Source organism: Colwellia sp. SU-HH00943 (assembly GCF_057546125.1).
The window spans coordinates 173015-230685 of record NZ_BAAJLW010000002.1 but is presented as its reverse complement, the minus strand read 5'-3'; the positions used below and the strand labels follow the sequence as shown (position 1 = coordinate 230685).

54 protein-coding genes and 4 tRNA genes (2 of these 58 running past the window's edge) are annotated in these 57671 nt (G+C 36.9%); 13 read left to right on the top strand and 45 right to left on the bottom strand.

Going from position 1 to position 57671, the window contains the following annotated elements:
* The 16 genes from AC27GZ_RS06300 to AC27GZ_RS06225 all read right to left on the bottom strand — a co-directional run.
* Positions 1-817: the 5' portion of a hypothetical protein gene (locus AC27GZ_RS06300; protein ID WP_487094054.1), read on the bottom strand. Its footprint begins 227 nt before the window's first position; only the first 817 of its 1044 coding nucleotides appear in the window; it begins with the start codon at positions 815-817; its stop codon lies off the left edge, out of view.
* 13 nt (positions 818-830) lie between these two features.
* The gene (locus AC27GZ_RS06295) at positions 831-1832 is read right to left on the bottom strand and encodes a glycosyltransferase (protein WP_487094053.1); all 1002 of its coding nucleotides are present in this window, start codon (positions 1830-1832) and stop codon (positions 831-833) included.
* A 1-nt stretch (position 1833) separates the two neighbouring features.
* Positions 1834-3060, bottom strand: a complete 1227-nt coding sequence (locus AC27GZ_RS06290; protein WP_487094052.1) for a lipopolysaccharide biosynthesis protein — start codon at positions 3058-3060, stop codon at positions 1834-1836.
* On the bottom strand, positions 3054-4034 hold the full coding sequence (murB, locus tag AC27GZ_RS06285; protein ID WP_487094051.1) for a UDP-N-acetylmuramate dehydrogenase: 981 nt from the start codon (positions 4032-4034) through the stop codon (positions 3054-3056). The genes AC27GZ_RS06290 and murB overlap by 7 nt, the downstream gene beginning before the upstream one ends.
* Positions 4035-4037: 3 nt before the next feature.
* A complete protein-coding gene (locus AC27GZ_RS06280) occupies positions 4038-5312 on the bottom strand; it encodes a UDP-N-acetylglucosamine 1-carboxyvinyltransferase (protein WP_487094050.1) in 1275 nt (424 codons plus the stop codon).
* A gap of 22 nt (positions 5313-5334) precedes the next feature.
* Positions 5335-6090, bottom strand: a complete 756-nt coding sequence (locus tag AC27GZ_RS06275) for a WecB/TagA/CpsF family glycosyltransferase (RefSeq protein WP_487094049.1) — start codon at positions 6088-6090, stop codon at positions 5335-5337.
* Positions 6091-7089, bottom strand: a complete 999-nt coding sequence (locus tag AC27GZ_RS06270) for an NAD-dependent epimerase (RefSeq protein ID WP_487094048.1) — start codon at positions 7087-7089, stop codon at positions 6091-6093. It abuts the gene before it with no gap.
* Positions 7089-8447, bottom strand: coding sequence for a UDP-glucose dehydrogenase family protein (locus AC27GZ_RS06265; protein WP_487094047.1), 1359 nt, complete (start codon positions 8445-8447; stop codon positions 7089-7091). The genes AC27GZ_RS06270 and AC27GZ_RS06265 overlap by 1 nt, the downstream gene beginning before the upstream one ends.
* 17 nt (positions 8448-8464) lie before the next feature.
* Entirely contained in the window at positions 8465-8944 is a 480-nt protein-coding gene (locus AC27GZ_RS06260; protein ID WP_487094046.1) for a glycosyltransferase, read from the bottom strand.
* Positions 8945-8949: 5 nt separating this feature from the next.
* Positions 8950-9396, bottom strand: a complete 447-nt coding sequence (locus tag AC27GZ_RS06255; RefSeq protein WP_487094045.1) for a hypothetical protein — start codon at positions 9394-9396, stop codon at positions 8950-8952.
* A gap of 4 nt (positions 9397-9400) precedes the next feature.
* A complete protein-coding gene (gene galU / locus AC27GZ_RS06250; protein WP_487094044.1) occupies positions 9401-10324 on the bottom strand; it encodes a UTP--glucose-1-phosphate uridylyltransferase GalU in 924 nt (307 codons plus the stop codon).
* 104 nt (positions 10325-10428) lie between these two features.
* Positions 10429-11556, bottom strand: coding sequence for a nucleotidyltransferase family protein (locus AC27GZ_RS06245; protein ID WP_487094043.1), 1128 nt, complete (start codon positions 11554-11556; stop codon positions 10429-10431).
* A 123-nt stretch (positions 11557-11679) separates the two neighbouring features.
* Complete coding sequence (locus tag AC27GZ_RS06240) at positions 11680-13086, bottom strand: undecaprenyl-phosphate glucose phosphotransferase (RefSeq protein ID WP_487094532.1); 1407 nt, start codon at positions 13084-13086, stop codon at positions 11680-11682.
* Between the two features lie 117 nt (positions 13087-13203).
* Positions 13204-14205 carry a hypothetical protein gene (locus AC27GZ_RS06235; protein WP_487094042.1) on the bottom strand — a complete coding sequence of 334 codons (1002 nt, stop codon included), beginning with the start codon at positions 14203-14205 and terminating at the stop codon, positions 13204-13206.
* 64 nt (positions 14206-14269) lie between these two features.
* A complete protein-coding gene (locus tag AC27GZ_RS06230) occupies positions 14270-14440 on the bottom strand; it encodes a lasso RiPP family leader peptide-containing protein (RefSeq protein ID WP_487094041.1) in 171 nt (56 codons plus the stop codon).
* 4 nt (positions 14441-14444) lie between these two features.
* Positions 14445-15071 carry a PEP-CTERM sorting domain-containing protein gene (locus tag AC27GZ_RS06225; protein WP_487094040.1) on the bottom strand — a complete coding sequence of 209 codons (627 nt, stop codon included), beginning with the start codon at positions 15069-15071 and terminating at the stop codon, positions 14445-14447.
* 351 nt (positions 15072-15422) lie between these two features.
* Here AC27GZ_RS06225 and AC27GZ_RS06220 point away from each other — a divergent pair, with 351 nt between their 5' ends.
* Positions 15423-17321, top strand: coding sequence for an asparagine synthase-related protein (locus AC27GZ_RS06220; protein ID WP_487094039.1), 1899 nt, complete (start codon positions 15423-15425; stop codon positions 17319-17321).
* Between the two features lie 24 nt (positions 17322-17345).
* Here AC27GZ_RS06220 and AC27GZ_RS06215 read toward each other — a convergent pair whose 3' ends face one another.
* The 8 genes from AC27GZ_RS06215 to ffh all read right to left on the bottom strand — a co-directional run bounded on the left by AC27GZ_RS06215 (position 17346) and on the right by ffh (position 23746).
* A complete protein-coding gene (locus tag AC27GZ_RS06215; protein ID WP_487094038.1) occupies positions 17346-17816 on the bottom strand; it encodes a lasso peptide biosynthesis B2 protein in 471 nt (156 codons plus the stop codon).
* Between the two features lie 26 nt (positions 17817-17842).
* Complete coding sequence (locus AC27GZ_RS06210; protein ID WP_487094037.1) at positions 17843-18115, bottom strand: PqqD family protein; 273 nt, start codon at positions 18113-18115, stop codon at positions 17843-17845.
* A gap of 6 nt (positions 18116-18121) precedes the next feature.
* Positions 18122-19795: an ABC transporter ATP-binding protein gene (locus AC27GZ_RS06205; protein ID WP_487094036.1), complete on the bottom strand. Its 1674-nt coding sequence runs from the start codon at positions 19793-19795 to the stop codon at positions 18122-18124.
* 325 nt (positions 19796-20120) lie between these two features.
* On the bottom strand, positions 20121-20477 hold the full coding sequence (gene rplS, locus AC27GZ_RS06200) for a 50S ribosomal protein L19 (RefSeq protein ID WP_487094035.1): 357 nt from the start codon (positions 20475-20477) through the stop codon (positions 20121-20123).
* Between the two features lie 26 nt (positions 20478-20503).
* Complete coding sequence (trmD, locus tag AC27GZ_RS06195; RefSeq protein ID WP_487094531.1) at positions 20504-21271, bottom strand: tRNA (guanosine(37)-N1)-methyltransferase TrmD; 768 nt, start codon at positions 21269-21271, stop codon at positions 20504-20506.
* A 54-nt stretch (positions 21272-21325) separates the two neighbouring features.
* The gene (rimM, locus tag AC27GZ_RS06190; RefSeq protein ID WP_487094034.1) at positions 21326-21853 is read right to left on the bottom strand and encodes a ribosome maturation factor RimM; all 528 of its coding nucleotides are present in this window, start codon (positions 21851-21853) and stop codon (positions 21326-21328) included.
* Positions 21854-21890: 37 nt separating this feature from the next.
* Entirely contained in the window at positions 21891-22139 is a 249-nt protein-coding gene (gene rpsP, locus AC27GZ_RS06185; RefSeq protein WP_118960885.1) for a 30S ribosomal protein S16, read from the bottom strand.
* A gap of 212 nt (positions 22140-22351) precedes the next feature.
* Entirely contained in the window at positions 22352-23746 is a 1395-nt protein-coding gene (gene ffh / locus AC27GZ_RS06180) for a signal recognition particle protein (RefSeq protein WP_487094033.1), read from the bottom strand.
* Positions 23747-23935: 189 nt separating this feature from the next.
* Between ffh and AC27GZ_RS06175 the strand changes: the two genes are divergently transcribed.
* The 3 genes from AC27GZ_RS06175 to AC27GZ_RS06165 all read left to right on the top strand — a co-directional run bounded on the left by AC27GZ_RS06175 (position 23936) and on the right by AC27GZ_RS06165 (position 27365).
* Positions 23936-25096 carry an SO_0444 family Cu/Zn efflux transporter gene (locus tag AC27GZ_RS06175; protein WP_487094032.1) on the top strand — a complete coding sequence of 387 codons (1161 nt, stop codon included), beginning with the start codon at positions 23936-23938 and terminating at the stop codon, positions 25094-25096.
* Between the two features lie 128 nt (positions 25097-25224).
* Positions 25225-25998, top strand: a complete 774-nt coding sequence (locus AC27GZ_RS06170) for a cytochrome C assembly family protein (protein ID WP_487094030.1) — start codon at positions 25225-25227, stop codon at positions 25996-25998.
* A 62-nt stretch (positions 25999-26060) separates the two neighbouring features.
* A complete protein-coding gene (locus AC27GZ_RS06165) occupies positions 26061-27365 on the top strand; it encodes an HlyC/CorC family transporter (RefSeq protein WP_487094029.1) in 1305 nt (434 codons plus the stop codon).
* Between the two features lie 301 nt (positions 27366-27666).
* On the opposite strand, the gene AC27GZ_RS06160 is transcribed toward AC27GZ_RS06165, so the two are convergent.
* The 9 genes from AC27GZ_RS06160 to pspA all read right to left on the bottom strand — a co-directional run bounded on the left by AC27GZ_RS06160 (position 27667) and on the right by pspA (position 35741).
* Entirely contained in the window at positions 27667-28287 is a 621-nt protein-coding gene (locus tag AC27GZ_RS06160) for a transglycosylase SLT domain-containing protein (RefSeq protein ID WP_487094028.1), read from the bottom strand.
* A 104-nt stretch (positions 28288-28391) separates the two neighbouring features.
* Positions 28392-29960 carry a transcriptional regulator TyrR gene (tyrR, locus tag AC27GZ_RS06155; protein ID WP_487094027.1) on the bottom strand — a complete coding sequence of 523 codons (1569 nt, stop codon included), beginning with the start codon at positions 29958-29960 and terminating at the stop codon, positions 28392-28394.
* Between the two features lie 144 nt (positions 29961-30104).
* Positions 30105-30443 carry a 4a-hydroxytetrahydrobiopterin dehydratase gene (locus AC27GZ_RS06150; RefSeq protein ID WP_487094026.1) on the bottom strand — a complete coding sequence of 113 codons (339 nt, stop codon included), beginning with the start codon at positions 30441-30443 and terminating at the stop codon, positions 30105-30107.
* A 30-nt stretch (positions 30444-30473) separates the two neighbouring features.
* Positions 30474-31286 (bottom strand): phenylalanine 4-monooxygenase, encoded by an 813-nt coding sequence (gene phhA, locus AC27GZ_RS06145; RefSeq protein ID WP_487094025.1) that lies wholly within the window; start codon positions 31284-31286, stop codon positions 30474-30476.
* Between the two features lie 240 nt (positions 31287-31526).
* Entirely contained in the window at positions 31527-32651 is a 1125-nt protein-coding gene (locus AC27GZ_RS06140; RefSeq protein ID WP_487094024.1) for a YcjF family protein, read from the bottom strand.
* The gene (locus AC27GZ_RS06135; RefSeq protein WP_487094023.1) at positions 32648-34111 is read right to left on the bottom strand and encodes a YcjX family GTP-binding protein; all 1464 of its coding nucleotides are present in this window, start codon (positions 34109-34111) and stop codon (positions 32648-32650) included. Before AC27GZ_RS06135 ends, AC27GZ_RS06140 begins: the two co-directional genes overlap by 4 nt.
* A gap of 176 nt (positions 34112-34287) precedes the next feature.
* Positions 34288-34761 (bottom strand): PspC domain-containing protein, encoded by a 474-nt coding sequence (locus AC27GZ_RS06130; RefSeq protein ID WP_487094022.1) that lies wholly within the window; start codon positions 34759-34761, stop codon positions 34288-34290.
* Positions 34758-34970, bottom strand: a complete 213-nt coding sequence (gene pspB, locus AC27GZ_RS06125) for an envelope stress response membrane protein PspB (RefSeq protein WP_487094530.1) — start codon at positions 34968-34970, stop codon at positions 34758-34760. Before pspB ends, AC27GZ_RS06130 begins: the two co-directional genes overlap by 4 nt.
* 111 nt (positions 34971-35081) lie before the next feature.
* On the bottom strand, positions 35082-35741 hold the full coding sequence (pspA, locus tag AC27GZ_RS06120) for a phage shock protein PspA (RefSeq protein WP_487094529.1): 660 nt from the start codon (positions 35739-35741) through the stop codon (positions 35082-35084).
* 253 nt (positions 35742-35994) lie between these two features.
* Here pspA and pspF point away from each other — a divergent pair, with 253 nt between their 5' ends.
* The 6 genes from pspF to AC27GZ_RS06090 are packed head-to-tail and all read left to right on the top strand — an operon-like array spanning position 35995 to position 42529.
* Positions 35995-37134 (top strand): phage shock protein operon transcriptional activator, encoded by a 1140-nt coding sequence (gene pspF, locus AC27GZ_RS06115; protein WP_487094021.1) that lies wholly within the window; start codon positions 35995-35997, stop codon positions 37132-37134.
* The gene (locus tag AC27GZ_RS06110) at positions 37121-38791 is read left to right on the top strand and encodes an ABC transporter substrate-binding protein (protein ID WP_487094020.1); all 1671 of its coding nucleotides are present in this window, start codon (positions 37121-37123) and stop codon (positions 38789-38791) included. Before pspF ends, AC27GZ_RS06110 begins: the two co-directional genes overlap by 14 nt.
* 1 nt (position 38792) lies before the next feature.
* The gene (locus tag AC27GZ_RS06105; protein ID WP_487094019.1) at positions 38793-39821 is read left to right on the top strand and encodes an ABC transporter permease subunit; all 1029 of its coding nucleotides are present in this window, start codon (positions 38793-38795) and stop codon (positions 39819-39821) included.
* Positions 39811-40704: an ABC transporter permease subunit gene (locus AC27GZ_RS06100; protein WP_487094018.1), complete on the top strand. Its 894-nt coding sequence runs from the start codon at positions 39811-39813 to the stop codon at positions 40702-40704. The genes AC27GZ_RS06105 and AC27GZ_RS06100 overlap by 11 nt, the downstream gene beginning before the upstream one ends.
* Complete coding sequence (locus tag AC27GZ_RS06095; RefSeq protein ID WP_487094017.1) at positions 40704-41747, top strand: peptide ABC transporter ATP-binding protein; 1044 nt, start codon at positions 40704-40706, stop codon at positions 41745-41747. Before AC27GZ_RS06100 ends, AC27GZ_RS06095 begins: the two co-directional genes overlap by 1 nt.
* Positions 41744-42529 (top strand): peptide ABC transporter ATP-binding protein, encoded by a 786-nt coding sequence (locus AC27GZ_RS06090; RefSeq protein ID WP_487094016.1) that lies wholly within the window; start codon positions 41744-41746, stop codon positions 42527-42529. Before AC27GZ_RS06095 ends, AC27GZ_RS06090 begins: the two co-directional genes overlap by 4 nt.
* 478 nt (positions 42530-43007) lie before the next feature.
* Here the strand turns inward: AC27GZ_RS06090 and AC27GZ_RS06085 are convergent, their stop codons facing one another.
* From AC27GZ_RS06085 to AC27GZ_RS06040, 10 genes are all read right to left on the bottom strand, one after another.
* A complete protein-coding gene (locus AC27GZ_RS06085) occupies positions 43008-44927 on the bottom strand; it encodes a SurA N-terminal domain-containing protein (protein WP_487094015.1) in 1920 nt (639 codons plus the stop codon).
* A 231-nt stretch (positions 44928-45158) separates the two neighbouring features.
* Positions 45159-45434 (bottom strand): nucleoid-associated protein HU-beta, encoded by a 276-nt coding sequence (hupB, locus tag AC27GZ_RS06080; protein WP_487094014.1) that lies wholly within the window; start codon positions 45432-45434, stop codon positions 45159-45161.
* Positions 45435-45786: 352 nt separating this feature from the next.
* Positions 45787-48132, bottom strand: coding sequence for an endopeptidase La (lon, locus tag AC27GZ_RS06075; RefSeq protein ID WP_487094013.1), 2346 nt, complete (start codon positions 48130-48132; stop codon positions 45787-45789).
* Between the two features lie 153 nt (positions 48133-48285).
* The gene (gene clpX, locus AC27GZ_RS06070) at positions 48286-49563 is read right to left on the bottom strand and encodes an ATP-dependent protease ATP-binding subunit ClpX (protein WP_487094012.1); all 1278 of its coding nucleotides are present in this window, start codon (positions 49561-49563) and stop codon (positions 48286-48288) included.
* A 144-nt stretch (positions 49564-49707) separates the two neighbouring features.
* Positions 49708-50349, bottom strand: a complete 642-nt coding sequence (clpP, locus tag AC27GZ_RS06065; RefSeq protein ID WP_487094528.1) for an ATP-dependent Clp endopeptidase proteolytic subunit ClpP — start codon at positions 50347-50349, stop codon at positions 49708-49710.
* A 138-nt stretch (positions 50350-50487) separates the two neighbouring features.
* Positions 50488-51795 carry a trigger factor gene (tig, locus tag AC27GZ_RS06060; protein ID WP_487094011.1) on the bottom strand — a complete coding sequence of 436 codons (1308 nt, stop codon included), beginning with the start codon at positions 51793-51795 and terminating at the stop codon, positions 50488-50490.
* 389 nt (positions 51796-52184) lie between these two features.
* Positions 52185-52261: transfer RNA gene (locus tag AC27GZ_RS06055), tRNA-Pro, on the bottom strand.
* 39 nt (positions 52262-52300) lie between these two features.
* Positions 52301-52376 (bottom strand) — tRNA-His (locus tag AC27GZ_RS06050).
* A 25-nt stretch (positions 52377-52401) separates the two neighbouring features.
* Positions 52402-52478, bottom strand: a tRNA-Arg gene (locus AC27GZ_RS06045).
* 46 nt (positions 52479-52524) lie between these two features.
* Positions 52525-52601, bottom strand: a tRNA-Pro gene (locus AC27GZ_RS06040).
* 350 nt (positions 52602-52951) lie between these two features.
* Here AC27GZ_RS06040 and folD point away from each other — a divergent pair.
* Positions 52952-53806 (top strand): bifunctional methylenetetrahydrofolate dehydrogenase/methenyltetrahydrofolate cyclohydrolase FolD, encoded by an 855-nt coding sequence (folD, locus tag AC27GZ_RS06035; RefSeq protein ID WP_487094010.1) that lies wholly within the window; start codon positions 52952-52954, stop codon positions 53804-53806.
* Between the two features lie 58 nt (positions 53807-53864).
* On the opposite strand, the gene cysS is transcribed toward folD, so the two are convergent.
* On the bottom strand, positions 53865-55271 hold the full coding sequence (gene cysS / locus AC27GZ_RS06030; protein ID WP_487094009.1) for a cysteine--tRNA ligase: 1407 nt from the start codon (positions 55269-55271) through the stop codon (positions 53865-53867).
* A gap of 150 nt (positions 55272-55421) precedes the next feature.
* Between cysS and AC27GZ_RS06025 the strand changes: the two genes are divergently transcribed.
* Together AC27GZ_RS06025 and AC27GZ_RS06020 are read left to right on the top strand one after the other, a co-directional pair.
* The gene (locus tag AC27GZ_RS06025; protein WP_487094008.1) at positions 55422-55913 is read left to right on the top strand and encodes a peptidylprolyl isomerase; all 492 of its coding nucleotides are present in this window, start codon (positions 55422-55424) and stop codon (positions 55911-55913) included.
* Positions 55861-56661, top strand: coding sequence for a UDP-2,3-diacylglucosamine diphosphatase (locus AC27GZ_RS06020; RefSeq protein ID WP_487094007.1), 801 nt, complete (start codon positions 55861-55863; stop codon positions 56659-56661). Before AC27GZ_RS06025 ends, AC27GZ_RS06020 begins: the two co-directional genes overlap by 53 nt.
* Before the next feature lie 60 nt (positions 56662-56721).
* On the opposite strand, the gene AC27GZ_RS06015 is transcribed toward AC27GZ_RS06020, so the two are convergent.
* On the bottom strand, positions 56722-57671 hold the 3' end of the coding sequence (locus AC27GZ_RS06015; RefSeq protein ID WP_487094006.1) for a TonB-dependent receptor. Its footprint extends 1423 nt past the window's final position; 950 of the gene's 2373 nt are visible here — the last part of the coding sequence; its start codon lies off the right edge, out of view; its stop codon occupies positions 56722-56724.

The following is a 57671-nucleotide window of genomic DNA, read 5'->3' as shown; positions in this document are numbered from 1 at the left end:
GGATAAGCTGGATGAAATCAAAATCTAAGCAATATGGTATTTTTTCCATAAACTTATCTTGTTTTTTAGCGAGTTCAAGTGAGTATGACACCAAGTTATTTACGGCTTTGTATTTTTTTTCTTTGAAGTGATACAGCCATAAGATATGTACAATCCCCCCAATATCACCAATTTTAGGATCATGCCTTAAACGATATAATGTACGAAATATTAAATGTAACGCACTAGATTTATGTACTTTTATGAGCCCTTTGTCTGTAATTGCTATATTTTCTATACTTGTAATAACTTTTTCAAACAGTACGTTATATTGTTCATCACCTGTCTCTCTGTAAATATTCAAAATTATGGACGGTACGCCACCTAACCAATGGCTGACACGCCACGAATGATGTGTAAATTTAGCAGGAAATGTTGGGATATTATTACCATCAAGTACGGTAGAAAAATCCCAATTATGATTAATTTTCATATCAAGCGTTTCATTAGGATATTTTTTTCGCAATAATTGAATAGTACCTAAAATGTATGCGGTTAAATGTGCATTAAAGTTAAAACTTTCATCACTTTGTAGTCTAGTACCATAGAGCTTAGCTCCGTTTACCATCCCAAAGAAAAGTTGCATAGCTTCTGTTGACACTTTTATCGGATAGTTCATTAAGCATAAAGAATAAATAACATCACATGCGGAGATCAATTCATTATTTTCAAGGGAAATTCCAGGTTCACCTACCCAAAAATCATAATATTTCTTATTTCTTGTTTTTAAAAAACTTAATGAGCACTTAACTACAGACTCAAAATTTTGATTACTCATTATTTATCCTTATTTAACTAATACCAAGCTTTTTATTAACAATTAGCCTAAAGGGTTTACCTAAAATGCTGTTGTAAATATTCACAAAAAGAATCATTCCATTACGAAAAACGAAATTAGTTATTCCTTTTTGGGCTAACTCTTTTGCAGCATCATTTTCCCCCCAAACAACTGAACGTAATACAGCTTTTATGACACGTACTTGTACTCTTCGTGAATTTAAATTCATATAGCTTTCAATACCATTAGCATGAACTTTAGCTAATATACTCAACTGTTCTTCCTGCGATTTAATAGCAATATCTTGGCACATAAAGAAGTACCTAGTTTGTTTTAAAAAACGTTGCGGCTTATAAGAAACGCCGTCGTATCGAATATAACGGGTATATAGAACTTCAGGAGCCGTTGCCATTTTCGAGATTTTAATCATTCGTAACCATAAATCATAATCCTGGCAGTTTATGAATTCAGCTCTATAACCACCAACTTCGTAATAGACCTCTTTACGGAACATGACTTCGCCGTGTGAAAAGACATTAGCTTTAACCAATTGCTCAAAATTTACATAGTCAGCAATTTTTTTTCTAACCCTGACAATGTCTCGATCTTCAACAAAATTTTCATAATAACAACCAACTAAACCTACATCCTTCTTATTCTCTAAGATAGCAACTTGATGTTTTAGACGATCTAAATGCGATTCATCACCAGAGCCTTGAACACAAATGTACTCTCCTTTTGATATGTTAACAGCCTCAATCATTCCTTGAACAAAGCCCTTATTATGCTCATGGTTAATAATTATTAGGCGAGGGTCATTATATTTTTTTTCTATCTCAGATAACCTAATTTCTGTGTCATCAGAGGACTTATCATTAAACACTATAAATTCAAAATTGCTATAACTTTGGTTCATTATCGAATCAATGGTTTTATCTAATGCATGTCCACGGTTGTAATAACCCGTAATTACAGTAACTTTAGGTTTTGATGTTACAAGAGTTTGTTCTTTCATATTATTTTTCCAGCGCTTGTTGTTTCTTTAAGGACACCATTAAACTCAAAAAAGCTAAAGATGCGATTAATTGCGATATTACTAATCCATATAATACAAAACTTTCAACATTCTGCTTAAAGAGAAAATAAGAGATGATAAAGTTAATAGGAATAACGAAGCTATACACATAGACACCTAACATAGGTTTTCCTTTACCTGACAGAACGCCATATGCCATTTTATTAAACGCTGCGAATGGCAACCCTATAGTTGCCACACTTAAATATACTGCCGCTGTTTTATATTTCTCACCGCTAATAAGCATGATGATATCTGTTGCAAAAAAGACGGTAGAAATTGCAATTAATATCGTCGCAATAAAAACCCCTACTATGGTTTTTAGCATTTTAATTAATTCGATATCATTTTTAGATCTTGCTGCGTGCGAAAATAAAACCAAGCCCGCTGCAGTCGCTAATTCGAGAAAAATATCATTTATTCTTAACGCAGCAAAAACCTGCCCCGCTTCGGCAGTGCTTTGCAATAAGTTGGTGATATATAGAGGTACTCTGGTATTCAATAGGATTAATGAGAGGGCTAGACAAAAAGCAAACCCAGTTTTAAATAAATAGCCCGCTTGTGCTTTTGCCTTGAGAGATAAGGTAAGATTAGTTTTAACTAATGCATAGATTGCTGAAACAAAATATCCGATCGTTAAACCATAAATAGCAACTTCTTGATATGTCCCTTCAATACCTTTTACAACAAGAATAATAATTACTAACAGTACTAATCTAGGAATAATTTCAAGCAAATTAAAAAGCTTGATTTCACCAGTACCTAAACAGATCCCTTGACGTAAAATAATAACTAAGTGACAAGACACTGCAATAATGACACAACTAAAGTTTATTGTTGAAGCAATTAAAAAACCACTCGAATATAGAGTAAACAACATAACACTAATAGAAGTAACCATAAGGACGGGATACGCAATTATCAGAGCTTTAACATTAAGCTCAAGCTCGTCTTTTTCTCCAATGTCTCTCGCGACCGAATTTCTTAGACCTAAATTACCAATAGTAGTAGCTAGAACTAAAGTAGAAATAAAAAGCCCGTATTCACCTAGCTGTGCGGGTGATAGATACCTAAGTAGCATATAAAGAGATAAGAAATTTATACCTTTTAACAATACCCGAGTACTAATTACGGACAATATATTTTTAATTAAACTATTACTTAACATTTAAATAGTTCATCTGCTTTTTCGTGTGCTTTTCTTATGCCACCCGTAGGAGATACATACCTTGCTTCACAATCCATCCAAAAACTTGTTGCTTCAAAAACCTTTGAACGAGCTAAAGCGATCAAATAAAGCACATCGTTACTACTTGCATTACCTAAATTAACAATAAAATTGGCATGTAAAGGAGATATCTGAGCATTACCTTTTTGTGTTCCTTTTAACCCAGCATTTTCGATAGCAAACCCTGGAGGTCCGACAATTTCGTACATTTTCGGATCTGAAACGAACACAGAACCACAGTTAGGTATTTTGCGAGGAAATTTCTTTCTTCTAGAGCTAAGTACTTTTCTCATACTACTTCTTACGGTTGCCACCTCAGATTTATTCAATTTTAAGGTTGCCCCTGCAATAATTTTTGTATTATCTTGAAAAGGCGAAACGCGATAAGAGAAGTATAAATCATCGGTTTTAATAGTTTCAATGCTTCCTTCCGCATCAATTAAAACAACACTTTCCAAGTTTTCACTAATCGACTGACGGTTACTACCACCGTTCATATAAATTAAACCACCTAACCGACCCGGTATTCCACAAGTATGCTCTAAACCTGTAAGTCCTTTTCGGTAACTTTTATAAGCTAATCCAGGCACCCATACACCAGCCCCACAGTATACACTTTCGTTATCAAAGGTTACTTCGCTCAGGTTATTACCTATTTTGATAATAACACCATGAAAGCCTTTGTCGTCAAATAATAAATTTGAGCAATCACCAATAATCATATTAGGAATTTCTGAGAATTGATTAAGTACTTTTCTAACATTTGCAAGTTCTTCTATTGTTCTAGGTTCAATAAAATAGTCAACATTTCCGCCAATTTTCCAATAACTTATTTTACTCAATGGAACAGAACAATTAACGTTATCAGGTGATGCCTCTAACAACGCAGTATAAAGTGGGGTTGATGTAAGCAAATTTTAGTCCTCTATAACGTCTATAACGATTCCTAAAGATTTTAATTTTTTAGCAAGGTTATTGTAACCACGAAGTGCCATTTCTACTTCGTTCACAACAGATGTACCTTCAGCACAAAGCGCGCCCATGACTAAAGCCATACTTCCTCTTAAATCAGTAGAAGTAACTTCTGCTGCTTTAAAAATACCTGGTCCTCGAGTCGTAATTTTTCCATGTTCTGTTTCAACAACAGGGGTTGTAAGCATTTTTTGTAACTCATCGGCGTATGCAATACGCTCAGGGTATCGATAATCAAAAATACGAGAATCACCTTTAGCAATAATACCGAGTAAGGTGTAAAAAGATTGCATATCAGAAATAATACCGGGGTGGGCGCCACACGCTAATTCAAAAGATTCAACTGTATTATTTTTTAAACAACTAGGTGAAAAGTAGATATCGTTTGAATTACTCATGTAATCAATACCCATTTCTTTTAAGTGTAATAATGGAACTTCCATAGCAGAAAACGGAACGTTCTCAATAACTAAGTCCCCTTTTGCCAAGACAGCATAAACTAACCAAGTTAATGCTTCTATACGGTCATACATTACACTTTTAATTACGCCTTTTAACTCAGACACTCCTTGAATTAATATATGACTACTACCGTTAACAGAAATATTCGCCCCCATACGCTGTAGAAAGTCAATTAAATCTTCTATTTCAGGTGTGATATATGCATTAATAATTTCAGTTTGACCTTCGGCAATCGTACCGCATATTAATGCGTTTTCTGTGCCTCCAACGGTAGAAATTGGAAATTTGATTTGCCCACCAATAAACTTTTTCCCTTCAACTAAAATATAGTCAGGCTTTTCTGTTACTACACAACCTAATGACTCCCATACTTTTATATGTAAGTCATATCCTCTACTGCCAATTTTACAACCTCCTGGATAAGGTATTTTGGCAAAGCCTGAACGCTTAATTTGCCCTGCTACAAGTAAGTAGGTTGTCCTTATAGGGTAATCATATATATCAAGTTCACTGCATTTAAGGTTGTTAGAGTTAATAGTTAGAGTTTCTTTATCATCATCAACCATTATCGAAGCGCCAATATTTGATAAAAAACGTATTTTATGCTGCGCATCAACTAAGTTAATTGGAAAGTTTTCTAAAATGACTTCTCCATCAGAAACACAAGCCGCAGCTAATAAACGTGTCGCTGAGTTTTTAGCACCACTGACCTTTACTCTACCTTTTGGAGTTTGTCCACCCTTTATAATTGCTTTCATATTACCTTCCGTTTAAAAAAATTTACTTACTTCGAGTTATCATTAAATATATTGCATGAGGATTAGTGGTTAAATACCTCCACCCTAATCGCTTTGGAGCTTTACAAACCCTATATAGCCACTCTAGACTTAGGTTTTGCATCCACATCGGTGCTCTAGGCGCTGTGCCTGCTAAAAATGCATATAGCCCACCACAAGTTTTGATCCAGCCTACATTTAGTTTGTCACGCATCTCAATGCACCAAAACTCTTGTTTAGGCTTACCTAACGCAACCCATAACACATCAGGCTTTAACGCGTTGATTTCATCGATGACTTCCTGTTGTTCCTCTTTTGAAAAATAACCGTTACGTCGCCCAATAATATTCAAATTTGGATATTTATCTTTCATCTTTTCGCAAGCGGCTTTGTTTTCGTCTTCACTTGCACCTAACATAAAAAAAGTAAGCCCTGCATCCTGTGCTTTACGAGCTGCATTATGAAAGAAGTCGGTAGTAGCAATTCGATCTGGTAACGGCCTCTTAGTAAAAAGCTTTGATGCAAATACTACAGATTGACCATCTGCATGAATAATATCGGCTTGTTTCATAATATTTGCAAAATTCTTGTCTGATGCGTTTAGGGAAATACCCTGGCCATTTGAGGAAAACACAACTTTAGGGGCTATTTGGCTATTTCTAGCTTTCAAGCAATCTTCTACCATCACATCGGCGAGTTCATCGCGAGTAAGGCATACAGTATCTAACCCTGCAACTTTAGTGGTTTGTATTTCAGTCACTTAGAACTCTCCCTTTGTATATTTTTGGTACCATTCAATAAAATTAGTTATACCAAGCTGTAACTCAGTTTCAGGCTTAAATTTCGTGATATTTTCTAAGTCAGTCACATCGGCATAGGTTCTCACCACATCACCGTCTTGCATCGGCATATAGTTTTTATCTGCCTTCTTACCAAGCGCATTTTCAATGCAGGTAATAAATACTTCTAGCTCTACCGGCTGGTTATTGCCAATATTGTACACTTTGTATAACGCTGAACCTTCTCGGATATTATTTGACGAATCAGCTTGCGGAATCACATTTTGAATTCTAATAACTCCTTCTACAATATCATCTATGTACGTGAAATCTCGTTGCATCTTTCCATTATTAAAAACATTAATAGAGCGATCATTTGCTATCGCATCCGTAAATAAAAATGGTGCCATATCGGGCCTCCCCCACGGGCCATACACAGTAAAAAAGCGCAAACCTGTAGTGGGAATACTATATAAATGGCTATACGTATGAGCCATTAATTCATTAGACTTTTTAGTCGCCGCGTATAAAGAAACCGGATAGTCTACTACATCATCGGTAGAGAATGGGATCTTTTTATTTGCCCCATATACTGAGCTCGAAGATGCATATACTAGGTGCTTAACGTCATTATGGCGACAGCCTTCTAATATAGTTGTAAACCCAACTATATTAGAGTCGATATACGCCATAGGATTTTCAATAGAGTAACGAACACCAGCTTGTGCCGCTAAATGAATTACACGATCAAATTTTTCTTTGGCGAATAAACTAGCTATACCTTCACGGTCAGCTAAGTCCATTTTGATAAAGGTAAAATGTTCTAAGTTTTCGATTCTCTTTAATCGAGCTAGCTTTAGCTGAGGATCGTAATAATCATTTAAGTTATCTAAACCAACAACTTCATGGCCTTCATTACATAAACGCTCAGCGACAAAGTTACCGATAAACCCTGCCGCGCCGGTGACTAAATACTTCATTAATTATTCACGCTCACATTACCTTCAACTGAAAGTGCCCGCCCTATACAGTAATAGTCAAAGCCTTTCTTTTGCATACGTTCAGGATCAAACATGTTACGACCATCAAAAACCACCGCATTACTGAGTGATTGTTTAATCAAGTCAAAATCAGGAGCTCTAAAGTTTTGCCACTCAGTACAAATTACTAACGCATCTGCATTTTGCAAGGTTGCTTCTTTAGTCCCCATCAGTGTTAGATCATCTCTATTGCCACAAATACGTTGTGTTTCTTCCATAGCTTCTGGATCATATGCTTGTACCTTTGCACCAGCTGCCCACAATGCTTGCATCAATACTAAACTTGAAGCTTCACGCATGTCATCTGTATTAGGTTTAAAAGAAAGCCCCCATAAGGCGAATGTTTTGCCTTTAATATTTTCACCGAAATGCTTAGTGATATACTCAAATAATTTATTCTTTTGACGATAATTAACCGCTTCTACAGCTTTAAGTATTTGAGAGTCGTAATCAATACCATCGGCGATTCGAACTAATGCTTGTACATCTTTAGGGAAACATGAACCACCGTAACCACAACCTGGGTATATAAACTGATAGCCAATACGTGGATCTGAGCCAATACCGTGACGAACATTTTCAATGTCAGCCCCCACACGTTCAGCAATATTAGCCATTTCATTCATAAAGCTGATTTTAGTCGCCAGCATGCAATTAGCTGCATACTTAGTTAGTTCTGCCGACTTTATATCCATAACGATGATTTTATCGTGATTACGATTAAATGGCGCGTAAAGCTCACGTAATAATTCTTCTGCACTTTCGCTATCGGTACCAATAATTATACGGTCAGGTCGTTGACAGTCAGCAACTGCAGAGCCTTCTTTTAAAAATTCTGGATTTGATGCTACTGAGCAACTTAAACTTTCTTTGCCTAAATCTGCAAGTGTTGCTAATACATGAGCCTTAACTTTATCTGCCGTGCCAACGGGTACGGTAGACTTATCAATAATTACTTTATCACTTTTCATATGTGTCGCTATTGTTTCTGCCACTTTTAACACATATTTTAAATCGGCAGAGCCATCTTCATCTGGTGGAGTACCAACAGCGATAAACTGTAACTCAGCGAAATCAACCCCAAACTCAGCATCAGTAGTAAAGGTTAATCTGCCTTCTTGATAGTTTTTTTCCACTAGCGGCGTTAAACCAGGCTCGTAAATAGGGATAATCCCATTTTTTAGATCTTCAATTTTTTTAGGGTCGATATCAACACAGCATACATCATGCCCTGCATCAGCTAATACAGTGGCTTGCACTAAGCCCACATAACCTATTCCGTAAAAAGTAACTTTCATTATTTTTCCTATAAATACTATTTTTTATAAATTTGTGTTTCTAAAAAATCTAACAACATTGTTTTTTCAGATGATTCTTTTTCAACTAGTGGCTCTAAATCATGCCTTGCGTTTAAAAAACTATATAAATCTTTCTTGGTATGAGCTATATAAACACCTTCTTTATTAGAATAAGCTTTTGCCATACCAAGTTGATGCTCACTTCTATGCTCATTTAATTCAAACTGTCTGGGCATTAAAACAACGGGTATATTAGCTTGAGCCGCAGTAATCATAGTGCCACTGCCTGCATGTCCAACGAGTAAACTTGATTCTGATACAAACTGAGCATATTTTTCAGGTGCTAAATAATCAAACACATCAAAAAGTTCAGTTTTAAAGTCACTACTTCCTATTTGAGCTACTATCTTTATATCTGGATTTTCTTTAGCCCATTCATTAATAGTATTTAACAAGCGTTCAAATGGAAATTGTGTTCCTGTCGTAACAAAAATCATTAAGTCTAAAAAACCTTACCTTTGTATATTAGCTTTTCACCATCAGCTAAATGTTCATACTGTGTCAACATTACACTAACAAATGGTTTAGCTAAATTACCGCTTAATGAAAGCCCGTCGGTATTAGCGATGCTCTCTAACCAAATAATTCTTGCTCTAAATAACTTACCTATAGCGGAGGCAACAACACCCGCTGCTGCGCCAGTTGTTATCACTACATCGGGTTTGAATTTTGCAATGATTACAAATAATTGAAATGCTGATATTAATAATGCAATTTTTTTGTTTTTATTAGCATCTTCGACAATTTCAAAATCTATACAGCCATCCTTTTGCGGCAAACCATCAATAGTAGTTACATACTTAACATGACCACGACTAAAAGCTGAAGACAATAAGATAAGTTCATTCCAATGCCCCCCTCCTGTTGCAACAGCCAATATTTTTTTCATTTACTTATACTTTCAGTGTTGATAAAAACTCTTTTAACCCAGCACCTAATTTAGGGTCTAGCAAAGAGTACTCAATATTCGCCTGTAGGTAACCTAATTTATTACCGCAGTCATGGCTTCTTCCTACTATTTTGTATGCTTCCATTTTTTCTAACAGTAATAGCTGATGCATAGCATCAGTTAACTGAATTTCGCCACCTGCACCAGGTGGAGTAAACTCTAATAAATCCCAAATTTTGCTCGATAAGACATAACGACCGGTTATAGCAAGGTTAGACGGAGCTTCATCTTGAGCTGGCTTTTCAACCATGTTGTTGATAATAGCAAATTCTGACTCATCAAACTTCACGCCATTAATATCCACAACACCGTAACTGCTTACCTCTTTCTCTGGAACTTCTTCAACCATCACTTGGCTAATTCCAGTATCATTAAAACGCTTCACCATACAGGCTAAGTTGTCCTGTTTTAAATCAGAATGATACTTATCAATCAATACGTCCGGTAATATTACCGAGAAAGGGTTATCGCCAATAATGGGTTTAGCACATAATATTGCATGACCTAAGCCTAAAGCGTTAGATTGACGAACAGAAATAACATTAGTACCTTTTGGGGTAATACTGCGAACTTCGTCAAGTAATGAGCGCTTTACTCGTTTTTCAAGTTGAGCTTCAAGTTCAAAACTTTTATCAAAGTGATTTTCAATCGCATTTTTACTTGAGTGTGTCACTAACACTATATTTTTGATACCTGCAGCGGCAGCTTCTTCTACTACATATTGAATGAGTGGTTTGTCTACTACGCTAAGCATTTCTTTAGGAATAGCTTTAGTAGCAGGCAACATACGAGTCCCTAGTCCAGCAACAGGAATCACTGCAGTGGTAATATTATTAGCTTTGATTTCTGCTTTTACATTGTCGTTCATTACTACTAATCCTTAAGTTCACCTATTTACTATGTATTAGTAATCAATACGTGACTTACATTCATGTTTAAATTCAATAAATACATTACCAATAGATAATAAAATTACCCATTGGTAATGTATTGTGTTTTATTTTTATCTTTTTTTATTAATGACTTTATAAATAACCACTGAAAGCTAACAGCTCTACCAATATTGGCAGTAAAAACAAACTGCGATAGCAATTGATTTATTCTATATCTAATTGGTTTTTTATTACCGAAAGGTTGCGTATAACGTGAGTTTAATAGTGATAAACTTAGTCTTTCACGCAGATAGCTTGGCTTAGCCTCTTCAATGAATTGCTCTCTAATATCTGTAGACATAACTTGCTGGCAATTAATTAACAACCGATGAAAAGCAACTTGTGTTCCCCACCCTTTAGCTATTTTTATAGCCTGAGAAAGTTCAATTGCGTTTTGGCTAATAAGCTCATGAGTATCTACTAAATTATATTTACAAAAATCCATATCTTTGTAAGCATGCAAAGCTTGATGCGCTAATGCATGCTCTGGCGATAACATCCGCACCTTGTCATTATTAAAATGTGGATGCGCAGTACTTGCCTGCCACAACCCTAGTTCATTAACTGTGAATAATTTAGGATAGGTTAACGACATATGTAAATCTAACGCTGCCCCTATTTTTTCTTTAGGTTTGAAAGAGAGTTCATATAAATCTCCCAAAACATCTGGTCTATCTTTTACACTGTACGACATCACTTCACTAATTAAACCAACAGCTAGTTGCCAATCAGACTCTTTTACCAATATATCAATATCTGTAGATGTTCTTGGGGCATTACTTTTATATAATGCATGATTAAAAGCGACACCTTTTAATAACATTACGCTGATATTATTTGACGTTAACACCTCAACTAATTTATTCAGCTGCTGCAACTTTGCTAATTCAGTGATTACACCTTGTTGTGTGGCTTTGTTTAACAGTTGTTGAACTTCTTCTGTCAAGTGATTAAAAACATCAATTTTTTTTGCTTTATTATTCAATAACGGAATAATTCTATGATGTATATCAGCGTATTCAGGCAATTGATTTAATACGTTAATTGCTTGCTTTAATTGAGTACGATCATAATGGGTATCATCTGTAACACGTGCTAACTTTAATAAGTCACAATACACTTTATCTTCTGATTTTTTGTACCTTGTAGACTTATTAAATAACTTCATTACTATACTTCGTTGATATTACTAGATTAACTATACTGCGTTGACTTTATTAGTTAAGTAATGACTTAACTTTCGTAGCTTAGCTTTCGTAACTTAGCTTTCACAACTTAATTAAAACTGCTTTTAATATGCGTTTTTGTCATTAAACGATCTAAATATCGTAAATAAGACAATTTTAAAATCAAACCATAATGACCATCTACGCATATATTCAATATCAAATTTAACGCGCATTTCCATTTTTTCAATAGTGTCCGTTTCACCACGCCAACCATTTATCTGCGCCCAGCCAGTAATACCAGGTTTGACTTTGTGACGAAGCATATATAAATCTACTTCTTTACGGTATTGCTCATTATGCGCTACAGCATGTGGCCTTGGACCAACTACAGACATATCGCCAGTAATCACATTAAAAAATTGAGGTAACTCATCTAATGAAGTTCGACGTAAAAAGGCACCAAATGGCGTTATACGTGCATCACCTTTTGTCGCTTGTACAACTTTGTCGCCGTTATCGGCTACTGTCATTGAGCGAAATTTCCACACTTTAATTTTTTTACCGTCTAGCCCATATCTATCTTGTTTAAATAATACAGGGCCTTTTGAAGTCAACTTTATACCCACAGCAATCACTAACATGGGTATAGCAATCAGCGAAAGAATAACGCTAGATAACACGATATCTTCAACTCGCTTCAATATGGTAGACGCGCCCTGCATTGGGTTTTCATAGATACTAACCGTTTGTATTTCACCCACGTGGTTAATTGAAGCATTAATGATACTGTGCATAAACTGATCTGGAATAAGTTCTACGTTAGCCGTCGTATCGCCTAACTGATAAAGAATTTTAGATAAACGCTCTTGTGCTATTGAAGGTAGACCAATATAAACTTTATCAAATTCATTATTTTTTGCTCGCTCTACGCCCTCATTGGTATTACCTTGAAGCCAGTTATGATAGGTAGAATCAACTCTTTCTTTATCTCTGTCTTCAAAAATCGCTGTTAATCTGAAGCCAGTTTCAGGGTGAGAAAGTATTTCTTGTACTAAATCACGTGTAGTTCTTGTTAAACCTATAATCGCAACGCTACGAGTGTTACGCCCCTTAGAACGCATTTTCATGAGGAATACAGCAAATACATATCGCCAAACAATAAGGCTAATGAAAGTAACAGAAAACCAAATAGCTATAGCAACACGAGAAAACTCTACGCTGGTTTTAGAAAAGAAGAGAAAAAGAACTACAAATAATGCGCTGATAGTCCACGTTATAAGAGTATAAAAGATTATTTCTTTAAAAGATCCTGCACGCCAAGAACGATACAAGGCAAAAGATTCTGCAACAACCAAAAAGACGAAACTAGCAATTAACGCCAACACAAAGTATTGCTGTGTATAGGTTACATTGTAAATAAACACAGCAACTAATAATATTGACTGTATTACGATAAAGTCCACCAAACGATAGAAGAATGCAAAAGTGTTGGCACTACTTTTTATTAGACCAGTACTATTAACCAAAATTAACCTTCCTTAAACCCTTCACACAGTTGTTAAGTAGTTCATAAAAAATAACTACTATTAATTACCTTATTTCCTGTAACTGTGACTTTTATTGCTTTTCTATTTGTTACAATTTTTCTAGGTGTTTATATCTTGCTTAATGTGTTCACACACATTTTGCAAATTTTCTTTACCGCTCAAGTAGCTAACGCGCTTAAATTCAATATTATTTAATAATTTAGCTAACATAACTACTCTTTCATGCTCTAGATTTAGTGCACTGTATGCACTACCTAGAATACTATTTTGCAATAATATAATTACCGCTTCTGAGGCGCTTATTTGAGTAATTTCACAAGACAATTTACTTGGTATATTGTCCTTAACTATTTCTCTTTCTTGCCTTTCAAGTAAATATATTACTTTCAACTTTTTCGCTTCTGAGCAAAAATTAAAAGTAGTATTTTCACTTTTATCTATTAGAACCGTTCTCTTGGCAAAATTTTCATGCACTTTTTCAACAGGCATGTTTATATTATCAATTAATTCATTCAAGGAGTCAGGCCACATTCTGGCTACTGGCCAACTCGGATAAACTATATACTCATTAGTGTCTTTGTCATGATGTAATGCCATCATGTCATCTGTCATCAACTCAAAACCTTGTTGACTTAACGCCGCTGTTAACGTTGTTTTTCCTGTCCTACTTGGTGCCACAAATGCAATTGCTTGATCTTTATAAGCTAAAGCATTGGCATGGATACACAGGATATTATCCAGCTCTAAATACAAAGCTACCATTAACGTTTGGAAATAATGCGCTGAATCAGTTCCTTCTTCTTGCCAATCAATCGTAATGGAATTTTCTTTTAATTTAAAAACACCGCTTCCTTGGCAGTCAACTTTTAAATAATAACTTGCTACTGTTTCAGTATTACTAGTCTCAATATCTTTAAATAAATTAATTTCACTATTATATCGCTCACCTTCATCACTAAGTGTCCATATGGGCTGCAATGTTCTTTTTAACGCTATATTTTCAAATTTAACTTCAGTGCTTTTACAACTGTTTTCATTATTTGAGGCGCAAAAAGGCTCGCATGCCAAGCCATGAAGTGGCAAAGAAAAAAGAGGGTTCATATTACTACTTAAAAATTTGGTAATCTCAAAAGGATTTTGAGATTACCAATATTGAGAATTTAGCTTAACCCTGGAACGGGTTACGCTTGGTGTGGCCACCTTGTTCATCTGGAATACTGCCAGCAAAACCTTGAGTTAGTTCAGCTAGACTACCGGCATTTTTTAATACTGGTTTTGTATATGCAGCTTTGACAGTTTTAGTATTTGATTGATTTAAAGTTTGATTAATATTCATCTGTTTACTTCCCTGAAGATTTTTTACGAAAACTTGTTAATGCAAATAAGCCTAATGCAAATGTAAATAATGTAGATGGCTCTGGAATTTCAGCGCTATCTGTATCTGTTAAAAACGAAACTGTGTTTCCTAAAGCGACACCATTTACAGATAAATCGATATTTAAAGTGCCCCACAAATCTGGTGAACTGAACTCATTATCAAAAGTTGCGATAGCATCAGAATCGTCAGCAGCAAAATCACGACCTACACCAGAGCCCGCTGTATATTCAAGAGTACTTAAAATATCAAAGTAAAATCCCTGAATACCTGCATCAACACTTAAAGCGATAATATCGTCGTCAGAAGCGATATTAGTTAAAGTCCATAGTCCGTAAAACTCACCAGTACTTGAATCATAATCACCAAAAGTATTACCATCTAGCATTAAAGACCAATTGCCATTATTAACGCCAGCTTCTGTTGCTGAAAACGCAGACCAAATCAATGTTTCTTGTATACCACCGTCAAAAGTAGCAGTAACTGTTATACCTTCCATATCAACAGACTCAACATCACTACTGATCAAGGCTGCCTGTGAAATTAAGCTAGAGGAAAGTAGTGTTAGACCTAACATCCATTTTTTTAACATTTAAATATCTCCAATAATATTTATGATGAAATTTTCTTACAGAATTTGTTTAAAGATTTAATTACAAGTCAACATGCAATAAGTAAACCACAAAATAAAAATCAAATTTTATCAATAAGTTGAATGATTTCGTAATTAAATGAAAGCTACTTAAAATATTATTTGTAAAATATGCCGACACTCATGGCGCAGATAAAAATTCACATTCAACTTTTATCTAACTAATCGCGTCATTTTAACCTATTTAACGTTACTTTTTAATGACAATTCATCAAGAATATTACAAAATGCTTATAAGACTTATAAATTACATAGTTTGTAATAAAACTAGATTTTAACTACTGGGTCAGTATGGAAAATATATTTGCAGCTATATCGTTCAACAAAAACCACAACCAGTTGATAAACAATAAGTTAATAAAAACCTCATCTAACTATCAAGTTTCATCTAGTCATGAATTTCATTGCAAAAACGTGTCTGTTCTTCTGCAAACATACAAGTCAAAAATCGATTTAATAGTCAATACATCAGAAAACCTTGAAAATACAGAAAGAAAATCAATTATCGGCAATGTTAGACTTGATAATAAAAAGGATATACAGAAGACATTTTCAAACAAGGAAGTATTAAGTAATAGGCACACTACAGACGAAGAATTATTATTTGAAACTTATTTAACGTTCGGCCCAAGTGGTTTTTCGAGAGTAAAAGGTAATTTTCAATCGATATGCTGGCATGAGGAGTCACAACATTTATGTGCAGCAATAGATCCTTTTAGTAGTCGCTCATTATTTTATCTACAACTACACGATACCTTATATATAGCTTCTGACGCTAAAGTATTGGCTCAAGTTACGAATATTACTCCAACAATTAATATAACTGCTATTAGTCAATGGCTTTCAGGTCGTCCAAACCCTGATGTTTCGATGTTTAATGAAATATCACGACTACCGTCTGGCTCTTGTTTAGAGTTTAATGAGAAGCACGACGTTATCATCTCTAAATTTTGGGATATTGATGCTAACAAGACTATTTATTACCCAAGTATTGAAGATTACAAAACCCACTTTTTCGATTTGCTACAAACCAGTGTCAGCAATAGGCTAGCTGTAAAAAATACCGACACCCCTAATGCTGTATTTTGCCAGATGAGTGGCGGAATGGACTCAACTTCGATCACTGCTATTGCAAACCAGGTATTGAAAGAAACAAAAAATAGTGAAAAGCAATTTAACTTACATACGTTGTCACATCGTTACCTCAATACACAAAGCTGTGATGAAAGTAATAATATTAATGACATGATAGAAAAGCTTGAGTTGAATCATCAACATTATATTGATTTAGACCAATTTCAAACAAGCTCGTTTGAACAGTTATATCCGACGGACTTTGATAACCCTGGTATTGTACTTTCTCCTAAATACCGCCAAGAGTTAGCATTAATGCAAAATGTGGGAGCCAATATTTTGCTTACAGGTAATGGTGGTGACGAAACGTGTTGGGGTCACAGTGCATCTTATCGCTCTCGGTTATATAAAGGTGAATTTGGCGTGGTTAATGAAGTTGTTAAGGCCTGTAAACAACTCAGTGAGCCTATTGCCCGCTCTTTATATAAATTATTTGTTCCAAATACCTTACAGAATCTGGTAAAACTCGCCAGAAATAAACCCGTTAATGAACATGAGTGCCCTCCGTGGTTATCTCCAATAGCCATTGCTCATGTAACTAAAGAAAATAAAAGCTTTAACAACCCTTATTCAGCCTATTTCAACCCTGCAAAGCATGCTAGGTATCAAGGCATCAAAACAACTTCTACCTATAATGCTATGCGTTCATATCAAAAAATAGCGAATGATTATGCCATTGATGTTCGCCACCCTTTCTTTGATACTGATATTGTTGAGTTTAGCTTTGCAATACCAGAGAAAATGCTTATCCAAGGAATTTATCCTAAATGGTTATTACGACATACAATGCAAGCGTATTTACCTGAATCTGTGTGCTGGAATAAACATAAAACCGTATTTGACCATCATTTCGCTAACTTAGTACGTAATAATCAAAAGGAATTACGCGAGCTTCTTTCTCATGAAGGTTTACAGGAGTTAGGGGTAATCGATAATAGTGTATTGTTAAAAGAATTTGATCGAGTTGTAAGCAATCCAAATGGTCACTTAAATGTTGACATGTTATATGCAATATTAACGCAACAGTGGTACCAAACTCATTGTATTAATGATTAAGCTATAGAAAAGTTTCTTAGAAGTTTATTTAAACGCGTTGAGGATATCTTGATAATTATTGGTCTCAAACTCCTTATAGGTGTTAACCACATCTTCACTATCATTGATGAGCATCCCCTGAAAAGTTAACCAAGTATGTGCCTTTAAACCGCCTTGTTCGAATTTAACTCCCAAATGCATTTTACTATTTAACTTTCTTTTTTGTAGCAGTTGTTTCTGGGTTAAACAACGACGCAAACAATTCATTTTTTTAAGATGATGCCTGCCTGCAATTTCACTAATATTTATTATTTTAGCAATATCTTTGATAACTTCATCATCAAGGTTAGGGTTATAAATAATTGGATCTGTGATATAGCTACCTAGTTTTTTTCGCCAATTACGATGCGAAGTAAAAGAAATAATATAATGCCATTTAAGAAGAACTAGCCAAGCTTCTGTAAACAGCATCATTTCATCTAGGTTAAATGTAAAAAACTTCCTTAATTTTTTCATTGTAGTTTTTTCTGAATCGATTTTAATTAATCAATTTCAGTTAATAAGCCTTGCTCCAGCATATTTGTGATTAATTCATTAAGATCAGTTACTACTTCATTTTCTTGCGCTTCATATTTTTCAAGCACCTTTTGTACTACTCTATCTACTGAATTACCCTTTTGAATAAGCTCTACCATAAACGTCCCTACAGTATCTAATGTATAGTATTGACCTGTTTCAGGCTCTAAAATAACGGTTTCTTCATCAACTTTTTGAAAAAGTACATTGTTGGCTAGTTTATAGTTTTTTGATCTCATGAGATTTTATTCCTTTGTAATGCTCTTATTTTTTAGTTTTCCGTTTTCCATAATATAAAGCTTATCTGCATATTCTATTAAGGTTTCATCGTGACTTACCATAATAACAGTTTGCTCAGCAAACAGCTTTACTAGCGTTTGTTTGAATGCATTTGTACCTTCTTTATCTATCATAGAAGTTGGCTCATCAAGTAATAGTATTGAAGGCATTGACATTAATGCTCTAGCTAACGAAATACTCTGCTTTTGACCGCCAGAAAGTAATACACCACCTTCCCCAACCTGGGTTTGATAACCATTTTCAAGGGTAGTAATAAAAGCATCTGCGCCAGCTTTAATTGCCACTTGCTCGATTTCTTCGAAGCTTGCTTGTGGGTATCCAAAAGCAATGTTGTCGGCAATGGTACCATCACATAATGCTATGCCTTGTGACACAAAACCGATTTGCTTTCGAAATTGAGACAATTGAAAACTATTTAATGATTTTCCATCAAGTGTGATTTCACCTTTCGTTGGCGAAATAAACCTCATCAATAAATGCAATACACTTGTTTTACCTGCACCATTCTTTCCAACAATTAATATGGTTTCGCCCGGCATAACTTTGAGCGATAAATCTTTTAATACATTAACACCATCATCATAACTGAATGAAACTTGATCAAAAATTAAATCTCCTGACATCGCTGTAATTGTATTTTCATTATCACCTGTATCTGTGGGCTCAGGTGAAATATTAAACACCTTGATTAACCTATGTGATGAACCTATAGCTTGCTGTACCTGACCATATAAATTAGCTAGTGTGCTCATAGGCCTGGCAAATAACATTCCGTACATTAGTAGAGTTATCACATCAGGCATAGTTAACTCTCCTGATTGATAATGCATAGCACTGACTACTACTACAACTAAAACACCAGTTGATACTAAAAGCTGTAGAACCGGAGATAAAATTGCTTGTACTTTAAGCTGCTTCTTTCTTAGTTTCTGAATTTTATGTGCGTTTGCCTTATAACGATTAGATTCTGTTTTTTCCCTAGCAAAAGCTTTAACTAACTTTATCGTTCCAAAATTTTCACTAGCAATAGCAATAGAGTCTGCTTGTTGCTGAACAAGGTTTTCACTGATTGGCCTAATACTACGTCCTAGTAGCTTTAAAATAATAAAGAATGCCGGCACCATGAATACAATCATTAAAGTGATGGTCATACTAATTGACGACATCATTACAAGTGCGCCACAAAGGATTAAAATGCTTGGTACTATGCCTGTTAAAATTCCAGATAAGAAATAACTAATGATGCTGACATCGTTACTCAATAGCGCTAACGTTTCACCTTTTTTAGTCGTATTAAAATATTTTACAGGTAGTAACTGTATGTGATCATATAAACGACAGCTTAATTCAGTTAAGACTTGAGCACCTATATAATTCACTCTATAAGTTGATAAAAAACGCAGTAGTGCCTGTAACGCAAATAAAGAAAGCCAAATTAAAATAATTTGGCTGTAGCTCATATCAAAAAATTGCTCTTTATTTAAGATAGACTCTGAAAACTGACCAGCGAACCATGGAATAGATAGACTAACAGCACTCTCTAAAACCATTAGGCTAATAGCTAGTGTGAGTTCTCTTTTATAATATCTAAGTAGGGAAAAAAAGCGTAAAAACGTCATTGTTCACTTTATGTTGTCACTAAGAATAGCTTTTAGTGACTATTCTTATTTTGATGATAATCCTTATCGTTATATTAAACATTTTTATAGGATAATCCTATATAAAACACTTAATGATTTATATTGTAATCAGTTAAAACTGGTCTAGATTCATTATGCTTTCCATTAACTTTGTTGTGATTAAACAAATTCAAGCAGAAGTATTCGTGATTTAAGAGCACTGTATTTAAAATATGCAGTGGACGCTCTAAACAAAAAAGCCTGAATAAACTAAATTATTCAGGCTTTTTTTATCGTCTTTCTTTATAAAAAAGTAACTAGAAGATTATTGCTTCTTAGCTAATTTTTCCTTAATTCTCGCTGACTTACCTGAACGCTCACGTAAGTAGTAAAGTTTAGATTGACGAACATCACCGCGACGTTTCACTTCGATAGAATCAACTAACGGGCTATGTGTCTGGAATACACGCTCAACACCAACACCGTTCGAAATTTTACGAACAGTGAAAGCTGAATGTAAGCCACGATTTTTAACAGCAATAACAACACCTTCAAAGGCTTGAAGACGTGATTTATCACCTTCTGTAACTTTTACTTGTACTACAACAGTATCACCTGCTGCATATTCTGGTAGATCTTTCTTTAATTGCTCTTGCTCGAGCATATCAATAATTTTACTCATAATACCTTCTTCCTAGTGTTCACAGTCTAAGTGGATTTCGCTTGCTTCTTTATGGAAGCTAACATTTTCTCCTGCTCATCTGTCAGAGCTAGGTTAGTTAATAGTTCTGGTCTTCTAGTCCAAGTTCTCAATAGAGACTGTTCTTGGCGCCATGCGCGTATATGTTCGTGATTACCGCTAAGTAACACTTTAGGTACTGACATTTCATCCCCGTTTGAGGTAGTCAACACTTCTGGCCTAGTATAATGAGGACAGTCTAATAAACCATTTGAGAAGGAATCCTGCTCTGCTGATTCTTTATGTCCTAATACACCCGGCACTAATCGTGCTACAGCATCTATTACATTCATTGCAGGGAGTTCACCACCACTTAAAATGTAATCGCCAACCGACCATTCTTCGTCAATATCTGACGCGAGTAATCGCTCGTCTATGCCTTCATAACGTCCTGCTATAAATATCAGGCAGTTATCTTGCGCTAATTCACTTACACCCACTTGGTCCAACTTTCGTCCCTGTGGCGACAAATAAATAACTCGAGCTTTTTTACCATCAGCTTCAGCCGCTTTTCGCGCTGCAGTGATAGCGTCCCGTAATGGTTGTACCATCATCAACATACCTGGACCACCGCCATAAGGACGATCATCAACAGTACGATGTCGATCATGAGTAAAGTCTCTTGGGTTCCATTTATGAAACTCAATCAACCCACCTCGGATTGCTCTACCTGTCACCCCATATTCAGTTATAGCGTCAAACATTTCGGGAAAAAGGCTAATTACCCCTATCCACATTTTGCTTTTTTCTTTCTGTGTAGTATTAATACCAGATTGAACGCTAGTCACAAGTTAAAAACCTGGGTCCCAGTCAACACAAATTTGTTTATTTTCAATGCTTACCGATTCAACCACTTCACCAGAAAGATAAGGAATTAACCGCTCTTTCTTATTAAAGCCATCGTTAAGGTTTGCTTTTACAACCAGTACATCGTTAGCGCCTGTTTCCATCATATCGGAAACAACCCCGAGGTTATAACCTTGGGTAGTAACAACTGTCATGCCAATTAAATCTCGCCAGTAGAATTCACCTTCAGGTAAATCAGGTAACGAGCTTTCATTAGTTAATATTTCTGAGCCGACAAATGCTTGCGCATCATCTCTGTCATCAATATGACCAACTTTAACAATCAAGCCCTTGTTATGCTTGCGCCAATCAGTAATTTCTACTGTTTGTATGTTATTCCCTAATTTTAATGACCAAGGGAAATAGTCAAGTATGGCATCGGGGTCGTCTGTAAATGAATGAATTTTCAACCAACCTTTGATGCCGTAAACAGAGCCTACTTTACCTAAGATGATTTGTTTTTCTTTATCCACAATGACCTCTACTACCTACTAAGTTATCAAAGATCGATTAAGCAGCTGCTTGAGCGTCTTTCACTAACTTAGCCACACGATCAGATACACCAGCACCTTGACCAACCCAGTGGTTGATACGATCTAAGTCTAAGCGTAATTTTTCCGCTTGACCTTGTGCTGTAGGGTTGAAGAAACCAACTTTCTCGATGAAACGACCATCGCGAGAGTTACGGCTATCTGCAACAACAACCTGATAGAATGGACGCTTCTTAGCGCCACCACGAGCTAAACGAATGGTAACCATATCGTCCTCTTATATTTTAGTGTTAAAACGAATTTTCCAGACACTTCCTGTCGCTAGGGACAGAAAAGCTCGCGTATTCTACGCCTTTAATGAAAAAATGCAAGTGTTGTTTGCCTTCAACCTAGATATAATTTTGCACAAAAAAAGCCCAACATTATTTATTGTTGAGCTTTAAATAAATTATTGTGTATTAACGAAGTGAGTAGCAGTGTCTAACGACCAAACATTCCACCGCCACCGCCCATGCCACCCATACCGCCAGGTGGCATCATACCTTGCATGCTGCGCATCATTTTTTTCATGCCGCCTTTGCCAGACATTTTCTTCATCATTTTTTGCATTTGGGTAAATTGCTTAAGCAACTTATTTACATCTTGAATTTGTGTTCCTGAACCTGCTGCAATACGGCGTTTTCGTGAGCCTTTTATAATATCTGGGCGCTCTCGCTCACCTGGTGTCATTGAGTTAATGATAGCTTCCATTCTGATGGTAAGTTTATCATCCATTTGATCTTTGATTTTATCTGACATATTGCCCATACCTGGCAACTTATCCATCATGCCCATCATGCCGCCCATGTTTTTCATTTGCACCAGTTGGTCACGAAAATCTTCTAAGGTAAAACCTTTACCACTTTTAACTTTTTTGGCTAATTTTTCAGCTTGTTTTCTATCAACCTTTTGTTCAACTTCTTCAATCAGAGAGAGAACATCGCCCATGCCTAATATACGTGAGGCAATTCGGTCTGGATGAAATGGCTCTAACGCTTCAATTTTTTCACCAACACCCATGAATTTAATAGGCTTGCCAGTAATATGACGAATCGATAATGCGGCACCACCACGGGCATCACCATCTGTTTTAGTTAAAATAACACCGGTTAGTGGTAACGCATCGTTGAAAGCTTTTGCTGTGTTGGCAGCATCTTGACCTGTCATGGCGTCAACGGTAAATAAAGTCTCAACTGGGTTAATTGCAGCATGTAGATCTTTGATTTCATCCATCATGCTATCATCAACGTGCAAGCGACCTGCCGTATCAACAATAACTACATCAAAAAAGTTTTTCTTAGCATGATCTATAGCAGCATTCGCTATATCAATTGGCTTTTGATTTATATCACTTGGAAAAAAGCCAACTTCAATTTCATTAGCTAGTGTTTCAAGCTGTTTAATTGCCGCAGGACGATATACATCAGCACTAACAACAAGTACTTTTTTCTTTTCACGCTGTGTTAAAAATTTAGCTAATTTAGCAACAGAGGTTGTTTTACCAGCACCTTGTAAACCCGCCATTAACACAATAGCAGGTGGAGCTGCTTTAAGATCTAGGGTTTCGTTGATGCCACCCATAGCTGCTTCAAGCTCTTTTTGAACTATTTTGACAAAGACTTGCCCTGGGGTGAGACTTTTTGAAACATCAGTACCAATTGCTTGCTCTTTTACTTTAGCAACAAATTCACGAATAACCGGTAAAGCTACGTCAGCTTCCAGTAAAGCCATGCGTACTTCACGTAAGGTATCTTTAATATTGTCTTCAGTTAAGCGACCTCGGCCACTGATATTTTTAAGGGTTTTGCCTAAACGTTCGGAAAGATTATCAAACATGAATAACTCTAAATAGCGCTGAATATAGCGTAAAATTGTCAAAATTAATGCCGCTATTATACCTGTGATAGCACTATTGTCGAGATAGGATAATATGCACATAACATTTTATATAAGATCCCCCCGTTTCGCGAAAAACCATGATATGATGAATGTGTTAGTTTTCTTATATATTTGATAGGCTGTAATGTGGATCAATTAACCTATTTCATTAGTAATTTTATAGACTTAAGTGCTGAAGCTAGTCCGTGGTTATTATTAGGCTTAGTGATAGCCGGTTTAATGAAAGCTTGGGTACCCAGTAAAATATTAAGCCAGCACTTAGGTAAAGGTAAATCAGCGGTTGTGAAAGCCGCACTGATTGGTGCGCCATTACCACTGTGTTCCTGTGGTGTTATCCCTGTCGCCACTGAGTTAAAACGCAGTGGCGCTTCAGCCCCCGCTACCGCATCTTTTTTAGTCGCAACGCCAGAAACTGGGGTAGATTCAGTGTCTGTATCTTATGCACTACTTGGGCCCGTGATTGCCATTTACCGCCCTTTTGCTGCCATTATGTCGGCCATCATTACGGGACTTTTTGTTAGCACCATAAAAGATAAGAACACGCCACAGACCACCAAACCAAAAACAACTGGTAATCATTGCTGTGCTAGTGATACCGCTAAGCCAACTCCTCAGCCTGAAACGTCTAGCTCATGTTGCAGTAGTTCTAAAGTTGAAGATATAAAACCTGAAGTAAGTTCATGTTGTTCGGTATCAGGCAGTGCAACAGCTGAAACTTTGCCAACACCCCCATCGTTTATACAAACATTTTTTGATAAAACTAAAGCTGGAATCCATTACGCTGCAACAAAATTAATTGACGATATCATTGTTTGGCTAGCAATCGGCCTTGTATTTGCTGCCATTATTCGTACTTTTTTACCTGAAGAGTTTTTATTAAGTTATGGCAGTGGTTTACCTGCCATGTTGTTAATGATTGCCATTTCTATACCTATGTATATTTGCGCTACAGCGTCTACCCCCATTGCAGCTGGCTTTATCATGGCAGGATTATCTCCAGGTACTGCTCTTGTCTTTATGATGGCAGGTCCTGCGACAAATTTTTCAACGTTAGGCGTTATAAAAAATGAAATGGGCGGTGCGGTACTAACCCATTACCTATTAGGAGTAGCTATTTCTGCTATAGGTTTTGCAACCTTACTAGATTTTGGTTTAAATTTTTATCAAATAGATATTGCTCACCAAATGCAACATGCTCATGAAATACTGCCATACTGGTTTGGTGTTTTATGCTCTGCCATCATTGTTTTATTGGCCATAAAGCCGCTTAGGAAGTTAGTGCTTTAATCTAAATCAATCAATAGTATATTTGTCATGGTAGTTAGTGTTTGATCTGATAGAATCAGTTACATTCAGTTGCGTTCATCGTTTTAAAGGAGTTTAAGTTAGTGGATTTTTTGGTTATTGGATCAAGCATGGCATTTATTGCTTACATGCTCGCCACTATGGCAATAGTATCACGCTTATTTCACCCAAACGGTCCTAACCTAGAGCGGGTTCTAATTTTAGCAACTACCGCTATTGCTATTCATTTATTTAATGATGCCCAACTTTTCTTCGTGGAAAATGAAATTAACTTTAGTCTTCCCAATGTTATTTCATTAGTTAGTTTAATCATTACTATCACTATTTCAGTGGTGGCTTTACGGGTAAAAGTTAACTTATTGCTACCGGTTATTTATGGTTTCGCGGGTATTTGGCAATTAGCCAGAATCTTTATGCCAAACACTGAGTTAATGCCTTTAGTTGCGGAAAAGTTAATTATTATCAGCCATATAAGCCTTGCGCTCATAGCATACTGTATTTTAATCATTGCTACTTTATATGCTTTTCAAGTTGCTTATATAAATTTAAAACTAAAGAATAAAAACTTAACCGCGGTTGTACATTTACCACCATTAATGCAGGTTGAAAAACAGTTGTTTAGTATTTTAACTGTCGGCATTACCGTTTTAGTTAGTAGCCAGTTGATTGGTTTATTTTTTCTTGATGGCTTTTTTGCGAAAGAAAATATTCACAAAACAATACTCTCATTAGTTTCACTATTTCTTTATTCCATCATTTTATTTGGTCATATCAAACAAGGGTGGCGAGGCCATAGAGTATTGGTACTTATGATCACAGCTAGTGCAATGTTAACCTTGTCATACTTTGGCAGTCGATTCGTTAGAGAGTTTCTGCTATCTTAACGTTACAAAGCTTGGCGATAAATTTCACTTTGCCCATATAAACACAATGTAAGGATTCCTTTTTGGATAACATATCAACTCAGATGCTATTTATTATTCTTGGCATACTGCTGCTTATTTCGGCTTATTTCTCAGGTTCAGAAACAGGAATGATGTCGCTAAATCGTTATCGATTACGACATCTTGAAAAAGAAAAACATAAAGGTGCAAAGCGAGTCAGTAAGTTATTAGATCGCCCTGATAGACTTATTGGTTTGATTCTTATTGGTAATAACTTAGTCAATATCGCCGCTTCTGCCATTGCAACTATTATTGCTTTACGATTATCAGTTGAAGCAGGTATATCTGAAGATATCGGCGTATTAATAGCAACAATCGTATTAACTTTAGTGGTATTAATTTTTGCTGAAGTTACCCCAAAAACTTTAGCAGCCTTATATCCAGAAAAAATAGCATTTCCAAGTTCTATTATTTTAACCTTACTGTTAAAAGTATTATTACCTTTTGTTATTGCAGTGAACTGGATCACCAATGGCATTTTAACGCTTATCGGTATTAGCTCAGAGAAAAGAGAGCAACACAGCTTAAGCTCTGAAGAATTACGTACTGTCGTAAACGAGTCTGGTGCCTTGTTGCATGAACAAGATCAAAGTATGTTGATGAGCATTTTAGATTTAGAAAAAGTCAGTGTTGAAGACATTATGATCCCGCGAAGTGAATTAGTCGGTATCGATATTAATGATGACTGGAAAAAAATACAAAAGCAGTTAACGCAAGCAAATCATACACGGGTTTTACTTTACCGTGACAATATTGATGACGTCGTTGGTTATATTCACGCAAGAGATGCGCTAAAACTCCTGTCAAAAAGCCAGTATACAAAAGCTACCTTATTACGAGCTGTACGCGAATTATATTTCATCCCTGAAAGTACACCATTAAATATCCAACTATTAAAGTTCCAACGTGCCAAAGAGCGCTTAGGTTTAGTCGTTGATGAATATGGTGATATACAAGGCTTGGTAACGCTTGAAGATATTTTAGAAGAGATTGTTGGTGACTTTACCACAACCATGACGCCAACAGCGAGTGATGAAGTAACTTTACAGCCAGATGGTAGCTATTTGGTTGATGGTAGTGCGAGTATCCGTGATGTAAATAAAGAAATGACTTGGCAGTTACCAACAGATGGCCCTAAAACACTTAATGGTTTGATTATTGAATATTTAGAAGATATCCCACAAAGCAAGCTTAGTGTTCGTATAGCAGGCTATCCTGTAGAGATAGTGGATGTTACAGACAATATGATTAAAACCGTGCGTATTATGCCGGAGTATTACATCAGTGAAGAGGCTGAAGAAGAATAATCAATTTGAAACACGCTGAAACTTAGTTAACCACAAAGTTATCCACAGGCATTTTTTAAAAATAAGCTTTCCACAATTTCTGTGGATAACAAGGTCAACCCCTATCAATTACAGCTTTTAACTATTTCAACAGTTTTTTAACAAAAAAGTCATCTTTTTTTCGCAAAAAAAAGATGACTTTTTAGAAGCTGATAATTACTTAGCTAGCGAGCAATTTAAAATTTTTCCATAATAAAATGAACAAAGTGGCAAGGTTTATGCGTAGTTTTCTGAGTCGATTAACAATTGAACAATAATACAATTATCCAAAAAACAATCGCCATAACCAACCATGATCTAACTCCTCTTCACAACTTTTTAACTGCGAAGAGTAGCGACGAGCACGGTCATCTACTTTTCTTGCCACTTTTACTAACCATGCCTTTTTCTTATAAGTTTTTCGTTTATAACCACCCCAACCTTCATGGTAGTTTAAATATTGGTTATAGGCGTCCCACTTAGAGACACCATTAACTTTTTGGGTTTTGAAAATAAACCAGCCCATAAAATCAATAGCATCATCAAAGTCATCCCTATCGGCACCAGAATTACCCGTTTCACGTACATAATCATCCCAGGTCATTGTTTTAGCCTGTGAATAACCATAGGCAGTACTTACTCTTCCCCATGGGATAAAACCTAAAATATATTTGCGTGGTGGCGCGGCATTATGTTTAAAAGAGCTTTCTTGGTACATCATACTCATAGGAACATGAATAGGTACTCCCCAGCGTTCTCTGGCGTCTTTGGCCGCAAAGAACCAATCGCGATGTTCACGAAAAATTTCACAAATATTTTCTGGGTTTTTAGGAGGAGGAGTGGCACAACTTGTTAAAAGCAAAAGAGATACGGTTGTCGCCACTGTCAATTTGGTAAAACGCATAAAAGACTTATCAACAAAAATATAAAGAATAATAATGCCAGAGTTTTCAAATAACTGGCAAACTATATGACACTATTTCATAGAAGTTTACAATTTATCAAGGGTTAAATTTTAACCGTCTTTTTATTGATATCATATTCTCGTAGTTTATTCGCAATAGCGGTATGACTTAAGCCTAGTTTTTTCGCTAATTGTCTTGTGCTTGGGTAAGCTGGATAAAGTTTTCTTAATAAATCAGCTTCAAAATTTTTCACTGCAGCATCAAGAGTGCCTTCAAACTCTTGCTCAAGATAACCATGTTCTTGAGTGTAAGCAGGTAATTGCAGGTGATCTACACCTATTTCAGCCCCTTCAAGCAGTGATGCCGCTCGAGTCAACACATTCTCTAATTGTCTAACATTGCCCGGCCAAGGGTAGTGCTCAATAAACTCTCGACATTCTGTCGTTAGGGATAGATGATGACGACCAATGCGATGCCCCGCTTGAGTCATGAAATGCTCGGTTAATGGTAATATATCGTTTCGTCTCTCTCTTAATGGCGGGATATTTAAGCCAAAAACATTGAGTCTATAATACAAATCTTCTCTAAATTCACCAATCGATACTAAATGGAGTAAATCTTTATTCGTTGAGCTAATAATGCGCACATTGACGGTAATTTCTTGTTCAGAGTTTACTCGTCTAAAACTACCGTTTTGAATGACACGCAATAGTTTGCTTTGCAGCTTTGTCGACATTTCGCCAACTTCATCTAGAAAAACCGTACCGCCATCAGCAAGCTCAAAAATACCTCGCTTACTCGCTGATTGATCTGTCTCGCCTACACCGAATAATTCAGACTCTGCCACATCATCAGGTAATGCTGCACAGCTGAGTGTCATAAAGGGTAATTCAGCACGTTCGCTGGCAGCATGGCAAGCGCGAGCAAGTAACTCTTTACCTGTGCCTGTTTCACCAATAATTAAAATCGATGAGTCTAGTTGCGACATACGTTTAGCCTCTCTAAGCACTTTACGCATGGCACTACTACTGGCTTGGATACCTGAAAAAGTATTTTCATTTGGCTGCTTAAACGCGTTAACCTGCATTCCTAGGCGTGCTTCAGATTTTAAAATAAGTACTGCACCCGCTAAGATTTGTTTTTTAACTTCACCACTAATATTACTTTCACCTGAAACATTAATAGGCATCATATCAGCAACAAAATCTTCCCCTTGAAACTTCACACGGCAAGTTTGCGCAAGGACATCATCACTGTCTAACCAACGAGAAAAATTAAAACCTTTTAACCACTGGCTAACATTTTGCCCTTTAATGCTTGCTTCATTAGTGCCCATAATATTGGCAGCAATATTATTCACTATACGGATATTGCCTTTAGCATCTATAGAGATAAATGGATCAGGAAAAGTCTTAATTAAAGTGACTAACTCATTACGTTCACGCTCTGATGGCATAAAGGGTGCTGTTCTGACATCACCAACCCCTTCAAGTAATCGCAACTGTGGCATAAAAGTTTGTAAATCAGAAAACTCTAAATCAGGAATATTGATAAATATTCGACCAGGTTGTTTCAATTCTATGCCACGAACATTTATACCGTGCTCAACAAAAATACCTAATACTTTTTGTCCCATACCAACACGATCATGACAAGTAATTTCCAAACGCATGCAATAAAACCTTAATACCAAGAAAATTTAATAACGCCATTGTAAACTAATTTGTACAAGAAAAAAGCCTTAATAAAGAATATCATTAAGGCTTATATATTAATTTGTTATCAACAGCAGCTTACAAGACAATTTTTATAAAAATTACACTAATGAGTCTGTTTTTGCAGCGCAAATAAAGTCGTTTTTGTGAAGCCCTTTAATTGCGTGTGTCCACCAAGTTACAGTTACTTTTCCCCATTCTAATAAAATAGCGGGATGATGAAATTCAGCTTCAGCTAATTCACTGACTTTATTCGAAAATGCCCACGCGAGTTTATAATTTTTGAATTTGTACTCACGCTCAAGCATCATTACATTATTTCTTACTTGCGGTATCCAATCAGGTATTTGTGCTAATAATTCCTTAAGCTCTTCATCACTTACTTTAGGGGCGTCTACCTGACATGCTTCACACTTTTGTGCAGATAATTGTTGTGTCATTTCTTTGATCCTTTTAACTAAACTACTTTGCTAAGCTACATTTTTAGGTGGAAATTTAGCTTCGAATAATCCCAATGTTTTTGCCTCTTCAATTAAAGCCATAATATCTTCAACTTCGTATTCTCTAATGTTGTCTAAATCACTGACTTTATTGAGCATATAATATATGGGTTGCATAATATCGATACGGTACGGTGTCCTTAATACGTCTACCACATTTGACTTATTCAGTGGTCTTCGCTCAACATTTTTATCAGTGAGTGCATAAAGGGTTTCACTTGGCGATGAAATAATACCACCACCATAAATTCTTAAACCATGAGGTGTATCGAGCAAACCAAACTCAACCGTAAACCAATATAAACGGGCCAGATACACGCGTTGCTCTTTTGTTGCCTTTAAGCCCATTTTGCCATAAGCCTGAGTATAGTTAGCAAATGATGGGTTAGTCAGTAATGGACAATGCCCAAAAATTTCATGAAATATATCAGGCTCTTGCAAATAATCTAATTCTTCTTCTGTACGAATAAAAGTTGCTACAGGAAACTTCTTTTCTGATAATAGTTTGAAAAATTCCTCAAAGCCAATAAGCGCCGGAACACCATAACATTGCCAACCTGTGCTTTCTCGTAATACTTTAGAGACATCTTCTAATTGTGGAATCTTATCTGTAGGTAACTTTAATTTTGCTAAACCTTGAATATATTCATCACAAGCTTTGTCTTGTATATGAGCCAGTTGACGTGTAATTAATATTTCCCAAATGATATTTTCTTGCTCTGTCCATTCGATAACACCCTGCTCATTAGCATGCTTAGATACATACTTAGTGTGTTTTGCCATTACATTAACCTTCTTTTCTATTTCTTATTCTTATTAAGTAATACGGGGATTCCCCTTTAGTTATATTTATCTTAAGACATAAAATAAAAGGAAGGGAAGTAAACGGCTGTGTACAAAAAACAACCACGAAGATTTATTGTACAAATTTAATTACAACAAATATTACAGTGATCGTTTTTATTCAGGAATTGATACGATTAGCCTCACTCAACCAAGTTAAGCTAATCATAGTGTGGCGGGTTATTTAGATTTAGTTAGCAAGCTTTTAATGGTAGTAAGCATTTCTTTGCGAATATGTCCCAATTTAGGTTTATCATCAAAGGGGATTGGTCTACATAGCTGCATAGTTTTCACTCCTAGGCGAGCTGTTAACATACCAGCTCCTAATCCCTGAGCTAATCTACCCGAAAGTTTACCCAGCAAATCAGCCCCTATCATGTCAGTTCCAAAGTCGGCAATAAGCTCACTCGCTCCCGCATAAACCATATTAACAAACACCTGTCGAATCAATTTAATACGGCTCCAGTAACCTAATTTCAATCCATACAAACCAGCAACTTTATTAATCATCCGTAAATTACGCCACAGCATGATCAGCATATCGATAAGTGCAACTGGACTGAGCGAAATCAACACCACTGATTCGGTAGAAAATTTGGCAACCTCTCGCATCGCTTTCTCATCAACTTTCGACAAAACTAGCCTTGAATATAGTTGCAGTAGTTCATTTGAAGAATGCTCTGCATTTAATGCTTGTTGCCAAGCTTGCTCTTGTTCAGACACTAAATCACAGGGGAGAGTCTCAGTAATTCTCTGACAAAAGGCTTCAACATCAATCTCTTCACTGCCCTGCTGAATTTGCTGTATCGGGCTTTGTAATAATAAGTGTTGTGCTTGTTGTTTTAATGTTTGACGGCGCTTAAACTGGCGTAACGTGGCCCACTCACTCAATAGCGAAGATGAAACTAGCGCAAGTAAACACGCCAATATCACGCCATAAACACTGGTTAAAATAGGTGAGTTAATGAAACCATTTATAAAAAAATCAACCGTTTCAACGCCAATAACAAGTGCAAACAAACTCAGAGCAATGCGCCATAACCAACGGGGTTTACGTTTGTTTTTTACCGGTTTGCCATCAGCTAACAAGGTTTCTTCTAACGCAATAGGTAAGTCACTATTTTCTTCAATAGGTAAATAATCTTGGTTGTTAAACAATATTTGTTTACCATCTTCAGCTGCTTTGCTTTGTGCTTCAAATTGACTACTCGCTAGCTCATTATCAGCAAATAGAATTTGTTGTTGGTGTGTATCACTCGGCGCTTGCTCAGCTGACGATGTCGTTTTTGCTTCTACATTTTTCATATCATTTTATCTGCCAATAAAAACTGCAACACTTGATCCATTCGAATATGCGGTAAGCTTTGGTGTTTTGTCATACCGCTTGGAGGTGCAAAATTAATAAAATTAAATGCTGATGTTTGCCAATACTGCTGTTCTGGTAATTGACTCGGTACAGAGCCAGGAAAAACAGTAATCTTTTCACCTTGCGACGTGTGTTCATCGTCGGCCAGTCTATTTCCCTGAATAACCGATATCGGTTGCCCTTTATGCAAGCTTTTACCTGATTGGGTGCTTCTCACAGAAGCTATTGCCAGAGTTTGCATGTCTATGGCTTCATAATTAAGCTTATGTTTACTTTGATAAATAAGTTGATTTAACAAAGATACCATAGGAGCGTGTTGGTCGGCCGTCACATGATCAGCCTTTGTCGCAGCGAAAAGCAATTTATCAATTTTAGGTGAAAATAACCGCGCCAGTATGCCTGACTTACCATAGCTATAACTTTCTAAAATCATATCAATTGCTAATTGCAAATCAGCAAAACTTTCTGGGCCACTATTTTCTGAGCAAGCATTGAGGGGAGATAAACAGTCTGCTAATACGATTTGTCTATCGAAGCGAACAAAGTGTTGCTGATAGAATTTTTTTACCACACTGTCTTTATATTCAATAAAGCGTGCTCTAAGCATACCAATAAAGCTATCATCGCTAGCATTTTGATAATCATTTCCATCAATCTCACTAAGGTTAGGAAAAGGAAAAAACTCTAATATGGGTGCGCCAGCAAGTTCTGCGGGTAAAATAAAGCGCCCAGGTTGGATAACAGACAAGCCTAACTTGTGTCGAAAAGTATGCAGAAGCTCAGTATATTCATCGGCTAATTGCGCTAATATTTCTTCATCAGCAATAGCGAAAGGATCTATGTTGCTAACTTTTTCAAGAAAGTCCTTCGCGTATTTTTTTCTAGGCTCGGTTAATAATAGTGCTTGAGTTTGCACTGACCATTGCTCATAAGTTTGCTTGAGCATAGGTAAATCAAGGAGCCACTCACCTGGGTAATCGGTAATATCTAACGTCAATGTCGCCATATCTGTTGTATATTTTAATAACGATTTTTTCGGCTGATAACGAATGGCTAAACGTAATTCACTGATGCCATGGGTTGGCTCAGGCCATGAGGGATCTTCACCTGTCAAGGAAGCAATAGCGCGATCATAATCAAAACGCGGCACAGTTAAGTTTTTTTGCGGTACTCGTTTGGCAGCAATAAAGTTTCCGTGATGAACTGGGTCAAAAAAACTCAGATGGTTATTGCTGCCTTCATTAATAAGCTGATTTACCAATGAGGTTATAAAAGCGGTTTTACCGCTACGGCTTAACCCTGTAACAGCTAAGTTAATATGTTGATCAAAAGTTCTGTTTAAAATATCACTTGCTTTATCTTTCAGTCTATCTAAGCGGTGTTTCTTTTTTATGGCCATGTGTTATGTGATCGCAATCTTAAATTGCCTATTGAAGCGCTTAACAATGAGTAATTTGATAATAATGACTTTTGTGCGGAAATAACAGCACTTAACTCAACATATAAAATTATTTTGGGTGAGGCCTTTTGACATCACCCGTGTTAAGCCTTATGCGCTTGTCTTTAAAGACGTTTTTATAACTTATTTATTTCTCTTGATACCGTAAACTCAGCAGAGGTTACATATTGCTCAATACCTTGGAGCTGTTTTTCAAGGGTTAAAAACTTACGGCGAATATCATGTAGCGCTTGTTTAGGTGGCTCACCTGCCTGCCAAATTCTAGACTTCACCTTTATAGATTCACCGGCATCTTCTTGCTCAAAACTACGCTCTTGATTATGAGCAGTTGAATGCGCTTGATTTCCTCGAGCATATTGATAACTTTTGTGACCACCTTTATGCATTTGCGCGCTAGGGTTTTTATCTAAAATAAACCAAGCTGCGATGTAGCCTAGAATCAAAAAAGGCATACCAAACAAGACACCTGAGACAACAAGAATACGAACTAACCAAGTTTCCCAACCAAAATAGTCAGCAATACCAGCACACACACCCGCTATTTTACCACTTGACGGATTACGGAATAGCTCTTTGCGTTTGCCACTCATAATTTACTTCTCCAGTCAGGGGTCTCCGCGTCTAAAATAGCTTCAAGTGTTTTAATGCGATCAGCCATTTTATCAGCCATTTCAGACAAGTCAGATAATTGAATGTACTCTTCTTCACTTAAACCTTGGCTAACCTGCCTTTTGCTGCGGTAATGTAACACCAACCAAATTGGGGCAACAACGAGCATAAAAATTATCACCGGTGCCATAATGATGTCTTCCACAATACTTCTCCTTAATGCTGTTTTCGTTGACTAAAATTACTCATGATATAAAAAGTAAATAGTACAGTACGAAATTAATAATTGATAACTTTAGCGTTATTTCTTCTTCATTTTAGCTTTTAATGACGCTAATTCATCATCAACTTTTTCATCACTTTCTAACTCAGAAATTTCATCGGCTAATGATTTACTGCCTAAGTCATATGATTCTACTTGTGACTCAATATCATCAATTTTACGCTCATAACGATCAAAGCGACTTAAGGCATCATTAACACGTCCACTATCAATATTTTTCTTAACCTTTAAGCGAGAGCTTACGGTTTTCTCACGCATAATAATCGCTTTTTGACGAGCTTTTGCATCCGCTAACTTTTCTTGTAACTGCGAGATTTCATCCTGAAGCTTAGCAATATGTTCTTCAACGTGTGCTAACTCTTCCACTAAAGCTTTAGCACTTTCACTGCTCTTTTGTTTTTCCATTAAAGCTGCGCGAGCCAAATCTTCTCTATCTTTGCTTAGTGCAAGTTCAGCTTTGTCTTGCCATTGCTGAGCTTCATTTTCAAAACGAGTAACTTGGCGCGTTAATTCTTTTTTATCAGCTAAGGTTTTTGCTGAGCTTGATCTTACTTCGACCAAGGTGTCTTCCATTTCTTGAATGATTAAACGTACCATTTTTGCAGGATCTTCTGCTTTATCTAATATATTGTTGATATTAGAATTAATAATATCGGTAAACCTAGAAAAAATACCCATAACAACTTCCTCTTTTCTTTCTATCATTATTTAAATGTCTATTCATAAGCATTCATTAATTACGCCAAATTGACAAAACTTTTTAACCTTATGTTTTTCAAAGCTTAATTAAATAATCAAAAAAAACTGTTATCTAGTTGATTAATAAAATACACTATTTGTTAGTGAAATTAACTAATACCGAGTCTAATATTAAAATTTTCATTCATTGATGATTTTAGCAGCAGAGTCAGCATCCAATTTAGGTCAAGTTATGGCGCGTTTTAAACAACAAGATAATCTTCTTGGTCAATCAAACAGCTTCTTAGAAGTACTGGAGCAAATATCACAAATTGCGCCATTAAGTAAGCCAGTGTTAATTATTGGTGAGCGAGGTACAGGTAAAGAATTAGTAGCTGCTCGCTTACATTACTTATCTAAACGTTGGGAGCAAAATTATTTAAAATTAAATTGCGCAGCGTTAAATGAAAACCTCTTAGAAACCGAGTTATTTGGTTATGACTCTGGTGCTTTTACCGGCGCAAGTAAACGCCATGAAGGCCGTTTTGAGCGTGCTGATAATGGCACACTGTTTTTAGATGAAATTGCCAACACTTCAGGGTTAATTCAAGAAAAGCTATTACGTGTCGTTGAGTATGGTGAATTTGAACGAGTTGGTGGCTCACGCACAATAAGTACTGATGTACGATTAATTGCTGCAACCAATGAGGATTTACCCACTTTAGCTGCTTCAGGGCAATTCAGAGCTGATTTACTAGACCGTTTAGCGTTTGATGTAATCACGCTGCCGCCGTTAAGAGAGCGCTTAGAAGATATAACCATGTTGGCTGAACATTTTGCCATGAATATGGCTCGCGAGCTTGAGTTTGAATTATTCAGTGGCTTTACTGAAAAAGCTAAACGCACCATGCTTGACTATCACTGGCCGGGTAATATTCGTGAATTAAAGAATGTTGTTGAGCGTAGCGTTTATCGCTGTAACAACCCACACTTACCTGTACATGAGTTAATTATTGACCCGTTTGAATCTCCTTTTAGACCAAGTCAACAAATTAAAACCCTTGATAGAGTTCATGCTAATGCTAGTGAAACAAACTCAGCTTCATCAACCAATGCTGAACAATCACAGACCAGTGAGCAAATAGAAACGACTCCACAAGTGACAACCAAGCCATTAACAGCTGCTATAACGACAGACTTCCCGCAGTCATTAAAATCACTTTCTCAAAATTATGAAATAGATTTAATCAAATCAGCGTTAGCACATTGTCAATTTAATCAAAAGAAAACAGCACAAGCACTAGAGTTAACCTATCATCAATTAAGAGGTTACTTGAAAAAATATAATTTACTCGACGGAAGCGATGGTAGCGTAGCTGATGAAATTTCTTAACTCGATTATTAGTGCTGTTATAACATTATTAGTCCTGAGTGGTTGCAATGATGAAGGCAAATTGTCATTGAGCCAGCGCAGTATTATTTATTGCTCTGAAGGCTCTCCTGAAACCTTTAACCCACAACTGGTCACTTCTGGTACGACAATTGATGCAACATCTAATCAGTTATACAATCGGTTAATTGCCTATCATGGTGAAGAAAATACCCTAATACCGGCATTAGCTAAATCATGGCATGTAACGCGAGATGGTAAGAAAATTACTTTCTATTTACGTAAAAACATTGCTTTTCATCAAACCAGTTATTTTACCCCTAGCCGCTTTCTAAACGCTGACGATGTATTATTTAGCTTTAATCGAATTATTGACCCAAATCACCCTTTCCACCTTATTTCGGGAGGTAATTATCCATTTTTTCAAAGTATTGAACTTGAAAACCTTATTGATAAAGTTGAAAAAATAAATGATTACACCATACGTTTTCACCTTTCTAGACCTGATAATACTTTTTTAGCTAATTTAGCGACAGATTTTGCTGTGATTTTATCTGCAGAATATGGCCAACAATTAGCAGCAAAAAGTGCTGAGCAAAACATTGATATTATGCCCATAGGAACTGGACCATATAAGCTTAAAGAATACCGAGTAGGTTCATTAATACGCTTTTATCGTCATGACGAGTACTGGCAAGAGCCAGCTAAAATGGAACAATTGGTTTTTGATATCACTTCAAGTAATACAGGCAGGTTAACCAAGTTATTAGCAAAAGAATGTGATATCAGTAGCTACCCAATTGCTCATGAAAAGATCATTGAACATACAGACTTAACTTTAGATTCAGTTACCGCATTAAATGTAGGCTATTTTGCTTTTAATACCACAAAAGCTCCCTTTGATAATGTACTTGTACGACAAGCACTTGCTTACGCGATTAATAAAGACACCTTGTTAGAGACTATTTATCAAGGGCAAGCTGAACAGGCAAATTCTATTTTACCTAACACGTCGTGGGCATATGATAAAAGTATCAAACCACAAACGTTTAATATTTCTAAAGCGCGTGAGTTATTAAATCAAGCTGGCTACCCAGATGGTTTCACCATGGACTTATGGGCTATGCCTGTACAAAGGCCTTATAACCCTAACGCAATCAATATGGCTAAACTAATTCAGGCTGACTTAAAAAAACTCAATATTACCGTCAATATTGTCAGTTATGAATGGAATACTTTTTTGCAACGTTTGTCATTAGGAGAGCATCAATCTTTTCTTCTTGGCTGGTCTGCAGATCATCCCGACCCTGATAACTTTTTTTCTCCTATGCTGAGTTGTTCAGCCAGTAACACTGGCAGTAATAGAACTTTTTGGTGTAACAAGGATTATGATGATATTATTCATAAAGCACTAGAAACTAATAATATTAAAAAGCGAAAGCAGTTTTACGCACAAGCTATGGCCTTAATTGCAAAGGAAGTTCCTCTTATTCCCATTGCTCACTCCAAAAGATATCAAGCACGTGGGCAAGATATTGTCGGCAAAATAATTGCTCCTTTTGGCGGTATTAGTTTTTATCAGGTAGCGAGACGCTCATCAAACTTAGAAGCACTTAATAATCAAGAAGCTGAAAATACTCAAAGTGAGGCAGTAAACTAATATGCTGATTTTTACGCTTCGCCGCTTAAGTTTGTTTATTTTCACCATGTTATTATTAACATTATTGTCTTTTAGCTTAAGCTTCTTATTTCCAGGCGATTCCGTTATTAATTTATCTGGAGCCATCAACGCTACGCCAAGCCAACTTACACTTTTAAATGAAAGTTATAAGACTGACAGCAATATCATTATTCAATACTTTGCTTACTTAAAGCATATTGTTGAAGGAGATTTAGGCCTATCCATGGCAAGCCAATCTGTCATCAGCCATGAAATAATGAACTTACTGCCGGCAACTATTGAGCTCAGTATCGTCGCCCTACTCATCGCTATGTTTGTAGGTATTCCTCTTGGTTTTATTGCTGCAATTAAACACAACAAAACAACCGACAACATCATTTTATCAGTATCTATGTTGGGATATTCTATCCCAGTATTTTGGCTTGGCTTATTAGCAATACTGACTTTTTCAATCAGTTTAGGTTGGTTCCCTTCTGCAGGACAAATTAGCTTATTGTTTGAAATAGAGCTCATTACAGGGATCCAATTTATTGATATTTTACTGAGCGACAACCCCTATAAATGGCAAGCTTTTAGCGATGCAACTATGCATATTATTCTCCCTGCCTGTGTTATTGCCGTTGCACCAGCTACTATTTTTGTTCGTTTAGCTAGAACTTCGATGATAGAGGTGTTAGATACAAGCTATATTAGGGCTGCAAGTGCTAAAGGTTTAAGTTATCAACGTATTATCTTTAAGCATGCGATCCGAAACGCGTTAATTAAAATTATTCGCCATGTTGGTTTGCAGTTTGCTAACTTAGTTACCATTGCCATGGTTACCGAAGTCATCTTTAGCTGGCCAGGCATTGGTCGCTGGCTAATTGTTAGTATTGATCAAAGGGATTACACCGCCATTCAAAGTGGTTTATTAGTATTATCATGCTTTATCTTTGTAGTTCATATTTTAACGGACTTTATTTACGCTGCGCTAAACCCATTGGCTCGAGGTATTAAATATGGCTCGTGATAAAATATATTTAGAAGAGGTATTTCCCTCTCCTTTTATGCAGCTTTGGCAAGTATTTCGAAAAACACCTGTTGCTATGGCTGGTTTTAGCTGTTTCATCTTTTTAATTATTTTAGCTATTTTTGGTCCACTATTAGCACCACACTCGCCAATAGAGGGGCAACTTGATATGCCATTGTTGCCACCTGCTTGGCATGCAGATGGTAATATCAGTTATTTACTCGGTACTGATGAACTAGGCCGGGATATGCTTTCTAGGTTAATGTATGGTACGTCTCTCACCTTTGGTCTAAGTTTTATCGTGGTTATCATATCGCTCGTTGTGGGTGTAATCATCGGATCATTATCAGCCCTTACAACGGGTATAAAATCGAGCTTTCTTAACCACTTCTTAGATGTAATTTTATCTATTCCTTCATTATTACTAGCTATTATCATTGTCGCTATTTTAGGGCCAGGTATTAATAACACTGTGTGGGCGGTTGTTATGGTATTAATTCCGCAGTTTATCCATATCACTCGTTATGCAGTAAAAGAGGAATTTCGGAAAGATTATGTATTGGCTTCTCGTCTTGACGGCGCTAGCCCATTTAGAATTTTGTATTATTCAATATTTCCCAACATTGTTGATCGAATAATGAGCCAAGCAACCATGGCTCAGTCAGCTGCAATTCTAGATATAGCAACCCTTGGCTTTTTAGGCTTAGGCGCACAAATTCCGTTGCCCGAATGGGGAGCTACTTTGGCCAATGGTTTAGATTTATTTTATATCGCACCTTGGACTGTTTATTTACCAGGTTTAGCCATCCTCTTTGCGGTTATTGCCACTAACTTAGTGGGTGAAGGTATTCGCCATGCGCTCAAACTACGCAAGGAGTGCTAATGAATTTACTTGATATTAGAAATTTATCCATTGAACTTGTGCAAGGTGAACAAAATATATTGGCTGTTGATAAAGTCAGTTTATCAATGAAAGAAGGTGAAGTTCGCGGTATTGTTGGTGAGTCAGGCTCAGGAAAGTCACTGTTAGCGCAAGCAATTGTTGGTGTGTTAGATGACAAATGGCATGTGCATGCCGATAGGTTTCATTGGCGTGGAATTGACTTATTACGTTTATCAATTCCAGAGCGTAAAGAAGTGCTTTCTCGTGATATCGCTATGATATTTCAAGAGCCGATGGCATGTTTAGATCCCACCACGACAATTGGAGAACAACTGTCTGAAGCGATAGATGATAGCCAATTCACAGGCTTTTTCTGGCAAAAACAAAAACAACGCCAAACAGAAGCAATAAAGCTACTTCATAAAGTTGGCATAAAGCAGCATACCAACTGTCTTAAAAGCTATCCGCATCAATTAACAGAAGCAGTATGTCAACGGGTGATGATAGCTATAGCCTTAGCAAGAAAGCCTATTTTATTAATTGCTGATGAGCCAACTGCGGCTATGGAAAACACCAATCAAGGGCAAATATTTCGCTTATTAGCCAGTTTAAATCAACTCAAAAATATGGCAATTCTGCTAATCAGCCATGATTTAGAGAATATTACCCATTGGACTAATACCATTACTGTTATGTATAGCGGACAATTTGTTGAAGCCGGCACAACAGAGCAAATTTTTCAACAAGCCATGCACCCATACACACAAGCATTAGTAGATAGTAGTCCAATGGCGAATCTTCATTTGCCTGCAAAATCTCGACTCATGACATTACCGGGCAGTATTCCTATTTTACAACACTTGCCCATTGGTTGTAGGCTTGGTCCTAGGTGCCCTCGAGCTCAACAAGATTGTGTCAAGGCTCCTTCGGTAAGTAACTTTCATGGTCATAAAGTCAGTTGTCACTTCCCATTATTACAATCCCCGAAAGCACATGTCGCAAAACGGCATAATCGTAAACTACAAAAATCGGGGGTAAGATGACTGAATTATTAAAGGTAGACGCTCTATCTAAGTCATATCATAAGAACGGTGCTTGGCTCAAGAAAACAACTACCACGGTACTAGATAACATTTCATTCTCAATTGAAGCACATAAAACCTTGGCAATTGTTGGTGAAACAGGCTCAGGAAAATCAACCTTAGCGCGATTATTGGTAGGCGCTGAGCCAGCATCAAGCGGGCAAATCTATTTAAATGGACAAGAGTTGAAATCAGGTAGTTATAAACATAGATGCCAGCATATTCGTATGATATTTCAAGACTCTGGCACCACACTCAATCCAAGTTTAACCATTCAACAGTTACTTGATGAGCCATTAAAGCTCAACACACCGTTTGATGACAAGAAGCGTACAGAGATTATCCGAAAAACCTTGCAAAAAGTCGGTTTGCTAGGTGATCATATGAACTTCTATCCTCATATGTTCTCTGGTGGACAAAAACAGCGTATTTCGCTTGCTAGAGCGATAATTCTACAACCTCAAGTGATTATACTCGATGAAGCCTTAGCCTCGTTAGATCCATCACTTAGATCACAGATGATTAATCTACTGCTCGATCTACAACAACAAATGGGTTTAGCCTATATTCTCATTTCTCATAACCTTGGCATTATTCGTCACTTTAGTGATGACATAATTGTCTTATCAAATGGCAAAATTGTTGAGAATGGAAAAACACAAGCAATAATGGCGAAGCCGCAACATAAAGTTACTCAAAAATTGATGATGAATCAAAGCTTTCAATTGCAAGCAAAAAAGTAATTTACAGCTAAAAGCACTAGTAATACCAAGTTGATTAAGTTCTTTCCCACTCAGCGAGAATTAAAAGGCTTAGAGACAAGGCATTGATTGAAGAGAATGGTTATTCAGGAGAATATGCTCCTGCATTCTCTAATAAGCTACATCCATGTAGCGTCCTTGTCAAAATCAATAACGCAGCATGTAAGCCTTTTAAACTCGCCCTTTGGGAGCTTACTCGATGCCCACTAACTTCGTTAAATTTATTTGATTTAGAATGACTAGACCTAAACAAATTTGCCTTGTTATTGAACATCGAGCATAACTCTGAGTAGGGAAGAAATTTAATCAAATTGGTATAACAAAAGCGTAATACTAAAAAAGCTAGCTTCTCTAGATGATGAATGATTCAACACATAGAGTAACTAGCTTTTTAGTTATTTGTTTACTGTTACTAGGCTATGAATACCAAGTGAATTAAATAATTGACTTGGTATAAGGATTAAAAGGCGCTAGTAGGTTCAGTAACCGTAGTGCGAGTTATCTTCGCATCAGCTTTTAACGAATCAACATAACTCATATAAGCTGATTGCGCTAATTGAGACGTTTGTTGTTGAGCAACTTGAGGATTAGCTGCTGCCTCAGTCACTTGTACTGACTGTACTTCAACGAGGGCTAAGTCACCATTGCTTAATGCGACACTAGACGCAATCACAGTACCTTCAACAGGATGTGGCAATACAAATGCTTCACGGCTAATGCTTTGGTCTAAGTCAGCGCTATAACGTGCAACAGCTTCTTTAGCAACAAAGCTAGCATTAAGCTCTGTAAGTTGCGCAGAAATATCATTACCCGCTTTAAATTGAACCAATAAGGCTTCAACAGTCTCTTGTGCTTTTGCTGTCGCTTTTTGCGCAATTAAGATACTTTTAATTTGCTCTTCCACTTCAGCAAGCGGTTTAACATTCGCTTCTTGGTAGGTGTCCAAACGTAACACTAAAGCAACTTCATCACTAACTTCAATTAAATCAGAATTCATGTTTTCTGTTAGTACTATGTCAGAAAAAGCCGCTTCGATAATTTTAACGTTATCAAAAGGAGCTGGATTACCTGAACGAGATAACCAATCTGATGTTTTGATTGTTGCGTTGACCTCATTAGCCGCATCTTCAAGGCTATCAGGAAATTCAAAACTAACCTGTGCTAACTTTTGACTTTCTTCGTAAAAAACTTCTTGTGCTCTTTCAGTGCTAACTCTTACTTTTAACTCATCTTTTACATCAGCTAAGCTTTGAATAACTTCAGGCTTAAGCTCAGTAAGCTTAATCACATGATAACCAAAACTTGTTTTAACTAACTCGGTATAATCACCAACATTTTGTAAAGCTATTGCCGCGTCATCAAAGCTAGGTTCCATAACACCTGGTTCAAGGTATTCTAGATCACCACCATTTTCACCACTAAAGGTATCAGCAGATAATTCTTTTGCTAACTCTGCAAAGTCTTCACCTTGCTCGAGGCGAGCTAAAACCGCTTCAGCTTCAGTTTTTGCTGTTGCTTCACTATCGCTATCATCTTCAGTAAATTCGATTAAAATATGTGAAATTCGACGCTGTTCTGCTTGCGTAAAACTAGCAAGGTTTTCTTGATAATATTCAGCAACATCTTCTTCTGAAATTTCGATACCTTGAGCAATATCATTCACATTTAAGCTAACGTAATTAACCTTCACTTGTTCTTTGTTTTCAAAACGGTTTTGATTGGCTAAAAAGAATGTTTTAATTTCTTCTTCACTCACTTCAACCGCTGCTTCAAATTGTTGAGCTGAAATAGTTGCATAGCGAATATCACGGGTTTGATTTTGCAAAGCAAGTTGCAACTTCTCTTGATAAGGTAAATTAAACTCTGTTGATACAAGTGCCTGACTTAATTGACGACGTGTCATTTCTACACGTAAGTAATCTCGAAAGTCTGATGATTGAAAGAAGCCTGCTTGGTTAATAATGGCTAAATAGCGATTATTATCAAAAACACCATCAACCTGAAACTCAGGCATAGCTCTAATACTATTTTTTAAACGTTCATCAGAAACGCGAATAGCTAAATCTTGAGCACTTTGGTCAATTAGTTTCTCATTAATCAGGTTATCTAATACACCTTGACGGAAATTGGCCATATAAGCACTATCGCTAGATAATGTCTCAAACATTTCACCAAACTGTTGCTCCATACGGCTACGCTGAGCTTGGTAAGCTTTATTGAAGGCTTGTAAGCTAATTTTTTCGCCGTTAACTGTTGCTACAGAATTATCAACTGAGTTGGTATAACTACCAATACCCGCAACGGCAAACGTTAAAATAATTAAGCCAAGGATAATTTTAGCAGTTAAGCCTTGCGAACTTTCTCGAATATTTTCTAACATCTTTTTCTCTTTTCTTTAAGGTAAGTACCCTATTGAGCCACTTATTGTAAATAACGACTGTAATTTTGTTGTTCGCGATTTTAGCAGAAGCAGACCACAGCTTGAAGTACAAGATTACTTTTATTTTGTGAAATAATCTCTAACCTTCCTAAAAGCAAAAGACCACCAAATGGTGGTCTTTAAATATAATTCTAATTATATAAAAAATTGCTATGTGCAATTTAATATATATTAGCCATTACATGCATCTTTTAATGCTTTACCAGCTTTGAAAGATGGAATTTTAGCAGCAGCGATTTGAATAGTTGCGCCAGTTTGTGGATTACGGCCAGTGCGTGCAGCACGGTCACGTACAGAGAAAGTACCAAAACCAACAAGAGCAACTTGCTCACCATTTTGTAATTCTTCAGTTACAGCGCCAATAAATGAATCTAAAGCACGACCCGCCGCAGCTTTAGAGATGTCAGCGCCTTCAGAAATTTTCTCGATAAGTTGAGATTTATTCACAGTGTATACCCCTTCAATTGTTATTATTACAACGCTATCTTTACTCTTAATTAAGAGTTAATAAAAGTTCGTCCTGCAGAAAACTAAAACTACATTATGTAATTTTATTTCTTTTGAACATCAAGCGCCGAGTTTAAAAAAATACTATTACCACTAAACCTCTTTTGTAAAATCAATGAAGGTACATTACCTCATAGACATACTAAATAAGGGGTCTAGCGACATAGGCGTACTTAACTTACCATAGTTTCAGCGTTTGAAAAGCCTTTATTTCACTTTTTTCGATATTTTTTCTATTTTTTTGCTTTTTTTAGTGAATTACATCAAAAAAAAGCTATTCCTAGCATAAAATTCACTCGGCTTGCCACTGTTCTACAGGATGCTCTAATGCGATAGCAAGCACTTCATCAATCCATTTTACTGGGTGAATTGACAAGTCTGCTTTTACATTTTCAGGAATTTCTTTTAAATCACGTGCATTATCGTGAGGTATAACAACCGTTTTAATGCCACCACGATGCGCAGCTAGTAACTTCTCTTTTAACCCACCGATGGCTAAAACTTCTCCACGCAGTGTGATTTCACCCGTCATTGCCACTTCAGCTTTCACAGGATTACCCGTTAAGCTTGAAACCAACGCAGTACACATGCCAATACCAGCACTTGGGCCATCTTTGGGCGTTGCACCTTCTGGCACATGAACATGAATATCACGCTTCTCATAAAAATCATCGTTAATGCGGAGTTTTTCAGTCCTGCTGCGTACTACTGTCATTGCTGCTTGAATAGACTCTTGCATAACATCACCTAGCGACCCCGTATAACTAAGCTTCCCTTTACCTGGCACTGAGGCTGTTTCTATCGTCAGTAATTCACCACCAACTTGCGTCCATGCTAAACCTGTCACTAAACCAACGCGATTTTCATCATCAGCTTTACCGTAATCAAAACGTTGTACCCCTAGATATTCATCTAAGTTGTCTTGATTAACCGTAACTTTCTTTAACTTTTTATCAAGTAAAATAGCTTTTACGGCTTTACGGCATAATTTAGATATTTCCCGCTCTAAATTTCTGACACCAGCTTCACGGGTGTAATAACGAATAATGCCAATAATAGCACTATCATCTATTTCGATTTCTTTATCTTTTAAACCATTACGTTTTATTTGCTTATTTAACAGGTGATTACGAGCAATGTTTAGTTTTTCGTCTTCGGTATAACCTGATAAACGAATAACTTCCATACGGTCTAGCAATGGGCCCGGGATGTCCATGCTGTTTGAGGTGGCCACAAACATTACATCAGATAAGTCGTAATCAACTTCTAAATAATGATCATTAAAGTTAGTGTTTTGTTCAGGATCAAGTACTTCTAATAGTGCAGAAGCAGGATCGCCACGCATATCAGAAGCCATTTTATCGATTTCATCTAATAAAAATAATGGATTTTTAACACCTACTTTTGACATTTTTTGAATCAATTTGCCTGGCAAAGATCCGATATAGGTTCGACGATGGCCACGTATTTCCGCTTCATCACGCACACCACCTAACGCCATACGTACGTATTTTCGTCCAGTAGACTTGGCAATAGATTGCCCAAGTGATGTTTTACCAACACCCGGAGGCCCGACTAAACACAAGATAGGTCCTTTAAGCTGACTAACCCTTTGCTGAACAGCTAAATATTCTAAAATACGTTCTTTAACTTTATCTAAACCGAAATGATCTTTGTCTAGCACTTCTTGTGCTAAGGCAAGGTTACGCTTCAATTTACTACGTTTTTTCCAAGGTACATTCAACATGCAATCAATATAGCTTCTCACTACAGTTGCTTCTGCTGACATTGGCGACATCATTTTTAATTTTTGCATTTCAGCAAGGGTTTTCTCTTTTGCTTCTGTTGGCATCTGCGCATCTTCAATACGCTTGGCCATTTGCTCAAGTTCATCAGGTGTTTCATCACCTTCATTTAACTCTTTTTGAATTGCTTTCATTTGCTCATTCAAGTAGTACTCACGTTGGCTTTTTTCCATTTGCTTTTTAACACGGGTACGGATTTTCTTTTCTACTTGTAATAAGTCTATTTCACCTTCCATTAATGCCATCAAGTGTTCTAAGCGCTCAGTAACATTAATAATTTCCAATACTTTTTGTTTATCAACCAACTTCAATGGCATATGCGCTGCCATGGTATCCGCAAGTTGTTGTGCATCATCAATGCCCGAGACTGAAGTCAGTACTTCTGGTGGGATTTTCTTATTGAGTTTAACGTAACCTTCAAATTGTGAAATTGCCGAACGTATTAATACCTCGTGATCTTCACCTTCTTCAGGAGCTGAATCAAGGTACTCGATATCAGCGCTAAAATATTCTTCCGTTTCAACAAACTGACACACACGTGCACGCTGCTGCCCTTCTACAAGCACCTTAACTGTACCATCAGGTAATTTCAGCATTTGTAAAATGGTTGCCACTGTACCAATTTGATACACGTCGTTGGCTTGGGGATCATCGACTGCTGCATCTTTTTGGGCAACAAGAAAAACTTGCTTGTCATTTTCCATAGCAAGATCTAAACAGCGAATGGACTTTTCACGGCCAACAAATAGCGGAATAACCATTTGTGGGTAAACAACGACATCGCGCAAGGCAAGAACGGGGATTTCAACTACACTAGATAATTCTTCAGTCATGTGTGTCTCTTTGGAAAGTATTGAAAATTACTGATAAAAACTATATGGGGATAAATAGATAAGTTACAAGCGAGAAATTCAAGTTTATTACTAAAGCGCTAAAACAAAAAAGAGCCTTGCGGCTCTTCTTATAAATTAAGTACTTACAACTGATTATTCTGATGCTGCTTGATCTGGCTGGCTATCATAAATAACTAGTGGTTTAGACTCACCTTTAATTGTTGTTTCATCAACGACAATTTTACTGACATTTTCCATTGAAGGAAGCTCGTACATAGTATCAAGCAATACCGACTCAACGATAGAACGTAAACCACGTGCTCCTGTTTTTCTTTCCATGGCTTTTCGAGCAATAGCATGTAATGCATCTTCTCTAAATTCTAACTCAACCTCTTCCATATCAAATAAAGCGGTGAATTGTTTAGTTAACGCATTTTTAGGCTCTTGAAGGATCTGTATTAATGCTTCTTCGTCAAGTTCACGTAAGGTAGCGACTACAGGTAAACGACCGATGAATTCAGGAATTAAACCATATTTCACTAAATCTTCCGGCTCAACTTCTTCAAAACGCTCTGTGAGTGACTTCTCTTGCTCTTTGCTACGCACTTCTGCGCCAAAACCTATGCCTGTTCCGGTATGACAGCGTTGTTCAATGACTTTATCAAGGCCTGCAAAAGCACCACCACAGATAAAGAGAATTTTAGACGTGTCAACTTGCAAAAACTCTTGCTGTGGATGCTTGCGGCCACCTTGTGGTGGTACAGAAGCAATAGTACCTTCAATCAGTTTTAACAAGGCCTGTTGTACACCTTCACCAGACACATCGCGTGTAATTGACGGGTTATCTGATTTACGTGAAATTTTGTCAATTTCATCAATATAAACAATACCGCGTTGTGCTTTATCTACATCGTAATCACATTTTTGCAGTAGCTTTTGAATAATGTTTTCAACATCTTCACCTACATAACCTGCTTCAGTTAATGTAGTTGCATCTGCCATGGTAAATGGCACATCAAGTAAACGTGCTAATGTTTGTGCAAGTAAAGTTTTACCTGAGCCTGTAGGGCCAATAAGCAAAATATTACTTTTTCCTAATTCCACACCATTGTGTGAATCACCATTGCGTAAACGTTTATAGTGATTATAAACCGCTACGGCTAATACTTTTTTAGCGTGATCTTGACCAATTACGTAATCATCTAAACTTTCACGTATTTCAATCGGGGATGGTAGTGACTCTTTTTCTTCCTTGGGTGAAATCTCTTTTATCTCTTCACGAATAATATCGTTACATAACTCCACACATTCATCACAAACAAATACCGACGGGCCAGCAATTAGTTTACGTACTTCATGTTGGCTTTTGCCACAAAATGAGCAGTAAAGTAACTTACCATTGTCACCGTCACCACTTTTAATATCGGTCATGCCCTACCTCTAAGTCTTTAATTCCGTTAATAACGACTACACTAGATTTTTTCATCTGTATAAACTATAGCATAGTCGTAATTTTATCATTTTTTAAGTAGCAGTTTTCGATAACTGCTACTTAACAGTTAATGCGCTGTATAATTAACTGTTTCTTTGTTCTAATATGGCATCAACTAACCCATATTCAACCGCACTTTCTGCACTTAAGAAATTATCTCTATCCGTATCTTGCGCGACTGTTTCAAGTGGCTGGCCTGTATGCTCTGCCATTAAACGATTTAATTTATCTTTAATATATAAAATTTCTTTCGCATGGATTTCAAAATCAGACGCTTGACCTTGGAAACCACCTAATGGTTGGTGAATCATCACTCGTGCATTAGGTAAACAATAACGTTTTCCTTTCTCACCGCCGGATAGTAAGAAAGCTCCCATACTGGCTGCTTGTCCAATACAAACTGTACTAATGTTTGGCTTAATAAACTTCATGGTATCGTAAATTGCCATACCCGCAGTTACTGAGCCACCTGGTGAGTTGATGTAAAGAAAAATATCTTTTTCTGGGCTTTCAGATTCTAAGAATAATAACTGAGCAATAATTAGGTTTGCCATATGGTCTTCAACTTGACCACATAAAAAGATCACACGCTCTTTAAGTAAGCGAGAATAAATATCGTAAGAGCGCTCACCTTTAGAAGTTTGTTCAACAACCATAGGTACTAGAGCGCTTTCTATCGCACTTCCTGTACTTTGATTTGTTGTTGATGAATGAGCTTGAGACATATTTTGAGGGTTAAACTGAGAATTAAACAATGTATTCTTTCCCTTTATAAAAAGTAAAATGGCTTATATGTTTCCATATAAGCCATTTAAGCGATTGCTTAGCTTAATGTCAATCGAAAACTACGACTGAGCAGATTATTACTTCCCTTCTGGGTTCATAATATCTTTGAAGCTAGCTTTTTTATCTTTAACTTTTGCACCTTCAACTAAAAGCTCTACTGCTTGCTCTTCTAAAGCAACGTTTTGCATTTGCTGCATTAACTCTTTGTTGTTTGCATAGTAATCAATAACTTCTTTAGGATCTTCATAAGCAGAAGCGGCAGTAGCGATTAACTCATCTACTTTAGCGTTATCTACTTTGATCTCATTAACCTTAATCACTTCACCTAAAAGTAAACCAATTTTAACACGACGTTCAGCTTGCTCTGCGAACATTTCGCTTGGTAATTCAGGTAAGTTTTTAGGATCCATTTGACCTTGGAAACGTTGCATTGCTTGTTGACGTAAAACATCAACTTCTTGAGCAACTAGGCTTGCTGGAAGATCAAGTTCGTGAGCAGATAATAAGCCTTCAATAACTTGTTCTTTAACCTTAGCTTTAACTGCTTGAGATAATTCACGCTCCATGTTTTTACCAACTTCTTCACGTAAAGCGTCAACACCACCTTCTTGAACACCAAAAAGTTTAGCGAAGTCTTCATCAATTTTAGGTAAAACTGGACCTTCAGTTTTGTGAACAACAATATCAAACTCTGCGTCTTTACCTTTTAGGTTTTCAGCATGGTAATCTTCAGGGAAAGTAACTGAGATTGTTTTTTCTTCGCCAACTTTCATACCTGTAATTTCTTTTTCAAAACCAGGAATCATTCGACCTGAACCAAGCTCTAATTCAAATCCTTCAGCTTTACCGCCTTCAAATTCTTCACCGTCAACACGACCGTTAAAATCGATAGTTAGCTTGTCGCCTTTTTTGGTTTTACGCTTGTTTTCTTTCCATGTTTGATGTTGCTTTTGCAAAGTAACAAACATTTCATCTAAATCTTTTTCTGTAACTTCTACTTTTGGACGTTCTACAGCAATTTTCTCTAAGTCTTTTAATTCAACTTCTGGGTAAATTTCAAACGTAGCTTCAAACTCTAACGCTTTACCATCTTCATTACTTTTCGCTGTGAACGATGGACGACCCGCTGGGTTAATTTTTTCAGCAACAATAGCATCAACAAAACTACGTTGCATAACTTCACCAGCAACTTCTTGACGAACTGAAGCACCGTAACGTTTTTGGATTACAGATGGTGGAACTTTACCCGGACGGAAACCATTGATACGTTGGGTTTTAGCAACTTGACGAAGACGATTTTTAACTTCAACATCTACTGTTTCGGCAGGAACAGAAATAGTCAAACGACGTTCCAAACCTTGTGTAGTCTCAACTGAAACTTGCATTTATATACCTCAAAACTTAGCGTGCTACGCTATTTAATACGTATCTCATTAATCTACCTGTTTTCACTTAACAAGTGAGGAAAAGATACTTGCTCATACGAACGGTTAAAATTTGTGACGCAGAATTATAGCGGGGCTTCAAGCAAGATACAAGCGATAAGTTTAACGGACTTTTTTAACGACGTAAGCAAACGTATTAGCTTAATGAAAAGCGTGTATTTTAATAATTATGTTTTTCTACAATAATCTTTATTTTTGAATTATATATTTCAAAATTACACATGTTAGATACTGCGACATTAGCAAAATGTAGCTTTACTTGTATTTGATATAAAAGCAAAAATTTCTAAATGGAAATGAGAAATAAAGAAAGTGTTCAGTATAGAAGGTGGTCGGTGATGCAAGATTCGAACTTGCGACCCCTTGGACCCAAACCAAGTGCGCTACCAAGCTGCGCTAATCACCGATTTCTAGTGTTTTAATAATTAGATTATTAAAAAGAAGATGGGGTGGCTAATGGGACTTGAACCCACGACAACCGGAATCACAATCCGGGGCTCTACCAACTGAGCTATAGCCACCATAACCTTATGACACGCCTGTTAATGGCACGCCCTAAAGGATTCGAACCTTTGACCCACGCCTTAGAAGGGCGTTGCTCTATCCAGCTGAGCTAAGGGCGCACGAGACCTAACAGGTGTTACTTTTACTTTTATATAAAAGAAAAAGTGGTCGGTGATGCAAGATTCGAACTTGCGACCCCTTGGACCCAAACCAAGTGCGCTACCAAGCTGCGCTAATCACCGACATTTTGCTTTCTAGCAAGCTATTTATTCATGTAAAAACATAAGAAATAATTAGCTGCTTTCAACGGGTGCGGATATTACCGAGTTGCGCTATTCCAGTCAAACCTTTTTTATAAAAAAATCCATGTTCGTTCACTTTTAACGCAACTTGAACAATTACTACCAATTTTACACAAGTTTATCCACTATAACCGCTCAATCCTATTATCACTATAGAAAGAGGAATTGAATTTTTCATGGTGAATTTTTCTCACTCTTAACTATAACTAGTGTTGAGTTTATGGCAAAATAGCGCCAGTTAAATTCATTCACTTTTCATATTCATTAATTCAAGGTTACAGTTACGTATTATGACGGCATCATTGATTGACGGCAAAGCAATTGCCAAACAACTTCGCGACTCTATCAAAGAAAAGGTTAGCCAACGTATTAATAATGGTCAAAGAGCTCCCGGGTTAGCTGTTATTCTAGTCGGTACTGATGCGGCATCTCAAGTCTACGTAGGAAGTAAACGTAAAGCTTGTGAAGAAGTTGGGTTTGTTTCTCGCTCATACGACTTACCAGCAACAACCTCTCAAGACGAGCTATACCAATTAATTGATGAATTAAATAGTGATAAAGAGATTGATGGTATTTTAGTACAACTACCTTTACCTGAAGGTTTAGATGCTAACTTAATCATTGAACACATTAATCCTAAAAAAGATGTTGACGGTTTCCACCCAGCTAACGTTGGTAAACTTGTTTTACGTCAACCTGGTTTGCGCCCTTGTACACCTAAAGGCATTATTGAGTTAATTAGCTCAACAAATATTAAGCCACATGGTTTAGATGCTTTAGTGGTTGGTGCATCAAATATTGTTGGTCGACCTATGTCATTAGAGTTACTACTTGCCGGCTGTACAGTTACAACTACCCACAGATTTACAAAAAACCTTGAAAGTAAAGTAAGAGCGGCTGATCTGATTGTTGTTGCTGTGGGTAAGCCTGAGTTTATTCCAGGGGAATGGATCAAAGAAGGCGCTATTGTCATCGATGTTGGCATTAATCGTTTAGAATCAGGCAAGCTTGTTGGAGATGTTGGTTTTGACATTGCAAAAGACAAAGCCTCATTTATTACCCCTGTTCCAGGCGGAGTTGGCCCAATGACAGTCGCCAGCTTAATAGAAAACACCTTAATTGCCTGCGAAGAATCAGAAAAATAAAAAGAGCGCGAAAGCGCTCTTTTTATTTAAGCAATGTGAAAAGCACAAACTAATGAGTTTAACCTTTACGCCACGTTGTTTTACCCGCACTATCTTCTAAGATAACGTTCATCTCATTTAATTTATCTCTAGCTTCATCAGCTAATGCCCAATTTTTATCCTTGCGAGCCTGATTACGCTGAGCAATTAACGCTTCAATAACAGCCACTTCATCACTATCATTTTGCCCTTGTAAGAAGCTCTGAGGATCTAACTGTAGTAAACCAATCACGCCGCCTAGCACTTTTAACATCCCAGCTAAATCACTTGCTTGTGCTGGATTCTCATCTTTAGCTACATTGAGCTCTTTCGCAATTTCAAACAAAACCGCAATTGCTTGTGGCGTATTAAAGTCATCATCCATTGCTTGGCAAAACTGCTGTACATAAGTAGCTTTTTTATCAAGCACAAAGTCTGCAGCAATATCCACATCTCTAAGTGAAGTATAAATTCGCTCTAATGAAGCTCTCGCCTGTGTTAAATTTTCAGTAGAGTAATTTAACTGACTTCTATAATGACCTGTGGTTAAGAAAAACCTAACGGTTTCAGCATCGTATTTCGCCAAAACATCACGGATGGTAAAGAAGTTACCTAACGACTTAGACATCTTTTCTTGATCTACCTGCACCATGCCGGTGTGCATCCAGTAATTCACATAAGGAGTATCCAGTGCACAGCAGCTTTGTGCCACTTCATTTTCATGATGAGGAAATTGTAAATCTGAGCCGCCACCATGAATATCAAAATGATGACCAAGCTCTTTAGCATTCATTGCTGAACATTCGATATGCCAACCTGGACGCCCGTCTCCCCATGGCGAAGACCAACTTGGTTCACCAGGCTTGGCTGATTTCCATAACACAAAGTCTAATGGGTTATTCTTTGATTGATCAACATCTACTCTTGAGCCAGCTTGCAATTGCTCTAAATTTTGACCGCTTAATTTTCCATAATCAGCATAACTAGAAACATCAAAAAGTACATCGCCTTTTCCGGTAGTATTGTCATCGCCACCCGCTATGTAAGCATGCTTTTTAGCGACTAGGGTTTCAATCATAGTAATGATTTCATCCATGTGTGTTGTCACACGTGGCTCTAGATCAGGACGCGCCATATTAAGCGCATCAAAATCTTCATGCATATAACCGATAGTACGCTCTGTTAATTCTTCAGGCGTTTCATTATTTTCAATCGCTCTATTGATAATTTTATCTTCAACATCAGTAATATTACGAACATAATTAACTGCTAAACCAGAAAACCTCATATAACGAGCAATATTATCAAAACTAATATACGTTCGAGCATGGCCTATATGGCATAAGTCATAAACGGTACAACCACAAACATACAAGCCTACTTTTCCAGGAGTAATAGGGGTAAAAACTTCCTTTTTACGAGTTAAGGTATTGTATATTTGTAACATGAGGAACAATCTCTCCAGCGAATAAAATGGTTGGTGACTAAAAATAAAAATGAATTGTACCTTAAGCATGCTTTTGAATCACCATAGCAGATGCACTTTATGCCAACTTAGCGTACAATTCTGATAATTTTTTACCTGTACGAGAATCCTATGATAATTTTTAAGACAACCCTTGGTGATATTAAGATTGAATTAAACTTTGATAAAGCGCCTGTTACAGCCAAAAACTTCCAACAATACGTGGAAGAAGGTCATTATGACGGCACTATTTTCCACCGCGTGATTAAAGGATTTATGGCTCAAGGTGGCGGTTTTGCTCCTGGTTTGGAAGAGAAAGAAACCCGCGCTAGCATTGAAAATGAAGCCAACAATGGACTAGGCAATAAGCGTGGCACTATCGCGATGGCACGTACTCAAGAGCCACATTCAGCATCAGCGCAATTTTTCATTAACTTAACTGATAACGACTTTTTAGACTTTAAAAATGAGTCTATCCAAGGTTGGGGTTACTGTGTGTTTGGTGAAGTTGTTGAAGGTATGGACGTAGTAGACAAAATGACGCTAATAGAAACTGGAAACATGTTCGGTCATGGCGATGTACCAAAAGAAGATATTCTTATCGAGTCAGCTATCGTTGAGTAACATTCAAGTAGATAAACAGCAAGTCACCTATTTTATAGCTGACTTGCATTTAGCTGAAAACAGGCCTGATATTACCGCCTGTTTTTTACGCTTTTTAAAAGAAGAAGCAATACACGCTCAAACACTCTATATTCTAGGCGATTTATTTGAAAGCTGGATAGGTGATGACGACGATAGCCTATTTCTAGACGAGATAGCCAACGCACTAACTACACTATCAAGTTTAGGCACATCAATATATTTTATTCATGGTAATCGAGACTTTTTACTCGGAGAAAAGTTTGCTAAAAAGTCAGCGATGACGCTGTTGCCTGAAGTTGACTTGATCGACTTATATGGGCAAGAGGTCGTTATCATGCACGGTGATACACTTTGCACCCGTGATATTGCTTATCAAGCTTTTCGAAAAAAATCCCGCTCTTGGTGGTGGCAAACTATGATCAAAAGTTTACCGCTTTTTGTACGCAAAAAAATTGCGGCTAATTATCGTAAAAAAAGCGCTGCTGCAACCGCTGAGAAATCACAAGAAATCATGGATGTGACCCCTGAAGAAGTCAGCAAGTGTCTTGAACATTATCAAAGCCAACTGTTAATTCACGGCCATACTCACAGACCTGCTATACATGATATTACGTCAAATGGTAAGCATGCTCAGAGAATAGTGTTGGGCGACTGGTACGAGCAAGGCGCTTGGTTAAAAGTTACGCCATCAAGCATAACATTATTAAATAAACCATTATTGGAATAATGTGCCTTTGCTTAAGGCTTATTCATCTAAACCTTAAGCAAGATTTCGAGAGTAGCTTAGCTACTGATAACGAAATGACAAAAAGAACTCTCTAGGCTTAGAAATATTTCGTAACGTCATTCCATGAACATTACTATTTGATACACCAGCAGTAGAATATTGTTTATCCAATAAGTTTTTTACCCCAAACATTATCGTCCAAGGCTGATTAAACGGACTAAAGTTAACGCTAGCGTTAGTGATAGCATAAGCACCTTGGTTTAATCCTTGAATATTTTCACTTCTAAATTCTTGTTTATCAATAAAGCTCCAGTCTGCTCTAAGGTGAAGTTCTCCGTACTTACTCAGCTGATGGAACGATGAGATACCTGCATGCATATTCCATTTAGGCGTATAGGGTAAGACGTTATCTTTAGTGATAATGATGCCATTCGCCCCAACAGCACCTTCGCCAATGATGTTATCCCACGCGGCACTTAAATATCCAATCGAAAAATCCGTCAGCAGATCTTCAGTGATAGTCGCATTAAATTGAAATTCTGCTCCCTTGATTGTAGCGTCACCAATATTTTGAGTCGCTATATTAGCAGCCAAACCTTCTGCATTTAATGGGATAGCGCTTTCTTGTTTGTCTTGGTATTTCGAATTGAATACCGCAAACTGCCAGTCGATCCCTTGTGTAGCCAAGTTTGATTTAATACCTAACTCTATCATGGTTAAATATTCTGGTTGAAAGGAGTGTAAAGGGGCTTCTTCATTGGGTGGCTCTAGAGAGCGAGCAGGAAACCCTCCCGCACGATACCCCTGAGAATAACTCGTATAAAGCATGGTTTTCTGATCAAGTTGATAAGAAAGAGATAACATTGGTGATAGTTCATTGATCGATTGCTCACCAACACGAGGTTTGGCATCCGGAAAAGCCTTGTTACCAAAGTCCAGACTAAAGTGTTTGTTCTCTTGACTCCAACGCAACCCTGTGGACAACTGATATTTATCATTAATTTGCCATA

Coding starts and splice junctions, on each gene's coding strand:
- AC27GZ_RS06295 (WP_487094053.1), bottom strand. CDS start 1,832: ATGAAAGAACAAACTCTTGTAACATCAAAACCTAAAGTTACTGTAATT.
- AC27GZ_RS06290 (WP_487094052.1), bottom strand. CDS start 3,060: ATGTTAAGTAATAGTTTAATTAAAAATATATTGTCCGTAATTAGTACT.
- AC27GZ_RS06280 (WP_487094050.1), bottom strand. CDS start 5,312: ATGAAAGCAATTATAAAGGGTGGACAAACTCCAAAAGGTAGAGTAAAG.
- AC27GZ_RS06270 (WP_487094048.1), bottom strand. CDS start 7,089: ATGAAGTATTTAGTCACCGGCGCGGCAGGGTTTATCGGTAACTTTGTC.
- AC27GZ_RS06265 (WP_487094047.1), bottom strand. CDS start 8,447: ATGAAAGTTACTTTTTACGGAATAGGTTATGTGGGCTTAGTGCAAGCC.
- AC27GZ_RS06260 (WP_487094046.1), bottom strand. CDS start 8,944: ATGATTTTTGTTACGACAGGAACACAATTTCCATTTGAACGCTTGTTA.
- AC27GZ_RS06255 (WP_487094045.1), bottom strand. CDS start 9,396: ATGAAAAAAATATTGGCTGTTGCAACAGGAGGGGGGCATTGGAATGAA.
- galU (WP_487094044.1), bottom strand. CDS start 10,324: ATGAACGACAATGTAAAAGCAGAAATCAAAGCTAATAATATTACCACT.
- AC27GZ_RS06245 (WP_487094043.1), bottom strand. CDS start 11,556: ATGAAGTTATTTAATAAGTCTACAAGGTACAAAAAATCAGAAGATAAA.
- AC27GZ_RS06235 (WP_487094042.1), bottom strand. CDS start 14,205: ATGAACCCTCTTTTTTCTTTGCCACTTCATGGCTTGGCATGCGAGCCT.
- AC27GZ_RS06230 (WP_487094041.1), bottom strand. CDS start 14,440: ATGAATATTAATCAAACTTTAAATCAATCAAATACTAAAACTGTCAAA.
- AC27GZ_RS06225 (WP_487094040.1), bottom strand. CDS start 15,071: ATGTTAAAAAAATGGATGTTAGGTCTAACACTACTTTCCTCTAGCTTA.
- AC27GZ_RS06220 (WP_487094039.1), top strand. CDS start 15,423: ATGGAAAATATATTTGCAGCTATATCGTTCAACAAAAACCACAACCAG.
- AC27GZ_RS06215 (WP_487094038.1), bottom strand. CDS start 17,816: ATGAAAAAATTAAGGAAGTTTTTTACATTTAACCTAGATGAAATGATG.
- AC27GZ_RS06210 (WP_487094037.1), bottom strand. CDS start 18,115: ATGAGATCAAAAAACTATAAACTAGCCAACAATGTACTTTTTCAAAAA.
- AC27GZ_RS06205 (WP_487094036.1), bottom strand. CDS start 19,795: ATGACGTTTTTACGCTTTTTTTCCCTACTTAGATATTATAAAAGAGAA.
- rplS (WP_487094035.1), bottom strand. CDS start 20,477: ATGAGTAAAATTATTGATATGCTCGAGCAAGAGCAATTAAAGAAAGAT.
- trmD (WP_487094531.1), bottom strand. CDS start 21,271: ATGTGGATAGGGGTAATTAGCCTTTTTCCCGAAATGTTTGACGCTATA.
- rpsP (WP_118960885.1), bottom strand. CDS start 22,139: ATGGTTACCATTCGTTTAGCTCGTGGTGGCGCTAAGAAGCGTCCATTC.
- ffh (WP_487094033.1), bottom strand. CDS start 23,746: ATGTTTGATAATCTTTCCGAACGTTTAGGCAAAACCCTTAAAAATATC.
- AC27GZ_RS06170 (WP_487094030.1), top strand. CDS start 25,225: ATGGCATTTATTGCTTACATGCTCGCCACTATGGCAATAGTATCACGC.
- AC27GZ_RS06160 (WP_487094028.1), bottom strand. CDS start 28,287: ATGCGTTTTACCAAATTGACAGTGGCGACAACCGTATCTCTTTTGCTT.
- tyrR (WP_487094027.1), bottom strand. CDS start 29,960: ATGCGTTTGGAAATTACTTGTCATGATCGTGTTGGTATGGGACAAAAA.
- AC27GZ_RS06150 (WP_487094026.1), bottom strand. CDS start 30,443: ATGACACAACAATTATCTGCACAAAAGTGTGAAGCATGTCAGGTAGAC.
- phhA (WP_487094025.1), bottom strand. CDS start 31,286: ATGGCAAAACACACTAAGTATGTATCTAAGCATGCTAATGAGCAGGGT.
- AC27GZ_RS06140 (WP_487094024.1), bottom strand. CDS start 32,651: ATGAAAAATGTAGAAGCAAAAACGACATCGTCAGCTGAGCAAGCGCCG.
- AC27GZ_RS06135 (WP_487094023.1), bottom strand. CDS start 34,111: ATGGCCATAAAAAAGAAACACCGCTTAGATAGACTGAAAGATAAAGCA.
- AC27GZ_RS06130 (WP_487094022.1), bottom strand. CDS start 34,761: ATGAGTGGCAAACGCAAAGAGCTATTCCGTAATCCGTCAAGTGGTAAA.
- pspB (WP_487094530.1), bottom strand. CDS start 34,970: ATGGCACCGGTGATAATTTTTATGCTCGTTGTTGCCCCAATTTGGTTG.
- pspA (WP_487094529.1), bottom strand. CDS start 35,741: ATGGGTATTTTTTCTAGGTTTACCGATATTATTAATTCTAATATCAAC.
- pspF (WP_487094021.1), top strand. CDS start 35,995: ATGGCGCGTTTTAAACAACAAGATAATCTTCTTGGTCAATCAAACAGC.
- AC27GZ_RS06110 (WP_487094020.1), top strand. CDS start 37,121: ATGAAATTTCTTAACTCGATTATTAGTGCTGTTATAACATTATTAGTC.
- AC27GZ_RS06105 (WP_487094019.1), top strand. CDS start 38,793: ATGCTGATTTTTACGCTTCGCCGCTTAAGTTTGTTTATTTTCACCATG.
- AC27GZ_RS06100 (WP_487094018.1), top strand. CDS start 39,811: ATGGCTCGTGATAAAATATATTTAGAAGAGGTATTTCCCTCTCCTTTT.
- AC27GZ_RS06095 (WP_487094017.1), top strand. CDS start 40,704: ATGAATTTACTTGATATTAGAAATTTATCCATTGAACTTGTGCAAGGT.
- AC27GZ_RS06090 (WP_487094016.1), top strand. CDS start 41,744: ATGACTGAATTATTAAAGGTAGACGCTCTATCTAAGTCATATCATAAG.
- AC27GZ_RS06085 (WP_487094015.1), bottom strand. CDS start 44,927: ATGTTAGAAAATATTCGAGAAAGTTCGCAAGGCTTAACTGCTAAAATT.
- lon (WP_487094013.1), bottom strand. CDS start 48,132: ATGACTGAAGAATTATCTAGTGTAGTTGAAATCCCCGTTCTTGCCTTG.
- clpX (WP_487094012.1), bottom strand. CDS start 49,563: ATGACCGATATTAAAAGTGGTGACGGTGACAATGGTAAGTTACTTTAC.
- clpP (WP_487094528.1), bottom strand. CDS start 50,349: ATGTCTCAAGCTCATTCATCAACAACAAATCAAAGTACAGGAAGTGCG.
- tig (WP_487094011.1), bottom strand. CDS start 51,795: ATGCAAGTTTCAGTTGAGACTACACAAGGTTTGGAACGTCGTTTGACT.
- folD (WP_487094010.1), top strand. CDS start 52,952: ATGACGGCATCATTGATTGACGGCAAAGCAATTGCCAAACAACTTCGC.
- cysS (WP_487094009.1), bottom strand. CDS start 55,271: ATGTTACAAATATACAATACCTTAACTCGTAAAAAGGAAGTTTTTACC.
- AC27GZ_RS06025 (WP_487094008.1), top strand. CDS start 55,422: ATGATAATTTTTAAGACAACCCTTGGTGATATTAAGATTGAATTAAAC.
- AC27GZ_RS06020 (WP_487094007.1), top strand. CDS start 55,861: ATGGCGATGTACCAAAAGAAGATATTCTTATCGAGTCAGCTATCGTTG.